The organism is Pseudomonas corrugata (assembly GCF_050920615.1).
Lineage (GTDB): Bacteria > Pseudomonadota > Gammaproteobacteria > Pseudomonadales > Pseudomonadaceae > Aquipseudomonas > Aquipseudomonas corrugata.
Genome location: NZ_CP130434.1, coordinates 2,923,486 through 2,981,156 on the forward strand (window position 1 = coordinate 2,923,486; position 57,671 = coordinate 2,981,156).

At 59.8% G+C, this 57,671-nt stretch carries 40 protein-coding genes and 1 pseudogene (2 of these 41 only partly in view); 15 read left to right on the plus strand and 26 right to left on the minus strand.

Going from position 1 to position 57,671, the window contains the following annotated elements; genetic code table 11:
- The 10 genes from QZH45_RS13275 to QZH45_RS13320 form a co-directional block, all read right to left on the minus strand.
- Nucleotides 1-359, minus strand: the start of a protein-coding gene (locus tag QZH45_RS13275; protein WP_024781161.1) for a hypothetical protein. Its footprint begins 562 nt before the window's first position; 359 of the gene's 921 nt are visible here — the first part of the coding sequence; it begins with the start codon at nucleotides 357-359; the stop codon falls past the left edge of the window.
- Nucleotides 360-421: 62 nt separating this feature from the next.
- The gene (locus tag QZH45_RS13280; protein WP_055135976.1) at nucleotides 422-2,803 is read right to left on the minus strand and encodes a hypothetical protein; all 2,382 of its coding nucleotides are present in this window, start codon (nucleotides 2,801-2,803) and stop codon (nucleotides 422-424) included.
- Between the two features lie 12 nt (nucleotides 2,804-2,815).
- Nucleotides 2,816-3,955 (minus strand): hypothetical protein, encoded by a 1,140-nt coding sequence (locus QZH45_RS13285; RefSeq protein WP_024781159.1) that lies wholly within the window; start codon nucleotides 3,953-3,955, stop codon nucleotides 2,816-2,818.
- Nucleotides 3,925-5,379, minus strand: coding sequence for an alkaline phosphatase family protein (locus tag QZH45_RS13290; protein ID WP_069018153.1), 1,455 nt, complete (start codon nucleotides 5,377-5,379; stop codon nucleotides 3,925-3,927). The genes QZH45_RS13285 and QZH45_RS13290 overlap by 31 nt, the downstream gene beginning before the upstream one ends.
- On the minus strand, nucleotides 5,369-6,598 hold the full coding sequence (eboE, locus tag QZH45_RS13295) for a metabolite traffic protein EboE (RefSeq protein WP_053193303.1): 1,230 nt from the start codon (nucleotides 6,596-6,598) through the stop codon (nucleotides 5,369-5,371). Before eboE ends, QZH45_RS13290 begins: the two co-directional genes overlap by 11 nt.
- Nucleotides 6,595-7,479 carry a TatD family hydrolase gene (locus tag QZH45_RS13300; protein ID WP_024781156.1) on the minus strand — a complete coding sequence of 295 codons (885 nt, stop codon included), beginning with the start codon at nucleotides 7,477-7,479 and terminating at the stop codon, nucleotides 6,595-6,597. The genes eboE and QZH45_RS13300 overlap by 4 nt, the downstream gene beginning before the upstream one ends.
- A gap of 38 nt (nucleotides 7,480-7,517) precedes the next feature.
- Nucleotides 7,518-8,291, minus strand: coding sequence for an EboA domain-containing protein (locus tag QZH45_RS13305; protein ID WP_053193301.1), 774 nt, complete (start codon nucleotides 8,289-8,291; stop codon nucleotides 7,518-7,520).
- Nucleotides 8,288-9,178 (minus strand): UbiA family prenyltransferase, encoded by an 891-nt coding sequence (locus QZH45_RS13310; protein ID WP_024781154.1) that lies wholly within the window; start codon nucleotides 9,176-9,178, stop codon nucleotides 8,288-8,290. Before QZH45_RS13310 ends, QZH45_RS13305 begins: the two co-directional genes overlap by 4 nt.
- Nucleotides 9,175-11,049, minus strand: coding sequence for a 3-dehydroquinate synthase (locus QZH45_RS13315; RefSeq protein ID WP_055135977.1), 1,875 nt, complete (start codon nucleotides 11,047-11,049; stop codon nucleotides 9,175-9,177). Before QZH45_RS13315 ends, QZH45_RS13310 begins: the two co-directional genes overlap by 4 nt.
- Nucleotides 11,050-11,400: 351 nt before the next feature.
- Entirely contained in the window at nucleotides 11,401-12,396 is a 996-nt protein-coding gene (locus QZH45_RS13320; RefSeq protein ID WP_055135978.1) for an aldo/keto reductase, read from the minus strand.
- Between the two features lie 112 nt (nucleotides 12,397-12,508).
- Here QZH45_RS13320 and QZH45_RS13325 point away from each other — a divergent pair, with 112 nt between their 5' ends.
- On the plus strand, nucleotides 12,509-13,432 hold the full coding sequence (locus tag QZH45_RS13325) for a LysR family transcriptional regulator (protein WP_055135979.1): 924 nt from the start codon (nucleotides 12,509-12,511) through the stop codon (nucleotides 13,430-13,432).
- A 77-nt stretch (nucleotides 13,433-13,509) separates the two neighbouring features.
- Here QZH45_RS13325 and QZH45_RS13330 read toward each other — a convergent pair whose 3' ends face one another.
- A complete protein-coding gene (locus QZH45_RS13330) occupies nucleotides 13,510-15,027 on the minus strand; it encodes a CoA-acylating methylmalonate-semialdehyde dehydrogenase (RefSeq protein ID WP_053193295.1) in 1,518 nt (505 codons plus the stop codon).
- Between the two features lie 112 nt (nucleotides 15,028-15,139).
- Between QZH45_RS13330 and QZH45_RS13335 the strand changes: the two genes are divergently transcribed.
- The gene (locus QZH45_RS13335; RefSeq protein ID WP_024781453.1) at nucleotides 15,140-16,078 is read left to right on the plus strand and encodes a LysR family transcriptional regulator; all 939 of its coding nucleotides are present in this window, start codon (nucleotides 15,140-15,142) and stop codon (nucleotides 16,076-16,078) included.
- 128 nt (nucleotides 16,079-16,206) lie between these two features.
- Here the strand turns inward: QZH45_RS13335 and QZH45_RS13340 are convergent, their stop codons facing one another.
- The gene (locus tag QZH45_RS13340; protein WP_055135980.1) at nucleotides 16,207-17,817 is read right to left on the minus strand and encodes an inorganic phosphate transporter; all 1,611 of its coding nucleotides are present in this window, start codon (nucleotides 17,815-17,817) and stop codon (nucleotides 16,207-16,209) included.
- A gap of 465 nt (nucleotides 17,818-18,282) precedes the next feature.
- Here QZH45_RS13340 and QZH45_RS13345 point away from each other — a divergent pair, with 465 nt between their 5' ends.
- From QZH45_RS13345 to QZH45_RS13360, 4 genes and pseudogenes are all read left to right on the plus strand, one after another.
- On the plus strand, nucleotides 18,283-28,407 hold the full coding sequence (locus QZH45_RS13345; protein WP_432783780.1) for a filamentous hemagglutinin N-terminal domain-containing protein: 10,125 nt from the start codon (nucleotides 18,283-18,285) through the stop codon (nucleotides 28,405-28,407).
- Nucleotides 28,404-28,757, plus strand: coding sequence for a DUF596 domain-containing protein (locus QZH45_RS13350; protein ID WP_199275620.1), 354 nt, complete (start codon nucleotides 28,404-28,406; stop codon nucleotides 28,755-28,757). The genes QZH45_RS13345 and QZH45_RS13350 overlap by 4 nt, the downstream gene beginning before the upstream one ends.
- A gap of 208 nt (nucleotides 28,758-28,965) precedes the next feature.
- A pseudogene (locus QZH45_RS13355) lies at nucleotides 28,966-29,666 on the plus strand (transposase).
- Nucleotides 29,667-29,677: 11 nt separating this feature from the next.
- Entirely contained in the window at nucleotides 29,678-30,415 is a 738-nt protein-coding gene (locus QZH45_RS13360; protein ID WP_081325336.1) for a cysteine peptidase family C39 domain-containing protein, read from the plus strand.
- 340 nt (nucleotides 30,416-30,755) lie between these two features.
- Here QZH45_RS13360 and QZH45_RS13365 read toward each other — a convergent pair whose 3' ends face one another.
- Nucleotides 30,756-32,006, minus strand: a complete 1,251-nt coding sequence (locus tag QZH45_RS13365) for an IS256 family transposase (RefSeq protein ID WP_069018160.1) — start codon at nucleotides 32,004-32,006, stop codon at nucleotides 30,756-30,758.
- A gap of 123 nt (nucleotides 32,007-32,129) precedes the next feature.
- Here QZH45_RS13365 and QZH45_RS13370 point away from each other — a divergent pair, with 123 nt between their 5' ends.
- Nucleotides 32,130-32,684, plus strand: coding sequence for a hypothetical protein (locus QZH45_RS13370; protein WP_053192244.1), 555 nt, complete (start codon nucleotides 32,130-32,132; stop codon nucleotides 32,682-32,684).
- A 147-nt stretch (nucleotides 32,685-32,831) separates the two neighbouring features.
- On the opposite strand, the gene QZH45_RS13375 is transcribed toward QZH45_RS13370, so the two are convergent.
- The gene (locus QZH45_RS13375; protein WP_024780354.1) at nucleotides 32,832-33,104 is read right to left on the minus strand and encodes a hypothetical protein; all 273 of its coding nucleotides are present in this window, start codon (nucleotides 33,102-33,104) and stop codon (nucleotides 32,832-32,834) included.
- Between the two features lie 516 nt (nucleotides 33,105-33,620).
- On the opposite strand from QZH45_RS13375, the gene QZH45_RS13380 reads away from it, so the two are divergent.
- From QZH45_RS13380 to QZH45_RS13390, 3 genes are all read left to right on the plus strand, one after another.
- A complete protein-coding gene (locus tag QZH45_RS13380) occupies nucleotides 33,621-35,510 on the plus strand; it encodes a sensor histidine kinase (protein ID WP_069018162.1) in 1,890 nt (629 codons plus the stop codon).
- Nucleotides 35,511-35,688: 178 nt separating this feature from the next.
- Nucleotides 35,689-36,927, plus strand: coding sequence for a hypothetical protein (locus QZH45_RS13385; protein WP_055136229.1), 1,239 nt, complete (start codon nucleotides 35,689-35,691; stop codon nucleotides 36,925-36,927).
- 11 nt (nucleotides 36,928-36,938) lie between these two features.
- Complete coding sequence (locus tag QZH45_RS13390) at nucleotides 36,939-37,376, plus strand: hypothetical protein (RefSeq protein ID WP_024780351.1); 438 nt, start codon at nucleotides 36,939-36,941, stop codon at nucleotides 37,374-37,376.
- 4 nt (nucleotides 37,377-37,380) lie between these two features.
- Here the strand turns inward: QZH45_RS13390 and QZH45_RS13395 are convergent, their stop codons facing one another.
- The 5 genes from QZH45_RS13395 to xylA form a co-directional block, all read right to left on the minus strand.
- Nucleotides 37,381-39,687, minus strand: coding sequence for a putative bifunctional diguanylate cyclase/phosphodiesterase (locus QZH45_RS13395; RefSeq protein WP_193385533.1), 2,307 nt, complete (start codon nucleotides 39,685-39,687; stop codon nucleotides 37,381-37,383).
- Nucleotides 39,688-39,994: 307 nt separating this feature from the next.
- Complete coding sequence (locus QZH45_RS13400) at nucleotides 39,995-41,131, minus strand: sugar ABC transporter permease (RefSeq protein WP_024780349.1); 1,137 nt, start codon at nucleotides 41,129-41,131, stop codon at nucleotides 39,995-39,997.
- The gene (gene xylG, locus QZH45_RS13405) at nucleotides 41,132-42,688 is read right to left on the minus strand and encodes a D-xylose ABC transporter ATP-binding protein (RefSeq protein WP_024780348.1); all 1,557 of its coding nucleotides are present in this window, start codon (nucleotides 42,686-42,688) and stop codon (nucleotides 41,132-41,134) included.
- Nucleotides 42,689-42,861: 173 nt separating this feature from the next.
- Entirely contained in the window at nucleotides 42,862-43,863 is a 1,002-nt protein-coding gene (xylF, locus tag QZH45_RS13410) for a D-xylose ABC transporter substrate-binding protein (protein WP_024780347.1), read from the minus strand.
- A gap of 147 nt (nucleotides 43,864-44,010) precedes the next feature.
- Nucleotides 44,011-45,327 (minus strand): xylose isomerase, encoded by a 1,317-nt coding sequence (gene xylA / locus QZH45_RS13415; RefSeq protein WP_024780346.1) that lies wholly within the window; start codon nucleotides 45,325-45,327, stop codon nucleotides 44,011-44,013.
- Between the two features lie 152 nt (nucleotides 45,328-45,479).
- Between xylA and QZH45_RS13420 the strand changes: the two genes are divergently transcribed.
- The 5 genes from QZH45_RS13420 (at nucleotide 45,480) to QZH45_RS13440 (ending at nucleotide 48,980) form a co-directional block, all read left to right on the plus strand.
- Complete coding sequence (locus tag QZH45_RS13420; RefSeq protein WP_024780345.1) at nucleotides 45,480-46,679, plus strand: XylR family transcriptional regulator; 1,200 nt, start codon at nucleotides 45,480-45,482, stop codon at nucleotides 46,677-46,679.
- Nucleotides 46,680-46,756: 77 nt separating this feature from the next.
- Nucleotides 46,757-47,089, plus strand: a complete 333-nt coding sequence (locus QZH45_RS13425) for a type II toxin-antitoxin system HigB family toxin (RefSeq protein ID WP_055136137.1) — start codon at nucleotides 46,757-46,759, stop codon at nucleotides 47,087-47,089.
- Entirely contained in the window at nucleotides 47,086-47,721 is a 636-nt protein-coding gene (locus tag QZH45_RS13430) for a helix-turn-helix domain-containing protein (RefSeq protein ID WP_055136136.1), read from the plus strand. The genes QZH45_RS13425 and QZH45_RS13430 overlap by 4 nt, the downstream gene beginning before the upstream one ends.
- Nucleotides 47,722-47,805: 84 nt before the next feature.
- On the plus strand, nucleotides 47,806-48,429 hold the full coding sequence (locus tag QZH45_RS13435; protein WP_024780342.1) for an SMI1/KNR4 family protein: 624 nt from the start codon (nucleotides 47,806-47,808) through the stop codon (nucleotides 48,427-48,429).
- Between the two features lie 50 nt (nucleotides 48,430-48,479).
- Nucleotides 48,480-48,980: a GNAT family N-acetyltransferase gene (locus tag QZH45_RS13440; RefSeq protein ID WP_024780341.1), complete on the plus strand. Its 501-nt coding sequence runs from the start codon at nucleotides 48,480-48,482 to the stop codon at nucleotides 48,978-48,980.
- A 691-nt stretch (nucleotides 48,981-49,671) separates the two neighbouring features.
- Here the strand turns inward: QZH45_RS13440 and QZH45_RS13445 are convergent.
- From QZH45_RS13445 to QZH45_RS13475, 7 genes are all read right to left on the minus strand, one after another.
- Entirely contained in the window at nucleotides 49,672-50,541 is an 870-nt protein-coding gene (locus tag QZH45_RS13445; RefSeq protein ID WP_069018166.1) for an AraC family transcriptional regulator, read from the minus strand.
- Between the two features lie 139 nt (nucleotides 50,542-50,680).
- Entirely contained in the window at nucleotides 50,681-51,631 is a 951-nt protein-coding gene (locus QZH45_RS13450; RefSeq protein WP_024780945.1) for a DUF3829 domain-containing protein, read from the minus strand.
- Nucleotides 51,628-53,283, minus strand: a complete 1,656-nt coding sequence (locus QZH45_RS13455) for a J domain-containing protein (protein ID WP_024780946.1) — start codon at nucleotides 53,281-53,283, stop codon at nucleotides 51,628-51,630. The genes QZH45_RS13450 and QZH45_RS13455 overlap by 4 nt, the downstream gene beginning before the upstream one ends.
- On the minus strand, nucleotides 53,280-54,986 hold the full coding sequence (locus tag QZH45_RS13460; RefSeq protein ID WP_053192223.1) for a molecular chaperone HscC: 1,707 nt from the start codon (nucleotides 54,984-54,986) through the stop codon (nucleotides 53,280-53,282). Before QZH45_RS13460 ends, QZH45_RS13455 begins: the two co-directional genes overlap by 4 nt.
- A gap of 223 nt (nucleotides 54,987-55,209) precedes the next feature.
- Complete coding sequence (locus QZH45_RS13465; protein ID WP_053192220.1) at nucleotides 55,210-55,944, minus strand: hypothetical protein; 735 nt, start codon at nucleotides 55,942-55,944, stop codon at nucleotides 55,210-55,212.
- 15 nt (nucleotides 55,945-55,959) lie between these two features.
- Entirely contained in the window at nucleotides 55,960-57,300 is a 1,341-nt protein-coding gene (locus QZH45_RS13470; RefSeq protein WP_055136191.1) for a GGDEF domain-containing protein, read from the minus strand.
- A 1-nt stretch (nucleotide 57,301) separates the two neighbouring features.
- Nucleotides 57,302-57,671: the final stretch of a substrate-binding periplasmic protein gene (locus tag QZH45_RS13475; protein WP_024780951.1), read on the minus strand. Its footprint extends 401 nt past the window's final position; 370 of the gene's 771 nt are visible here — the last part of the coding sequence; the start codon falls outside the window, past its right edge; the stop codon is at nucleotides 57,302-57,304.

A 57,671-nucleotide genomic window follows, 5' to 3' on the forward strand; every position in this document is an offset into this window, starting at 1 on the left:
GCGCCGAAGCCGTCACCATCCGGCGGGATGTAAGTAGTGTCGTAGTAGCTGGTGCCCCGGGAGACGGTGTAGTCCGCCGGAACGAGGGTGGTGGGTGGGTTGCTATAGGGCGGCGGGTTCTTCTCGTAGTTGTGCATCACTCGGTACATGGTCCAGTCGCTGATCCAGAACGCCGGGAAAAACGGATCGGAAGGGTCGCCCGGTGCGCGTTTGGCGATGCAGTTGCCGTTCTGTTCGTTACAGCCTTCGGTGTTATGCACCCCCATGGTGAAGTAAACCGCACCGCTGTCCTGGGCAAAAAGCCCCGGACTGAACAACAGGATCAGTAGCAACAGTCGGTTCAAAATGCTGGCTTTCATATCGACACTCCTGTGAATTGCCGGGTGGCGGGCTTGCCACCCGGTGATCCTGGGTGAAATTGTCAAAGGCCGTTGTAGTCACTCATGCTGAGAGTCTTGGGCGGAAAGTTGAGCTTCACCAGGCGTTTGGCCCACAGCTCCAGTACGGCGCGGCGGCTTTGTGACAGGTCGCGGGTGATGGGCATCGCCAGGGTGCTCTCATCCTGGTTCTCCTTGCTGATCAATATGATCAACTGATCGACGGCGCCCTCTACGCGCGTGCGGGAATCGAGCGGCATGTACTTGTTCATGATGGGGTACAGGTAATAGAAGGTTTGCAGGACCTTTGGAAAGATGAACGTGTTCCATATCTTTTCCGGGGCGTCCGTGGAGGTACACATGCCATTCCAGGCGCTGATGAAGTCCTCTTGCAACTTCATGTCCACGGGCAGGACCCGTATCGGCGCAAGGAAGTCGACGAAGGTCTGGGTGATCGGGAAGCTGAAGGGAATGACCGGATTTTTGCCGTTCTCCTGCACGAAGAAGCGCAGGGTGGGGAAGCCCGGCGCCACTGCCCGGTAGCCTATCTGGGCGATGCCTTGGGCGTTGGTGGTGATGACGGCGTAGGAATAACGGATGCTGCTGGCCTTCGTGTCCTGCAGTGTACCGGTGCCAGTGTGACCCTTCTCGAGATCCAGGCAGGGGCGCAGGTCGACGGCGACCGGTGCGCCGGAATGTTTGAGGAAGTCTTGATAAAAGACCGGGTTGCCCACGGGTTGGGTCACGTCCTGCAGGTCGGTCAGCTGGCGACCGCTGCCGGTGCTGCGATAGAGGTCGACCGTAGCCGCATCGGTGAACTGCGGCAGATTGGCCGTGTTCTTGCTGCGGTCCGGCGGGTTGTCGTAGAACAGGGTGAAGTCGGCTGCGTTGCTGAATGCCAGGTAATAGTTGCTGCTGGTGACCATGAAGGGATTGCCATACTCCGCTACATACAACGTGGTGTTGGCGGCTGGCTGACCATTTTTCTGCACCATGATGCTCATTATCTTGCGCTCACCGACGTCGATGAAGCTGCCGCTCTCGATCACTTCGGCGGTCCACTGTTGCTGATGGGCGGCCATTATCGAAGGGGTTGGGGCCGCGTTGCGCTGTTGCAGGAGTAGGGGGCCGGATTGCAGTACTCCCTTGGCATTGGAGCTGAGGACGAGGTCGAGGATGCCCGAACGTTTTTCGAAGGCCGATTGCTGGTATTGCTCGAAACCGAAGCCGGCCGCTGCGGTGAATCGCCCTTGCTGGCGGACGCCCAGCAGGTAGCTGCCGGAGTTGAATTTCTCTGGAACGAGGATGTCGGCGTCGGGGTTCACCGGATAGCATGGAAACGTGTTGCTCAGGTCCAGTGACAGGACGTTGCCGGTGAACTGCGCCGAGATCACCCCCAAACTCGCACTTTGATCATCCTGCCCCGGTTGAGTCATCGTCACTGGCTGGTTGGGCACCAGGCGCAGCCCGGCGGGGGCGGTGGGGTATTCGTTGGCGAACCACAGGCCCAGCACCGCCGAGGTGCGGCTGTAGGCGGGGTTGAAGAAAATCTGGTTGACGTTGTCCAAGCCCTTCTTGTACAGCTCGCGCACATGCGCCATGACTTCCGGGTTGTTGGAACGGGTGTTGAGGCGCTGCGGGTAATCGTTGAATATCCCGTTCTTGTCGTAGCAGGTCAGGTAGGCGGAAAACCGGAACATCAGGCCCTGCGCCCCTTGCTGCTTCATCTGCTGCTGGAGGTTGTTCAGCAGGGATGAGTTGCCGATCAGCCATTCCAGATTCTCCTTGGGGAAGCAGGTCTGCCAGGTGGTGCTGACATTCACCAGCCCACCCAGGGCGCCCCAACTGAAGTTCAGGAAGCGGTCCATCATCCGGTACTTGCGGTTCAGCGTCAGGCCGCAGGACCCGTCCCCCAGCACCAGTTTGTCGAAATACAACGCCGTGAACGTGTTCTGCCATGGACTGATGTCCACGAAGCGCGCCGGAGTCGGGGCAGAGCTGCCCAGGGGGCTGCCGAGCAGTTGGTATGGCTTGCCGACCAGCGAATCATGGTCGATGTAGGTATTGGCCTGCAATTCGCCGCCGATGACGGTCGAGGTGGTTTTCCCGTAGTTCACCAGGCCGCAACCGTTGTCGCCGAACAGATCCCATTCGGCGGGCATGTAGGGGTCATGCTTTGGATTGATATTGCCGGGCACCTGCTGCACATAGGTCGGCATGTTAGCCATGTGCTGCGTCGAGAGGGTCCATGGCATCAGTGTGTCGGGGGCGTTGTTGTTGTCGATGCCGAAGTGCTGCATGAACGGCCAGTTGATGTCCATGTTTACTGCGTCATACAGCGGGAACATATCGTTGTTGTTGGCCGTCGGCGGATTCCAGAACATCTCGCCGTTGAGGTAGATGCGGGGGAAATTCAATACGCTCATGTCGTGCTCTCCTTAGCGTTTCCACTGGGCGCGTTTCAGCGACCAGACAAAATCCAGCTTGTTGTAGCCGTTGAAGGCTTTGTCCGGCAGCGGTGCAGTGGGGTAGGTGAGGCCCCCTGAGCTCGGGATGGCGAAATTGAAGTAGCCGTCGTTCTTCGAGTAGGCGGCGGTGCTGTGGCAGGCCAGGCAGGACGATGAGTCCTGGAATGCCGATTCCAGCTGCGAGTTCGCCAGGACCTGGGTAATCGGTTGGAATTCCACGCCGATCAGCTCGTACTTCGACAGCGCCGGGTTACTGGCCTGGAACCGGGCATTGACCGGTATGGCATCCGGTGTCGGCCCGGTGAGGTTTGTCATCGGCTTGGGTGGCTTGCCCTTGGTCACGGTGTACTTGTGGTTATTGATGTTTTCGAAGGTGGTCCAGACCCAGTTGGCGTCCAGCTTGTTGACGACATGCAAACCACTCAACGCCGCATAACCGACCTGATAACTGGAGCCCACGGCGTAGTAGGCCTGGGCCACGTAGTAGCCATCTTTTTCCAGCTGCGTCTTGTAGTTCGCGTCCGTGCCGATCCACAGCCAGGAGGCTTTCAACTCCCAGGCCGTGGCCGGAAAGTTCAGGTTGCTCGTCAGGGCCGCTTGACCATCCACGTTGTAGACGTTGTTTTTGACGATGTAGTCGTAGGTGTCCTGGCCCATCAGCAGTTGAAAGCGCACGACGTGACCTTTTTGTGCCTCAGGCACGGCTTTGCCACCCATTTCCAGGCTCAGGCCGTCGACCTGCTGCACGGCGTTGAGGTTATGCAGCAGACGATTCGAGTTCAGCCCCAGGGCTCGGGCTTGCCTGATCACCTCATCCGGTAGTTTCATGCGGCTGTAATACGAGCCGGGGTTGGCGCCATTGGCCAGATAGACCTGATCGGAAGGTTTGAACAACTCCCACTGACGGTTGTAGCCGTTGGCGTCGGACTGGTTCAAACAGACGAACCAGTTCCAGGCCATGTTTTCGGGACTGGTGTTGAACGCGGATCGGGTCTGGTCGACGTTCGTTCCGAACTGCAGGAATTTGTCGCAGTTGAAGGGGCCGGTGTTCTCGGCCTGGGCCAAACCGGCCAGGGCACTCAGAACTGTGATGGAAATGGCTCGCCGCATGGAAGCTCCTTGGCATTGGCCGTGTCGGTGTGAGGGCGCCCCAGGAAGTGTTCCAGGAGCAGTTGTTTCACCGCCGTGGCCGCAAGCTGCTGGGGCAATGGCAGATCACAATTGGTGATGAGCAGCGGGCCGTTGAGCTCGCTGTCGGGCAGGCGTCCATGGCTGCCGCGAACCAGTCCGGTGTCCAGTGGAATCAGGTCCATGTAGTAGCGAAAACCGAGCTTCTTCTGCAGCAGGCGCCGCGCCACTTTCAGTTTTGGGAAACGAATGGCCGGGTCGATGAACAGCTCCAGCGGGTCGTAGCCCGGCTTGCGGTGGATGTCCACGGTGCGGGCAAAGTCAGGCGCCTTGCGGTCGTCGAACCAGTAGTAATAATCGAACCAATGCCCCGGCTCGGCCACGACCACCAGCTCACCGCTGCGCGGATGGTCCAGGTGCCAGGCCCGTTGTTCGGCTTTATCCAGCACCTGCTCGATGCCGGGTTGGCGCAGCAGCAGCGCCTTGACCCGAGGAATGTCCTGCGCCTGTTTCACATAGACATGGGCGATCTGATGATCGGCGACGGCGAACGCGGCACTGGCGCCGGGGTCGAGCAGTTCCCAGCTCAGGGATTGCCGGACCTGCAATAACCCTTCCGAGCGCAACAAGCGGTTGATGGACACCGATTGGCGGACAGCCTCAATGCCGTATTCGGAGAGCAACATCACCGCTGCGCCTTGCGCCTGGGCAAAGTCCAGCAGACGACCCACCTCACTGTCGATGGCACGCACTTCCCCCGCAATCGACGGATGATCAGGGCCCAGGCGTTGCAGGCTGTAGTCCAGGTGAGGCAGGTAGATCAACTGCAGATCGGGACGGTTGATGGCGAATTCGACGATGGCACAGTCGACGATCCAGCGGCTCGACGCGATGCCGGCGGCCGGTCCCCAGAAGGCTGGGAAGGGGAACTCGCCGATCTGCTGTTCGATACGTTCATGCAACGTGGGCGGTGCCGAATACAGGCCGAACATCTTGCGACCATCGGCGGGATAGTGCGGGCGCGGGGTGATGGCGGCGTCCACGTCCGCGTACATGTTGTACCACCAGAACAACTGGCTGCAGCGAAACCCCGGCAGCCGGCGCTTGAGCGCGTGCCAGACCTTTTCACCCTGGATCAGGGCGTTGGGCTGCAGCCAGAAACGTACTTCGGCCTGGTCGCGAAAATACCAGCCGTTGCCGACAATGCCGTGTTCAGAGGGTGCAAGCCCGGTGAGGATCGAGGCTTGCACCGACGAGGTGACGGCCGGGAACACCGGTTGCAGGGTCGCCATCTTGGCCGTCTTCAGCAGGGCATTGATGTGTGGCGTCGACGCGCCCAGCAGCGCTGGGGTCAGCCCTACCACGTTGATCAGCAGCAGCGGTTGGCGCGGGCGCTCAGCGGGCATTGGCATACGCCTCCGGCGCTTGGGGTTGCAGCAGTTGCCGTTGGCGCAGTTGCTCTTCGACCCAGCGCAGTTCCCTGGCGATGCCCTGGAGCTGGGCATGGGCGGTGGTGGGTCGCATCTGCTCGGGCAGGACGCCCCAGCTGTAGGTTTCCACTTCCAGTACCGGACGGAAATCCTCGTGGCCGGCGAGAAAATCGAAGGTCTGTGCCAGGGCGATCTGGCTGCCGCTGAGTTCAGGCAGCAGCAAGTGCTCGCTGAACAGCGGAACGTGGAAATGGATCCGCAACTCGGGGTGTTGCCCGGGGTTCCTCGCGCATTCGTCGAGGGCGGCGGGGAGGTCTGCCCAGGCCGATAGACGATCCTGCCCGTCGCGGGCTTTCACCTGATGCAGGTAGGTGGCTTCGGCAAAATCGCCCAGGGTCTTGAGGACCTGTTCGCGGCGCTCGACATCCTGGGGCAGTTGGCAGATCAAGGCGTTGGACAGCTGGATCTTGCCCACGGGCACCCGCGCCTGGCGCAGCTTATCCAGTGACTGATAACAGTCCTCGAAGACCACGGCCTGGTGGCACACGTCAAAACACAGCGCCAGATGATCATGGTGCGGATCGCTGGCCTGCAGGCGGTGGAAGAAGGCGATGGCCTGGTCGGTGTGTTCCAGCACACAGTCCGGTTCCATCTCCAGGCAGAACACGATCTTCTTGCCGGTCTCCTGATGCAGCCTGTGCAGCGAGGCCGTGAGTTGGCGCAACTGATGCTCGGCGCGCCGGTGCAAGATTGCGTTCCAGTGGGCGGTGTACCCCAGTGGCACGGTGGAAATTACCCCCTGGCAGCAGTCCGCCGGCAAGGCTTCGGCAAGGATCCTCGCCAGGTTCAGGCTGTACACCAGCCGCTTCGGGTCGGCCCAATTGGGCAGGTAGACCTCGGCCTTCACCGCGGCGTGATGAAACTGGCCGTAGGGAAAACCGTTGAGCGAGGTCAGGCGCAGCCCGCTGCATCGCAGCAGGTTCAGAAAGTCCATGCGCGCCGACGCTTGTTGCAGTTCGGCGGCGGCGAGAGCGCTGATCCACAGGCCGCTGTCCTGTTCGTCGAGCCTGCGCAACGTGCGCACACCCTTGAAATGCTGCTCGATGGAAGACCGCAGCCCGGCCAGGTCCCGGGTCGGGTGCACGTTGCTGCAATAGCCGACCTGCGCGGGCTGCCAACCGGTGTCGGCGTTCATTTGATCACCGGTTCCTGGCCGCGCAGGGCGGAGTTTTCCTGCCACTGCCGACGCTGGTCGATGGGCAACGGGGTGCTGACCAGGGCCTTGTCCAATTGGCCGCTCTGGGCAAAGAAGTCCACCGGGTTGTGGAACAGCACCTGCTCGACTTGCGTTTCACTGAAGCCGGCCGCCAACATGGCCTGGCCGGTTTTCGGCACCTTCAGCGGGTCGCTGATGCCCCAGTCGGCGGCGCTGTTGACCACCATTTTCTCGGTGCCGTACTGCTGCAGCAGGGCGACCATGCGTTGTTCCGACATCTTGGTATTGGGGTAGATGGAATGGCCGCGCCAGCAGTCGGTATCCAGCACCAGGGGCAGGGTCAACTCGTTGAGGTGGTCGATGATCACCAGGTGCTCGGCAATCCCGACTTCACGAATGACAGCCAGGGTTCGCTTGGTACCACCGATCTTGTCGCGATGCGGGGTGTGCACCAGTACCGGCAGATTGAGCTGGCGGGCCAGTTCCAGTTGTGCGGCGAGGAAGCGATCCTCTTCCGGCGTGATGTCGTCATAGCCGATTTCACCGACCGCGACCACGCCGTCTTTCATCAGGTAGCGCGGCAGGATCTCCAGCACTTCGTTGGCGATCGACAGGTCATTGGCTTCCTTGGGATTGAGGCCGATGGTGCAGAAGTGGTGGATGCCGAACATGCTGGCGCGAAAGCGTTCCCAGCCCAGCAGGGTGTCGAAGTAGTCGATGAAACTGCCGACACTGGTCCTGGCCTGGCCCTGCCAGAAGGCCGGCTCGATGACCCCGGTGATGCCGGCGGCCGCCATGTTCTGGTAGTCATCGGTGGTGCGGCTGACCATATGAATGTGCGGATCGAAGTACTTGGGCATGGTGAGTCCTCGTCAAGAATGCAGGGAACCGTTGAGCATCAGTTCAGTGAGATGTGGGCCAGGTCGTCGTGCCACTCCGGTGGCAGGCGTTGCTGCTGGCCCAGGCCGACCAGGCGCTGGCGTTGCGCCGGGCTGAGCAGGTCGAAGTCGATGATGCGGGGCATCCCGGCGGACACCGTCCGCTCGGCGGCAAGCTGTTCGGCCAGCAGGTCGAGGGCCAATTGGTTGAGACTGACGTTGCGCCGTTGTGTCAGGCCGAGCAGGCGCCGCACATCGAGTCCCATGCCCAGCGCCTTCAACACCAGTTGATGGAAGGCTCGGTCGTCGTAGTGACGTGACGGATAGAAGGTGTCCAGGGCGAGAGCGGCAAACACCTGGCTGTTACTGGTGCGCCCGGCTTGCAAGGCAAGTTCTACGCATGCCCCCTGGCTGTCGAGCCAATCGAGGGCTTTCAAGAGCGCGATCTTTTCCTGGTCGTCGCCCCACAGGAACAACTGGCGGAGCAAGGGCGACTGCTCGGCGGCGCACTGTTGCTCCAGCACCTGGGCCAGCAGCAAAGCCCGGGTGAGCTGCACGGTGCTCCAGTCGGCCTTGCCGGGCAGTGCATGTTCCTTGAGATGACGCTTGCACTGGCTGCTCAACAGCGCCGTGGTCGTCGCGTCCGGGCGTTGGGCAAGCTGCTCCTGCGCCTGATTCCACCATTGTCGTGCGGCATCGTCGAGTTGCTGAGTGAGCAACTGGCGATGTTCAGCGAGGCAATCTTGACGCATTTCAAGGGCCGTCGATGCCGGCGCGGTAACGTCCGTGTTCATGTCGGTTTGATCCAGCGTTGGAAGTGTGGGAGCAGGAAAAACACCAGGACACAGGCCAGGCTGCCCAATGGCTGGTCAGCCACGGCCAGCACCAGGGCATCGAACAATGGAAGGGCCGCCAGACCGGCGCCGATAAACGCACGGACCTGCCGTTGCCGTGGGTTCGCCAGATGACGCCAGTAATTGCGGCCCAGCCATCCCAGCCAGAGCAGCATGACTGGCCAGAACCAGAGGCTATTGGAGTAGAACGCCAGCACCAACGGGCTTAGCATCAGCAGCAAGGGCAAGCGGCTGAGCAATTGATTACGGTGTTCCTGGCGGGCCAGATAGGTCAGGCCGCTGATGTAGACGCCGAGCAGAATCGCGCACAGCCAGATCGGCCCCGGCGGAATCGCCAGGCTGGCCGCCGCCGTGAGGTAGAGCGCCGAGCGGCAGGCGCCCATCAGCCAGACGCTGTGGGCGTACTTCTTGTGCAGTACGTTGTAGCCCAGGATGCAGCCCACCAGCAGGATGGCGCTGCCCAGCATCCAGTGCGGTTGATCAATCAACCGACTCAGCCCCAGCAGTGCCGCGGCAGCCAGCATCAGCAGCAATGCAGTAGCCCACCGCACCTGCTGGCGGCTGACCAGTCCCAGGGTGATGGGGCGGGGGTTATGGTGTTGTTGGTCCCAGTCGGCGTCCAGCAGGTCATTCAACAACATGCCGGCCAGGTATAGCAGCGACAGGGCGGCCAGCAGCAGGAGCCACACCAGGGACGACGGCGGCGCCAGGGCTCCGGCGCTGCTGGCGAGCAGGGCGGCGGCCAGGGTGTTGGTCCACACCGTGGGCAGGTTGGAGACCCGGCCCAGGGTCATCCAGGTCTTGATATTCAGCGGTGCCTGGCTCATTGCGCGCAGCCTTCGCTAAGGGGAAGCGCCGGATCATCAAGGGCAGACAACCGCTGCAATGCCTGCTCCATTCGAGCGGCATCGATCTCGTGCAGGTCCAGGGATTCGCCGATCCGATTGAGCATGGGGATAGAGAGTTGCCCGCCCAAGTGCTGGCGGAACTCTTCCAGGCCGAGCAACACTCGCGAACGACCCTGTGCATCCTTGAGGTTCAATTCCGCGGGGTTGAGGCTGAAGCCGAGCTTGAGCAGCAGGCGCAGAATGCGCTCGCTGTCGGCATCGCTCAACAGTCCCAAGGTGTTGGCATACAGGCTGTCCAAGGCGATGCCTACCGCCACCGCTTCACCATGGCGCAGCCGGTGTTGGCTGAGATTTTCCAGCTTGTGCGCCGCCCAGTGGCCGTAGTCCAACGGGCGACCGTTGCCGCGCTCGAACGGGTCGCCGGCCCCGGTAATGTGCGCCAGGTGCAGCTCGGCGCAGCGGCGGATGGCATAGCGGCTGGCGGCATGATCGAAGCGGGCGAGGGCGTCGGCCTGTTGCTCCATCCATTGGAAAAAGGCCTGGTCCTTGATCAGCGCTACTTTCACCGCTTCGGCCAGTCCGGCGATCTGGTCGCGTCGGCTGAGGCTGATCAGCAACTGGAAATCGTTGATCACCGCCGTGGCAGGGTAGAACGCGCCAAGGAGGTTCTTCTGGCCGAAGGCGTTGATGCCGTTCTTCACGCCGATGCCCGCGTCGTTCTGGGCCAGCACCGTGCTCGGAATGCGGATCAGGCGCATGCCGCGGTGGAAGGTGGCGCAGGCATAACCCACCGCATCCAGCACCGCACCACCGCCCAGGGCCAGCACATAGCAATGGCGGTCCAGGCCATGCAGCAGCATGTCGCTGTAGAGCTGCTGCAACACCTGGGAGTCCTTGCTCAGTTCGCCAGCCGGTACCGCAATCGGTGGCGCCTGCAGATGCAGGTCGACAGGGTAGGCGGCGAAATAGGCATCGATCTGTTCCCGCAACGATGGGACGCTATGCAGCAGTTGTTCATCGGCGAACACCAGGACCGTCACCGGACCTCGTTGTCGGGTGGTGAGTTGGCGGTGAAGGCAGGGATTGAGCGGGTCGAACAGATGATCGGTGAATATCACCGGGTAGTCGTAACTGACCTCGAAACGTCCGCGCAGGGGGTGTTCGGTGTCGCGATCGCGCAGGGTCTTGAACAGGCTGTAGCCGGCAATGAACAACCCGGGCAAGACCATGCTGGCGAGTAGGGTCACCAGCAATGCATTCTGCTCGACGAGAAAGCTGCCAATGGCGCTATAGGCCAGCGCCAGGCCGGCATTGGCCAGGACAATCACCGGCACGAACGCACGCAGGGGATAGCGTTGCATCCCGGCGGCCACCACCGAGGTTTCTGCCAACACCGGTACGCCCCGCAGGCAGATCAACGACAGCGTGCCCAACCGATACGCCAGTTGTCCCGGCTGCCGCTGATGCAGACCCAAGCGGCCGGACAGCAAGCGGAAATATCCGGCTCCCAAGGCATAGCCCAACCCGGCCCCCAGGCACAGCCCGAGGAAAATGACCAGGTAGCCACCGATGGAGCCAAGCATCGCCACGGCCAGCAGCGCGACCATGCTCGACGGCACCGGCAACACCACATCCAGTGCCAGCAGGGTGATCAGCAGCAGCGCCAGGTTGAGTTTCTGGGACGGCGTCGTAGGCAGGTACAGATTGAGATGGGTCAGGAAGTCCTGGATCTGCTGTTCGAACAGCAGGAAGCTGGCGATCACCAGGCCTGAGAAGCAGATCAGTGACAGCCAGAAAGGCGTGGCTGGACCTTTTTGTGAGAGTGCACGAAACCACCGGCTACGCTTCATCAAAGCATCCCTCTTTTATATTTTTGACTCGTTCCGTGTCAGTAATCTAAAAGCAGCGTCTGGCGGTTTTCAGGTCGATAGAGGCTCTCGTTTGAGGGGCTGGCCCAAGTGCGTTGGGTTGCGCTTGTGAAGACAGTTTTGAATCTAGACGGGCATCGTCTTTTTGCAAGGCGATTTGATGGCAAATTGATTTTTCGCCGACAGGTGCCGCCGCCATCGCGGGCAAGCCTGGCTCCCACAGGGCCGGAGGTGTATGCAAAAGCTGCGTCCACCCTCGAATCCCATGTGGGAGCGAGCCTGCTCGCGATAGAGATGGCTCATCCGACGGCGATGTCAGCAGTGTCGCTCCACTCAACCGTTCAGCAACGTCATCGTCCGGGCATCGTATCGCTCGCCCGCCACCGCCTGGTTGGCGCCGAAAATCTCATCCAGCTGGGCGAGTTCATCGGCACTCAAGACCACCTCGGCAGCCGCCACATTGCTCTCCAGGTATTTGCGCTGTTTGGTCCCTGGGATCGGGATGATGTGGTCGCCTTGAGCCAACACCCACGCCAGGGCCAGTTGTGAAGCACTGATGTGTTTGTCCACGGCCAGTGCCTTGACCTTGTCCACCAGCATCAGGTTTCGGTTGAAATTGTCTGCCTGGAAGCGCGGGCTGAAGCGGCGATAATCATCGGGGGCGAAGTCCTCCGGTGTTTTCAGTTCGCCGGTCAGAAAACCCCGACCCAACGGGCTGTAGGCAACAAACGCGATGCCCAGGCGACGGCAAGTCTCGAGCACCTCATTATGTTCGGGCTCGCGTGACCACAACGAGTATTCGCTTTGCACCGCTGCCAGTGGATGCACTGCGTGCGCCCTTCGGATGGTGTCGGCGTTGGCCTCGGAAATACCGATCTGCCGGACCTTGCCGGCCTTGACCAGCTCGGCCATGGTCCCGATGGTGTCTTCAATCGGCACCTGAGGGTCGATGCGGTGTTGGTAATAGAGATCGATGTAATCGGTGTCCAGACGCTTGAGGCTGCCATCGACGGATTGCCTGACGTATTCGGGACGGCCATTGACACCTCGGGCATGGGGGTCGCTGCTGCGCACCAGGCCGAACTTGGTGGCCAGGTAGAGGCTGTCGCGCTTGCCTTTCAAGGCCCGACCGAGGAGTTCCTCATTGGTGTGGGGGCCATACATATCGGCAGTGTCGAACATCGTCACCCCCAGCTCCAGCGCTCGATGCAGCGTGGCAATCGACTCCCGTTCGTCGACGCCGGTGGTATAGAAATCCGACATGCCCATGCAGCCCAGACCGATGGCCGAAACGTGGGGACCTTGGTGGCCCAGTTGGCGGGTTTTCATGGTTTTGCTCCTGCAGATGAATGACACGCTCAGTTTCCGGTAAACGAATATATGGATAAATCTGCAAATGTTGGTTTAACTATTCGTGATTTCTGAATAATGAGGCGATCCAATGGACCGTTTACAGGCCATGCAGGTATTCAGGCGCATTGTCGAACTGGGCGGATTCGGCAAGGCCGCCGATGACCTTGAACTGCCCCGAGCCACCGTCAGCCTGCTGATTCAGCAGCTCGAAGCACACCTGGGCGTGCAACTGCTGCAGCGCACCACGCGACAGGTGCGCGCCACGCTCGATGGCGAAGCCTATTACCAGCGTTGCGGCCAACTGCTGGACGATCTCGATGACCTTGAGGGGTCACTGTCGGCCCAACGGAGCCAGCCGCGCGGCACCTTGCGGGTGGACATGCCCATCGCCTTCGGTTGCCACTGGATCCTGCCGCGTCTGGCGGATTTTTATCGGCGCTATCCGGCGCTGCAACTGGACATCGGCTTTCACGACCGGCAAGTGCATCTGCAGCGCGAAGGCGTGGATTGCGCAATCCGCGCCGGCAACATCACCGACCAAGCATTGGTGGCACGGCCCATCGTGCGGCTGCATCAGCTGACCTGCGCCAGCCCCGACTACCTGGCCCGCTGGGGCACGCCTCGACAATTGGAGGATCTGGCGACGCACCGCGCCATCAGCTTCGCGTCCGGCAATGGTCGATATTTCCCTTTCGAATTCGAGGTGGCAGGGCAGGTGCGCGAGTGGCAAATGCCGGGCGAGTTGACCGTCAACAATGCCGATGCCTACGTCAGCGCTTGCGAGGCGGGATTCGGCTTGATCCAGGTACCGCGTTACCACGTTCAGCGGCAGTTGGCCGAGGGACGCCTGGTTCAGGTCCTGAGCGAATACGTGGTGCCGCTTTGGCCGATTTCAGCGGTGTATCCACCCCATCGACAGCTGTCGCCACGGGTGCGGGTGTTCATCGACTGGGTAATTGAGGTGTTACACGGGGAGGCAGACAGGCGGGGAGAGTTGATGGTCAGAATCTAGTGCGGGCATGACGAGTCCGACGCTGACAGCTCCTGGCGCCACTACCGGAGTAGTTGCGCCAGGGCATGGCGGACTCGCTATTTCGCCGTCGGCATCACGAATTCGGCACCCTTGTCGATGCTTTCGGGCCAGCGCTGCATGATCGACTTCTGCTTGGTGTAGAAACGCACGCCTTCTTCGCCATACGCATGCATGTCGCCGAACAGGCTGCGCTTCCAGCCGCCGAAACCGTGCCACGCCATGGGCACCGGGATCGGGACGTTGATACCCACCATCCCGACCTGGATGCGCCGGCTGAACTCCCGTGCCACGTTGCCGTCGCGGGTGAAGCAGGCCACGCCGTTGCCGAATTCGTGGGCGTTGATCAGGTCGACGGCTTCCTTCAGATCGTTGACCCGCAGGCAACCCAATACGGGACCGAAGATTTCGTCCTTGTAGATACTCATGTGCGGCGTGACGTGGTCGAAGAGCGTGCCGCCCAGCCAGAAACCCTCCTCGCACCCTTCGCCGGCTTCGGCGCCGCGGAAATCGCGACCGTCGACCAACATCTCGGCGCCTTCGGCAATGCCCTGTTCGATGTAGCCGGTGATGCGTTGGTGCGCCGCTTTCGACACGATCGGGCCCAGTTCGGCCGTCAGGTCCATGCCGTTGAGGATTTTCAGCGCCCGGGTGCGCTCCACCAGTTTCGGCATGACTTTGTCGGCGACATCACCGACAAACACTGCCACCGAGATCGCCATGCAACGTTCGCCGGCAGAGCCGAAAGCCGCGCCGATCAGCGCGTCGACCACCTGGTCGATGTCGGCGTCTGGCATCACCACCATGTGGTTTTTCGCGCCGCCCAGGGCTTGCACGCGCTTGCCCTGGCGCGCGCCGGTTTCGTAGATGTAGTTGGCGATCGGTGTCGAGCCGACAAAGCTCACGGCCTTGACTTCAGGGTGATCGAGCAGTGCATCGACCGCTTCCTTGTCGCCTTGCACGACGTTGAACACGCCGTCCGGCAACCCGGCTTCCTTGAACAGATCGGCGATGAACAACGACGGTGACGGATCGGTCGGACTTGGCTTGAGCACGAAGGTATTGCCCGCCGCGATAGCCACCGGGAACATCCACATGGGCACCATCACCGGGAAGTTGAACGGCGTGATACCGGCCACGACGCCCAGCGGTTGGCGCAGGGTCCAGTTGTCCATTCCGGTGGACACTTGCTCGGTGAAATCGCCTTTCAACAGCTGCGGCATGCCACAGGCAAATTCGACGATATCGATACCCCGGGAGACTTCGCCCTGGGCATCGGTGAACACTTTGCCGTGCTCCGCCGTGATCAGCCGGGCGAGTTCGTCGCGGTGTTGGTTCAGCAGCTCGAGAAACTTGAACATGACGCGGGCCCGCCGTATTGGCGGCGTGTCGGCCCACTTGGGAAATGCCTCGGCGGCCGACTGCACGGCAGCATTGACCTGATCGACACCGGCCAGGCCCGCACGGCCGGTGACCCTGCCAGTGGCTGGGTTGAACACGTCCTGCGAACGCCCGGAGGTATTCGGGACGTGGCGACCATGGATGTAGTGATCGATTGGGGAAACAGGGCCAGTCATGCAATCTCTCCGATGAGGGGGTAGGGGACCGTCGAGAGTGTAGGAAGGGTGCGCTGGCGCGCCTAGCCGTCTAAGATTGAACTCATTGTTCACATTGGCAAACAATCACCTTATGAAAAAGTCACCTCTCGACATTCCCTGGAACCAACTCCATTGGCTCACCGTGTTGTCGGAGCAGGGGAGTTTTACCGCGGCGGCACGCCGTCTGGGGGTCAGCAAGGCAGCGATGAGTCAGCACATCGCCGAGCTGGAACGGCAAGCCGGGATTGCCCTGGTGCAGCGGACCACGCGCAGCGTGCGCCTCACCGATGCCGGCCGTGGCCTGGTAGAGGAAACCCGCACGGCCTTCGGTGCAATCGCCCATAGTTTTGCCAGTGTCCAGGACCTTGCACAAACGCCTCGGGGATTGCTTCGGATCACGGCCCCTGTCGCATTGGCCCGGCAGCAATTGATGCCGAGGCTGGCGACCTTCTTTCAGGCCTATCCGGAGGTTCGCGTCGAGCTGTCCATGTTGAACAACATCAGCGCTCTGGCCACGGAAGGATTCGACCTCGCCATCCGCCATACACAGACTCCACCTGATACCCATGTTGCCTTGCCGCTTTGCCGAACACGCACGCTGCTGGTTGCCAGTCGCGAGTATCTGGAGCGTCGAGGAACACCTACGGAGCCCCACATGCTGGTGGATCAGGATTGTCTTTACTATCTGCGCCAGGGTCAGCCGGTCTGGCATTTCGTGCCAAGGAACGCGGCGCCCGATCATCCTCGTACGACGGTGCCGGTCGTCGGCGTTTTTTCCGCCAACAACAGCGAAGCGTTGCGCGAGGCGGCACTCTGCGGATTAGGCATCACCTTGCTGCCGGACTTCAGCGCGCAAGCCGCTTTGCGTGACGGCACGCTCGTCGAGGTGATGCCCGACTGGGAGTCGACCGGGGCTTTTGCCTCCCACTTGTACGCTATTCGTCCTTACTCTGCCCATGTGCCACGGGCGGTGAGTGTGTTTACAGCCTGGCTGCGGGAGACGTTTGCAGAGGGTTTTGTGGCGGACTGATTATGTGTCGATGCAAAACACTTGTGGGAGCCGAGCTTGCTCGCGATAGCGGAGGATCAGTTGAAGGTTGTCAACTGACACACCGCTATCGCGAGCAAGCTCGGCTCCCACAGGTTGGGTCGGGTGCGTCAGAACAATTTGGTCAATAGCCAGTAGAGGCTACCCGACAGCAGAATCGCCGCCGGCAACGTCAATACCCAAGCCATCAGCAGGTTACGGATCGTGCGCATCTGCAATCCCGAACCATTGGCGACCATGGTCCCGGCCACCCCCGAAGACAACACATGGGTGGTGGACACCGGCAAGCCGAACATGTCGGCAGCGCCGATGGTCAGCATCGCGACGGTTTCCGCCGAGGCGCCCTGGGCGTAGGTCAGGTGGCTCTTGCCAATCTTTTCGCCCACCGTCACCACGATCCGTTTCCAGCCCACCATGGTGCCCAAGCCCAAGGCGATGGCCACGGCGATCTTCACCCACAGCGGAATGAACCGTGTGGAATTGTCGATCTGCTGCTTGAACAATTGCAGCTTGCCGCTGGTGTCCGCATCGAATTTGGTGACTTTGTTCTTGTCCATCAGGCGGATGGTTTCGCTGGTCAGGTACATGTCGTTACGCACGTTACCCACGGCTTCGGCGGGCACCCTGGCCAACGAGCCGTAACCCTTGACCTGCGCCCCGATGGCGCCGGTGAGGGCGGCGAGGGCCGGCACCAATTGCGGCGAGGCTTCCTTGCTGCGCACGAAATCGGAGAGGACCGCCCGGGGATCTGCCGGTGCCGGTTGCGGTGCGCTTTTTACCAGGGCCTGCTGGGTGACTTCGGCCACGGCAGCGAACTGCAAGGCTTGATCGGCTGGCATGGTGCGGTTCAACGCATACGCCATCGGCAGAGTGCCCACCAGAATCAACATGATCAGCCCCATGCCTTTCTGGCCGTCGTTGGAGCCATGGGCAAACGACACGCCGGTGCAGGTGGCGATCAGCATGCCGCGAATCCACCACGGTGGCGGCTCATGGCCTTGCGGTGCCTTGTACAGAGCGCGGTTCTTGACGAAAGCTCGCAACGCCAGCAACAGCAACGCGGCACAGCCGAAACCCACCAGGGGCGAGAGCAACAGGGCGTAACCGACCTTGGCCGCCTGGGTCCAGTCCACCCCGCTGGTGCCGTCACGGCCGTGCATCAGGGCATTGGCCACGCCGACGCCGATGATCGAGCCGATCAAGGTGTGCGAGGAGGACGCCGGCAGGCCCAGCCACCAGGTGCCGAGGTTCCACAGGATCGCGGCGATCAGCAGGGCGAAGATCATCGCGAAACCAGCCGATGAACCGACTTGCAGAATCAACTCTACCGGCAACAGGGCGATGATGCCGAAGGCCACCGCGCCGCTGGACAACAGCACTCCGAGAAAATTGAAGAACCCCGACCAGGCCACCGCGAAATTCGGCGCCATGGAGTTCGTGTAGATCACCGTCGCCACGGCGTTGGCGGTGTCGTGGAAACCGTTGACGAACTCGAAGCCCAGGGCAATCAGCAGCGCCACGCCCAGCAGCAGGAACGGCGTCCAGGTGGTCACCACGGTGCCGAATTCGCCCATGTCACGCACCAGGCTGTAGGTCGTGAACAGCAGCCCGCTGGCCAACACTGCGAAAAATACGATCAGGGTCAGCATGCTCGGCTTGCGGTTGAGCTGCGGTCTTGAGATGGGGCTTATGGAATCTGAGACGAAGGTCGGGGTGGTCATGATGACATCCGGTTCATGGAGGAAACGCCAGTTCCGGCGCTCTTTGCCGCTGCAACCAAGCGGCTTGTGGTGTGCGAGTACCAATGAAAATGCTATCCACAATTTGTTACGGGATAGAGACCAGCGTTAGCGAGTCGGCTGATTCAGGTATTCACAAAGCTCGCGTGCATCGCAACCTCCTGTGGGAGCGAGCCTGCTCGCGATAGCGGTGGGTCAGCTTGCATCGATGCTGGATGGACCTCCCTCATCGCGAGCAGGCTCGCTCCCACAGGTCTCGATGTGTTCGCCTGAGTTCCCCCGTGGGAGCGGGCTTGCTCGCGAAGGCGGTCTTCCTCTCAACCTTTGGTTTTCCGACGAAACCTCTCCCTTCTGGTAATTCAAAAGTTGACGTCAAAATGATGGCTCTTTACCATCGCGCCACTATTTTGATGGCACTTCTGCGCCCCCCCGCAACGAGACCTGATCATGGACGACCGCCAATACGCCCTGCTGGCCCGCCAACCTTCTGCTGTCCTGCAAAACCGCGAACGGTTCTGCGGCATGCCCAAGCGCGGCCTGGCATTCCTGCTGGCCAACGTCATGTTCTGGCAGCCGATGTGGGCCCAGGCGGGCGGCATTGTCGTCAGTGGGTCGGGCACCAGCCTCGGCCAGGCGGGCAACGGCGTGCCCATCGTCAACATCGCCAAGCCCAACGGCAGCGGCCTGTCCCATAACCAGTTCAAGGACTACAACGTCGGCAGCAACGGCGTGATCCTCAACAACGCCACGTCGCGGACCCAGTCCACTCAACTGGGCGGGATCGTCCTCGGCAACCCGAACCTCAACGGCGCGGCCGCCACCACCATCCTCAACGAAGTCAACGGCGGCAGCCCGAGCCAGTTGCGCGGCTACACCGAAGTGGCGGGGCAGTCGGCCCACGTCATCGTCGCCAACCCCTACGGGATTACCTGCAACGGCTGCGGTTTCATCAACACCCCCCAGGCAACTTTGACCACCGGCAAACCGGTGGTGGAAAACGGCCAGTTGACGCGCTACCAGGTCGACCAGGGCAGCATCACCGTCGAAGGCGCGGGCCTCAACGCGACCAACGTCGACCGCTTCGAAATCATCACTCGCAGCGCCAAGATCAACGCCGAGATCCAGGCCAGGAACCTGACCATCGTCACCGGCCGCAACGACGTCGACGCCACCAGCCTCGATGCCACCGCCCGCGCTGACGACGGCAGCACCAAACCGCAACTCGCCATCGACTCCTCGGCCCTGGGAGGCATGTATGCCGGGGCGATCAAGTTGGTGGGCACCGAGGCCGGTGTCGGCGTGAAGCTGGACGGCAAGATGATCGCCAGCGGTGGAGGCATCCAGCTCGACGCCAACGGTCATCTGAGCCTGGCCGACACCTCGGCCACCGGCGCGGTCAACGTCAAGGCCGCCAGCGCCGACGTGCAAGGCGCGGTCTACGCTGCCAGCGTCAACGTGCACACCAGCGGCGCGCTGGACGTGCAGCAGAGCATTGCCGCCCGCGACCAGATCAGCTTGAGCAGCGGCGGGCAGTTGACCAACAACGGCGTCATCGAAGCCGGGGTCAATGCCGACATCACCCGTAACGTCACAGGCGATGTCAGCCTCACCGCGCAGAATCTCAACAACAGCGGCAAGAGCGTGATCGCCAGCCGCAACCTGACGACCCACGTCACGCAGACCCTGAACAACCAGGGCGGGACCTTGAGCGCCGGACAGGCCTCGACTGTAGAAGCCGGAACCCTGGACAACCAGAACACGGGCCGGGTACTGAGCAGCAAAACGCTGACCGTCACCGCCGACACCCTGCTCAACACCCAGGGCGTCGTCAGCAGCGATGGTCACCTCACGGCCACTGTCGGGCAGTTGAACAACCACGCCGGCCAGATCCAGTCCGCCCAAGACATGCAACTGACTGTCGAGTCCCTGGACAACAGCCAGCAAGGCCTGCTGAGCAGTCAGGCCGGGCTGCGGGTGGATGGCGCGCAACTGAATAACGCGGCTGGCCTGCTCACTGCGGTGGGCCCGGTGCACCTGGAAACCAGCGAAGTCGATAACACTGGCGGGCGCATCTCCAGCAAGAGCGACCTCAGCGCAAACGTCGCCGAACTGACCAACCAGGGCGGCGAGCTGGTTGCCCAGGGCCCGTTGACCGTCAACGGCCAGGGCCTGGATAACCGCAACGGCGGCCTGGTCGGCGCGACAGGCGCGCTGACCCTCAACGTCGACGCCGTGGACAACCGTGGCGGGGAGATTTCCAGTTCGCTGGGGATCGACATCGACGGTCTGCGCCTGAACAACAGCGACAACGGCAAGGTCCTGGCCGGCACCGACCTGGGCCTGAAAGTCGCAGCAGTCATCAACCAGACCAAAGGCCTCTTGTTCAGCACCGGCACCAGCACCGTCACCGGACAAGGCCTGGACAACAGCGGCGGCAGCCTCGTCGCCCACCAAGGCCTGGACATTCACCTCGACAACGCCTTGAGCAACGTCGCCGGCCTGATCAGCAGCGAAGGCACCCTGACCGCGAAGGCCGGCAGCCTCGACAACACACAAGGCAGCTTCTCCAGTGTCGGCACCCTGGGGCTCCAGCTCGACAATGCCTTGCTCAACCAGGGCGGCGAGATCGTCACCGACGCCGGCCTCACCGTCAAAAGCGCCAGCCTCGACAACCGCAATAGTGGCACCATCAGCGGCAAGCAAGGCGTGCTGGTCGAGACCGGTGCATTCGACAACAGCCAGTCCGGCCGCCTGAGCAGCGCTGCCAGCCTCGACCTGACTACGCAAAAACTGACCAACCAGAACGGCGGCCGCATCGCCAGCAACGGCGCACTCACCGCCAGCGTCACCGGTCTTGACCAGCAGGGCGGCCAACTCTTCAGCAACACCGCCCTGACCCTGGACCTCAACCAGGGCCAGCTCAACAACCAGGGCGGCCTGATCAACGCACCGCTGCTGATGCTCAAGCACCTTGCGGGCGTCAACAACGACGGCGGCGAGATCTCCAGCGCCCAGGCATTCACCCTGGCCGCGCAAAGCCTGGACAACGACAACGGCAAACTGCTGAGCAACCAGGCCCTGACCCTGCGCATCGATAACGCCCTGACCAACCTCAAGGGCCTGATCGCCGCCGCGGCACTGGACGTCGAAGCCGCAAGCCTGAACAACAACGGCGGCACCCTGACCAGCCGCGCCAACCTCGACCTGACCCTCAGCGGCCAGCTGGACAACCAGAGCAACGGGCTGATCAACGCCACCGATGCCCTGACCATCCACACCAGCGGCCTGAACAACCAGCAAGGCTCGTTGCTCGGCAGTGCCATCGCCGTCGACTTCGGCGCCACCACCGGCGACCTCAACAACAGCGCCGGTCTGATCACCACCGCCGGCACCCTCAGCCTCAAGCACCTGCGGGACCTGAACAACCAGAACGGCGAAATCTCCACCAGCCAGAGCCTGGACCTGAGCGCCCGCGACCTGGACAACAGCGCCGGCCAACTGATCAGCAACGGCGTACTGACCCTGGGCGTCCGCGACGTCATCAACCAAGGTGGTCTGCTGTCCGGCTTCAAGGGCCTGGGCCTGACCGCCGCAAGTCTGGACAACCGCAACAGCGGCACCCTGTCGAGCCGCGACGAGGACGTCAGCGCCACCCTCAGCGGGGCGCTGCTCAACGGCAATGCCGGCGCACTGGTCGGCAAGAAACAACTGACCGTCAGCGCCGCCAGCCTGGACAACGGCGGTGGCATCCTCTCCAGCGGTGGCGACCAGACCCTGACCGTCACGGGCGGTGTGCTCAACAACGCCCAGGGCGGCCTGATCGACAGCGGTAACGCCCTGGTCATCAACGCCATGACCCTCGGCAACGCCGGCGGCACCGTCAACGCCCAGAATGCTCTGAGCGTCACCGGCACCACCCTGGACAACACCGGCGGCCAGCTGATCGGCAACGCCGCCGTGACCCTCGACCTGCTCGGCGCCCTGACCAACACCAACGGCAAACTCGCCAGCGTCGGCCCGCTGCGGGTCGACCGCGCCACGCAGATCACCAACCAGGGCGGCCAGATCGCCAGCCAGGGCCTGCTGACCCTGCTCACCGCCGGCCTGGACAACCGCAACCGCGGCACCGTCGCCGCCAATGACCAACTCATCCTGACCAGCACCGGCACCGTGCAGAACGACGCCGATGGCCTGATCTACAGCCAGAACGGCGGCGTGCAGATCGACGCCGCCAGCCTCACCAATGGCAAGGGCACCGTGCAGAGCCAGGGCGCCATGACCCTGACCGTCGCCAACGACCTCGACAACCAGAGCGGTCACCTCCAGGCCAAGACCGGCGACCTGATGGTCGTCGCCCGCAACCTGGACAACCGTGGCGGCGTGCTCGCCAGCCTGCAAGGGCTGCTCACCACCCAACTGAGCGGCGTGCTGAAGAACGGCTACGACCTGAACAATAACCGCCAGGGCGGCATCACCCAAGCCCAGCGCCTGAACCTGATCGCCCTGGGCGGCCTCGACAACTACGGCGGACGCCTCTCGGCGCAGACCGGCGACGTCAGCGTCACCACGCGCAACTTCGACAACCGCAATGGCGGCCTGTATGCCAAGGGCAAGGTCAGCGTTATCGCCAACGATTTCGACAACAGCGGCGACAACGACGGGCAGATTGCCGGTAGCCAGATCGATCTGGATTTGACCGGGGCATTGAACAACCGCCTGGGCATCATCGAGAGTGACAGCACCCTGGCGATCAAGGCGGCGAGCCTGGATAACCAGACGGGGCAGTTGCGGGCGTTGGGTGCCGGGGGCAAGACCGAGTTTCAGATTGGTGGGTTGTTTGATAACCGCAACGGTACGCTGGAAACCGCCAACGCTGATCTGAGCCTGGGTGTTGGCAGTCTGCTCAATACGGGCGGCAGCGTCCTGCATATCGGCAGCGGCAATTTCGGCATTGCTACCAACAACGTCATCAATGCGGGCGGCAGCTTTGTCACCCGTGGTGCGATGACGCTCAACGCAGACAGCTGGACCAACAGCAGCGTACTGCAAGCCGGTACGTTGAATATCAACGTCAATGACTTTACCCAGACCGCGAGTGGGCAATTGCTGGCTTCCAGCAGCCTGATCGGCACGGGCGGCAACTGGACCAATGACGGTGTGATCGCCAGCGATGGTGGCCTGGACTTGCAACTCACGGGTAGATACAGCGGCAATGGCCGGATCACCAGCCTGGGTGACATGACGGTGGATGCCGCTGCGATCGACTTGAGCAATGCGGCAAGTATTACCGGTGGTGGAGCCACGACGATTGGTGGGCGCGGTGGCCTGGGTAGCCTGAACAATAACGGGCGGCTTACATCGGCCGGCGCGTTGAACATCGATGCTGGCACCGTCAATAACTACGGAACCATCGCCGGCGCGGATGGATTGAAACTGACGGCTTCTACATTACTGAACGATCAAGGTGGTTTTTTGTTCAGCGGTGCGGATATGAAATTGCGGGTGGGAAGCTTGACCAACCGCAAGTCCGATGTTTATGCGCTGGGTGATATTGATATCGCGCTGAATGACCAAGGTGAGCGCTCGGCGTTGATGGAGAATGATTCGGGCACGATGGAGAGTGGTCGGGATTTTTCTATTAATGCGGATTCGATTATTAATAAGAGAGGGGATTTTAAAGCTGAGGTGGAGATCTCCTCGTCTGCCCTGGGAGTTCGTTGTTATAGCTGCGATTCCATTCCAAGTAGCTGGAGAGTACGGCAGCCATCTTTGTATTTGGTCTACCAACAGCAGTATCGGACATTCGTTTCTGGGGATGCTACAGCTAAAGCGGCCTCACTGAGTGCGGGAGAGAATCTAGCCATTAAAGGTAGTTTTTTCTTGAATTCGAATTCGTCTGTTACGGCCAGTGGTAACATCGCAGTGGTAGTGAGCGATTTTGAGAATTCAGGCGTCGCATTGGGAGATTATACTAGTTATCAATATTTTGCCGATAATAATATTGCTCTGAGCGAAATGAGAGAAATCGTAAGGTTTAATACTTACAATGACTCGGATTATGATAAAAACTTGCGCTTTTGGAATGGTGCGGGAGTTGAGTCTAAAGTATATTCTGATGTCCTGTTCGCTGGTTCGAAAAATCCAGACAAGGAAACTTATCAAGTTATAGGTCCGTTGGTATACTTGCTCGCATCAGCTTGGAATGCCTCCTCGGCAATTGTATTTGAATCATCAAAGTATTCGACAGGGGTTCGCGCTGAGCTGCCAGCCTTTATAAAAAACCTCAGCCCATTCAAACAGGACGTATTTTCTTCAACCTCATCAGACAATTTTGTTCCCGCCATCATCCAAGCCGGTGGCAACGTCTCCATCACCGCAACAAACAAAATCTCCAACGGTGTCGAGCGACCATTCTCTGCCGGCATCTCGGCTTCACCCCGTACCGCCACCACCACCGCGTCAGGATCAGGCAAAACCACCGTCATCACCCTCAACAGCCAACTCCCACCGGACCTGGCCCAGCAACAAATAAACCCCCTGACACTCCCGGGTTTCACTCTTCCGACCGGCCAAAATGGCCTGTTCCGGTTGAGCGAGCAGGGAGCTGGCGACACGTCATCCCAGGCTCCGAACGCGGCCCAGAACTGGACCATCGGCAGCGCCAGCATCACCCCGGTCCAGAGTCAGCATGCACTGCCCACCGGCCAGGCAAGCACCTTCGACACCAGTACTTCTGACGCCACAGGTGCGGGTACCTTGCCCGCCCGTACCACCGATTTCACGCTCAACCGCGTCCAAGGTCTGCCCACCCGCACCGTGGCGGCCAACCCACACAAATACCTCATCGAAACCAACCCGGCGCTCACCGAGCTCAAGTCATTCATGAGTTCGGATTACCTGCTGCAGAACCTCGGCTACGACCCGGACCAAAGCGCCAAGCGCCTGGGCGACGGCCTGTTCGAGCAGCGTTTGATCCAGCAAGCGGTCGCCACCCGTACCGGCCAGCGCTTCATCGACGGCCAGACCTCCGACGACGCGATGTTCAAGTACCTGATGAACAACGCGATCGCCAGCAAGGACGCCCTCAACCTGTCAATGGGCGTGACCCTCACCGCACAGCAAGTCGCTGCGCTGACCCATGACATCGTCTGGCTCGAAGAGCACGAAGTGAACGGGGAGAAAGTCCTGGTACCGGTGCTGTACCTCGCCCAGGCCAACAACCGCCTGGCACCTGATGGCGCGTTGATTGCCGGTCAGAACGTTACCTTGATTGCCGGCAAAGACCTGGAGAACGCCGGCACGCTACGGGCCACTCAAGACCTGTCCGCGACCGCTGGCCAGAACATCGCCAACCGCGGGCTGATCGAAGCAGGCAATCGTCTCGACATGCTGGCGGGCAATGACATCGTCAATAAATCCGGCGGGATCATCGCCGGCCGCGACATCAACATGAATGCGGTCACAGGGGATGTGACCAACGAGCGCACCATGACCACCGCAACGGTCAGCAACAGAGGTTACAACCAGCGACAGGACTACGCGGACAATGCCGCACGTATAGAGGCTGCCAACGACCTGACCATGGGGATCGGCCAGGACCTCAACAACATTGGCGGCGTCATGGTCAGCGGTCGTGACACCCGGATCGATGCTGGTCGGGACGCCAATATTGTCTCGGCGCAACAGCAGAGCTCCTATTCCGGTGGCAGGCGCAGAAGCTCCATCACCCAGCTTGGGTCTGATGTGGACGCCGGGCGCGATGTCATCGTGAACGCCGGGCAGGATTTCAACGCTGTCGCCAGCAAGATCAACGCTGATCGTAATGTTGCGCTGGATGCGGTGGGGAACATGACTGTCTCCTCCGGGGCCAACGAAAGCCACTCCTATTACAAGTCGAAGAAGGTTACGGCTCAGGAAGACCACGTCAAACAGGTCGGTAGCACGATCAGCGCCGGTGGTGATGTGGCGATGAGTGCTGGGAAGGACATGGCCCTTGTCTCGAGTCAGGTCAGTGCGGGTGATGAAGCTTATCTGGTGGCGGGTGAGCATCTTGGTGTGCTGGCTGCGCAGAACAGTGATTACTCGCTGTACGACAAAAAGAAGAAGGGCAGTTGGGGGAAAAAGCAGACCAAGCATGATGAGGTCACCAAGGTCACTAACGTGGGCAGTCAGATCACCACGGGTGGAGATCTGACGCTGGTGAGTGGAGATGACCAGCGTTACCAGGCCGCCAAGTTGGAGAGTGGTAATGACCTGATGTTGCAGAGCGGTGGGGCGATTGCTTTTGAGGGTGTGAAAGATCTGAGCCAGGAAAGTCACACGAAAAGCAACACCAGCCTCACCTGGAACTCGATGAAAGGTAAAGGCCACACTGACGAAACCTTGATCCAAAGCCAACTGGTGGCTCAAGGAAACTTAGTCATTAAAGCTGTCGATGGCTTGAACATCGACATCAAGAATATCAACCAGAAAACAGTTAGCCAGACCATTGATGCCATGGTCAAAGCGGATCCGAAGTTGGCTTGGCTCAAGGAAGCTGAGCAGCGTGGTGACGTGGATTGGAGGTTGGTGAAAGAAACTCATGAGTCCTTCAAGTACAGCAGTTCGAGCCTTGGGCAAGGCGCGATGCTGGCGATCATTATTATCGTTACCGTTCTGACGGCCGGTGCCGCGAGTGCGGCGGTGGGAAGCGCAGCCACAGCGACGGCCGGTTCAGGTACTGCCATGGCAGCGGCTGGTACTGCATCCGCCTCGGCGGTGGCCAGTGGAGCTGCAGTAGGTTCAACGGTAGCGGCAGGGTGGGGCAACATAGCCCTTACTTCCGTCATCACTTCGGCGGCTAGCGGTGCAGCAGTCAGCACGATCAACAACAAAGGTAATCTTGGAGCCGTTTTTAAAGACGTTACCTCTTCTGACTCGATGAAGGGATACCTGACATCAGCCGCCATGGCGGGGATGGCGACCGGATACAACCCAGCAACGCTTGGTTTTAACCTGCAAAGTCTTCAAGCCGTTCTGCTGAAATCAACCTCTGATGCGTTCGTAAACACAGCCATCAATGGAGGCAGCTTCAACGATAACCTGGGTAACTCCTTGGTGAATCAGGCCAGCAATGTCGGCATGGCCGTGGGCTTCAAGATGGTCGGCGATTATTCGCTAGGAAAATACCAAGAAGGGAGTATTCAAAAAGTCCTCGCCCACGCTCTTATGGGGGGGCTCTTGGCAGAGGCTACGGGAGGTGATTTCAAGACTGGCGCCGTCGCTGCGGGTGCGAACGAGGCCCTTATCAATGTGCTTAGCAACATGGTGGGAGGGAACAAGAACCTTGAGTCAATGGCGTCACAGCTAACTGGTCTTGTCGCTGCCGCGGCAGTAGGTGGCGATCCATCGAAGGGCGCTCAGATTGCCCAGTATGCGACGGCCTACAATCGCCAACTGCATTACGAAGAGCAGAAATGGCTTGATGAAAATGCCAAGGTTTTCGCTCAGAAGGAGGGAATAACCGAGCAGGTTGCAATGGAGCGCCTTAGTCAGCAGGCCTTGAAGAACACCGATTATCTTTGGCGTTCGGTCTTGAGCGATGGTGACGACGGCGCTGCGTTAAAGTTCCTATCCGGAGCGGGGAAGACCTTCGTAAATGATTTGGGGCAACCACAGGCCTTGTTCACCGCCACAGGGCAGCAGCTGTTCCGCCCGGAAATGTTTGCGGACACGGCCGATCCCACGTTCTACAAGCAATTCGTACAAAGTGGCATCAGCCGGGATCTGAGCTCAGGTCTTACCAAGGAGCTCAAAGACTCGGGCATCGCGGTCAAGGACGGAGCCATCAACCTCTACGATGCCGTTAGAGAAAATCCAAAGGCCGTCATGGGTGGTCTTTGGGAGGGAGTGAAAGGCTTGCCCCAAAGCGTGGTCGACAGCTTCCAAGAAGGCGGAAACGCTATCGCAGAAGGGGCTGCCGTTGCTCTGGATTCGGAATTGACTGCCAAGCTCAATGCCATTTACGGAGTGGACGTCTCCACTGCACAGCAGGCGCTGCTGTTCATCCGGACCGCCAGTGCAATTACGATGGCGGGTACGGGTGCTAAGGTTGGAGGGAAGCTGACTGGAGCTGCGGCTGAGGCGGTTGGGAAGAAGCTTGATGAGATTCTGATTGAAACGACTCGCAGACGTCTGCTGCAGCAATCGGATAACCGGATTAACGAGCTTGCAGCGCAGTACAACAGTTCAAGCCTTCAACCAAAGGATTTTAATCTGACTATAAGAGGTAAGACGTTTCAAGCTGATCCTCAACTTAGTATAGGTGCTCCTATTTACACTGGTACTACGGAATTAGATGTAATGAACTATTTTAAGCAGTTGGCGGGTGTTAAGGCTATGCCAGATGTAAAGTCAATTCCGGGGAAGGGTGATGTTTATGCGGTGACCATATCTTCTGGTGTTAACGTAGGTAGCAAGATTACCTTGAGGAACTTCTCTAGCTCGGCTCAGCAGTCAGGTGCAGCTTGGACTATAGATGTAATAAATCCATTGATTAACTCTGGTAAACGAGTCGAGATTAAATTCAAGTGAATATTGAATATTTGTGTTCTGTTGTTCTGCGTGATTCATTCGGTTTGTCAATGGGGGCAATTTGGCAGCATTTAACTGTAGAGCTTTCTAAGTTTGCTGTTGGCGATGAGGAAAGAGTAACAGTTTTTCTTGAGGTTCTGAGGCGCCTAATGTTAGGTGGGCATCTAAAATTGGCTTCGGGTGGGAGGTTTCTCTCTGGTGATGCTGAGGTGCAAATCGATGCTCTCAGACGCGCGTGGCCTATTTGCCCTGAAGAAGATGATCTTGATGGTTTCGGGTTTTGGTTTTTAACTACCGCTCCGGCAGGCGTAGTATGGCTTACCTCTGACGGTCAAGAGATATGGACATAAATAAACTAGTTTCCTAATCGCTTGATTCATTAGCTGGTGAAAAAGGGGACAGATTTGAATGGCGCTTACTTAACAGCTAACTAGCTGATACGACTGCGAAAAAATGAAAAAAGGCTGGCCTTGGTCTACGGTGATCAAAAAAAGGGGACAGATTTATTTTTTTAATCCTCTGCTACTCTGAGAGCTTCCACGGACGGAGGCTTCAGATATGCCCAGAATGGGACGTATTGTTTTACCGAATTACCCGCACCATGTCGTACAGCGCGGCCATAACCGTCAGGTGGTATTTGCGGTGGCTGAGGGTTATCAGCGCTATCTCGCGGATCTGCGGGAGCTGAAGGATGCACTCGGCGTGAAGGTCTACGCCTATTGCCTGATGACGAATCATGTCCATCTATTGCTAGCTCCGGGGAGTCGATCACTGGGCTAGGGCTGTTAATGAAAGCCCTAGCGGCGCGTGCGACACGCTATCGCAATCGATTGGAGGGGCGTTCAGGTACCCTATGGGAAAGCCGTTACAAGTCCAGTGTGGTGCAGTCGGATGCCTACTTGCTTGCCTGTTGTCGTTACATTGAATTGAATCCTGTACGTGCTCGTATGGTTGCTGATGTCGCAGACTATCCGTGGTCGAGCTATCGAAGCCGGACGGGTGATGAGCCTGATAGCTGCTGGTTGGATGCTGATCCATGCTTCGCTGCTTTGGGTAATACCGCGATGGAGCGGCGTCATCGGTACGAGGCGTTTGTACGGCAAGCGATTCCGGCTGATCAGATTCAATTGATCCGCGATGCTTTGCAGCGGGGTCAGCTGACGGGTACAAGTCGATTCGTCGATGAGGTAGAGCGGATCGTTGGAGTGCGGGTAGAACAGCGAGGGCAGGGCCGCCCAAGGACAGCGTCGGGAAAATAAATCTGTCCCGAATGGCACTTGTCGACAGCTTCCAAGAAGGCGGAAACGCTATCGCAGAAGGGGCTGCCGTTGCTCTGGATTCGGAATTGACTGCCAAGCTCAATGCCATTTACGGAGTGGACGTCTCCACTGCACAGCAGGCGCTGCTGTTCATCCGGACCGCCAGTGCAATTACGATGGCGGGTACGGGTGCTAAGGTTGGAGGGAAGCTGACTGGAGCTGCGGCTGAGGCGGTTGGGAAGAAACTTGATGAGATACTTAATGAGACCGCCGAAAAAGCGTTGTTAAAAAATGGTGGTTCGACAGACTTGCTTGCCGGGGCCGGCGGGAACTGGAATGTTTTGGATGAGTTTGCGAGCCCTAATGTTGTGACACAGTCGACCCCCACCGCTTGTGGTGCCGCTTGTGGAGAAATGCTACTTAAAGATCGTGGGGTTCTGGTCTCTCAAGTCGATTTGGGGACGGAACTAACCTCTATGAACTCATTAGCGAATAAGCTAAATAGTGTGGACTCTGGATGGGTTGGTAATGCTGTGGATTCGTCTAGTTGTAATGCTCTCAATAAAACAGGATCTTGGAGCACGATGATGTGGGACTCTGGTAATAGGGTGGGACATTGGGTTGTCGTTAATGGCGTAGATGATGCAGGGCGAGTGAATATTAAAGATCCATTTAACGGTACTCAATATAAGATGGAAGTTGAGCAGTTTAAGGAGGCTTGGAATGGCCACTCCGTTTATAAGCAGTAGCGTTCTCGTTTGGTCCATGGTTTACTCGGAAGTTACCTGTGAAATGACCTATGTTTTTCTAGTTGATGGTGTTGAGTTTAGTCTAGTAGGAAGGCTGCATGAGAGTGGAGGTATAAGGGGGATTGAATGTAGTGATGAGTTGGAGGGTTTTTTAATGTCGCTTATGCCGTTTGATCATGGAGTGTCTAAAAAGCTGTCTGCGATATCTTGGAACTACGTCGATGGTGGTAGTGTTGAGCTTCCCATTTCTCTAGTTGCCTTGTAGAACGGCGCACACACGGGACTGTCAGATTTTTTGTGTTCGGGCCGGTAGCGGCCTGCCGCCAGGCAGGCCTTGATTTCACCAGGTCGGCCTGATGAACCGATCTCCGTACAGAATCGCAAATTGATTCATCGCGCTTTTCCAATCATGCGCCGCCGAGCCCCAATTGGCTGTGATATTGCGCAGCCCCAGCCAGATCAGTTTGGTCGCGGCGTCGTCGCTCGGAAAGTGGCCACGGGTCTTGATGATCTTGCGTAACTGAGCGTTGATGCTCTCGATGGCATTGGTGGTGTAAATAACCTTGCGGATCGCGGGCGGGAAAACAAAAAATGGAATCACTCGATCCCACGACCGTCGCCAGGCCGCCACAACCGTTGGATATTGCTTGCCCCAGGGCCCGCGCTCAAATTCATCCAGAGCCTGTTCCGCCGCTTGTGCATTGATGGCCTGATAGATCGGTTTAAGGGCCTTGGCCAGTTCTCGACGCTTGTCCCAGGCCGCATAATCAAGGCTGTTGCGGATCAGATGCACGATGCAGGTCTGCAATGTTGTTTCCGGAAACACCGCACTGAGGGCCTCTGGCATGCCTTTTAGGCCATCGGTTACGGCAATCAGCACGTCCTCGACGCCGCGTGTCTTGAGGTCGTTGAATACCTTCATCCAGAACTTTGCCCCTTCGGTGTTCTCGATCCAGATACCCAGGATGTCGCGTGTCCCGTCGGGTAAAACGCCCAGCGCCAAGTAAATCGCCTTGTTGCGAACCAGACCTTCTTCGCGAATTTTGACCCGCAGAGCATCAAAGAAAATGACCGGATACATCGGCTCTAGGGGACGCTGTTGCCAAGCGCCAATCTCTTCCATCACCTCGTCGGTCACGGAGCTGATGAAGTCAGGCGAAACATCCGTCCCGTACTGCTCGGAAAGAAACGCCCGGATCTCTCTGACCGTCATCCCACGGGCATACATGGCGATGATCTTGTCGTCGAAACCGGTGTAACGGCGCTCATGCTTGGGAATAAGAATGGGCGAAAAACTGCCCTCTCGATCACGCGGGATATCCAGCCGGAGCGGGCCATCACCGGTCAGCACCGTCTTGCCGCTCTTGCCATTGCGCTGGTTGGTTTCATCCTCTGGACGCTGCGCGCCCGGAGGATAGCCCAGGTGATGGCCCAACTCAGCGCTCAGGGCACGCTCGATCAGCGCCTTCTTGAACGCCACAGAGGCCTCTTCGATGGCCTCCGCGGTCATCAGCGGGGCGGCGGAAAACTGCTCAAGAAGCTCTTTCGGGACTTTCGGTAATTCTCGAAGCGGTTTCTTTTTGGTTGGCATACATGCACCTCTTACTCATGTTATGCCCGAACACAAAATTTCTGACACCCTCCACACACACACACACAGGGCATCTTCGTCTTAGCCTCCACACGCTCTAAATTAATCACCTAAGGATAACCAATGCGTCATTTCTACTCGTCTCTCCTCCTGTCAACAACAATGCTCCTATCCGCTTGCAATACAACACCCTACGACAAAGCCACGATCTACTACGATCGCACTCAGTTCCCTTCGCAACTTGTCAAAGATTATCCAGAGCTGACCGACCCCATTCTCCAGCACGGTCGTTGTTCTCTAGTCGTTTCAACGCCGGGCTCGAATACGGGCACCTACTATTTCTGCACCTATGCGCTGACCTCCAAGGGGCTTTACATGCAGGGATGGGACCCCAAGGCGCTGAAATATGTCGAAATCGCCCATGTGGATCTAGCGGCGCTGAAGGACATTTCGTTGTATACCTTCCTGCGTACCAAGCAGCTCCAGCTGACCGAGGAGCGCCGTCAATTGGCACTCAGTGCATCCATTGACGAGGGGGGATATATCGATGGAGCGGCCACGGAAAATCTTTTCGAAAGCATCAAGCGCAAAGGCGTGCCGGTAGTGGAAAGCCAAGGCATGATCAGCCCACCCGCACCGCCTTCGCCGATGATTATTCCTGTCGTTGTTCCTAGGTAATCGAAACGGGAAAAACAGGGACAGGCAAACCTGTCCCTGAGGGCTGCCCGACTGTTCTTACGCAAAATCAAGAAGTTGGAATATTGACGAACCGCCATTACATACTGCCTGAGAGTGAAGCGGGCGACCTTCAGTCGCCCGCTTTGATTATTCGGCAGCCAGCTCCCGCAGCCGCCTCCCAATCACATCCATCACATCACACCCATCACGCAGCGCTATAGTCAGCATTTTACAAAAATCAGAAAGCACCACCGTATCCGAGCCGATCTCCGAACGAAACGCAATATTCTCCAACACCTGGGTCACGCTACGAATACGGTAGTCGGCAGTTTCGAAGAGGACATCGAGCGGTGCTTCGGTGTCGATGAGCAGGGTTGCGGGTGTGCAATCGATACCGGTGATGGGCATGTATCTAGTCATATAAGAGCCTCAGTGAATGGATGACTCTCTGTAATGCAGGTCGCCAAACCTGGCCGCCATTGGGGCGACGAGGAGAAATATAGGCCTCCCCGCCAAAGCAACACAAGCCACCACTTTCCCGCCTTCCTGTAGGAATTCGCCCCGATTGCGTTGATGTCGGTTGAGATTGCGTCGGACCCTGCAAAGCACACGACTGCTGTGCAGCCGAGGGGGAGCAGCCGTCTTGCATGGATGTTGAATGTGCTGCCGCCATCGCGAGCAGGCTCGCTCCCACAGGGATTGGCGTCGTAGCCGATGTTGTGATCAGTCCACGACCAGGGTGGGGGCGAGCCTGCTCGCGATAGCGGTATCCCAGCAGCTTCGGGCTCGCCCATCCGGTTTGTGATCTATAGTTTCCAGCGAACCCATCGGCAATCTGCCTCGCACGGAAGCCGCAAGCGACTCCTGGTATTTCTTTGAGTCCGAGCCCGGGTGCCCCGCTAACTTGAAGTGCTGATACAACGCAGGGAGCACAGCATGCAGTTTCAACGGCCCCATGGACTGAGGTTGGTCTCCGGCACCATTCCGTCGACAGACGCAGCCTCCGGGGGCGTGGGGTGGGGGCTTCGACGTGGGCTGGTTCATGTCAAGGAAGCCTATGTCCTGTTTCCGTTGCTCGCCGTTCTGCTATTGCTGGCGATCTGGATGACGACCTTCTACCTTATCAACAGCGAGCTGGCCCGTGCCCGGTACAACGCAACCATGGTCAGCCAGGAAATCAGCGCCACCTACGAAGCGCAGATGTTGCGTGCGGTTCACGAGATCGATCAAACCCTCAAGCTCGTCAAATACACCTATGAGGCCGAGGGTAAGCGTAATCCGCTGCCCCGGCTCAAGGAGCGGGCGTTGTTACCGCCGGCCCTGTTGTTTGATGTAAGTGTGGTCAATGCCGACGCAAAGCTTGTAGCCAGCACCCGGGCCAACGAAACGGTAGCGGTCAGCGACCCGGATGAGCTGCGGACCCTGCGCAGCAATGACACGCTGCTGATCAGCCGCCCCTGGAAAGACCCTTCGACGGATGAGTGGCGTCTGCGCTTCAGTCGCCGCCTCGACGCGCCGGATGGCTCGTTCTCGGGTGTTGCCAGGGTCGAGGTCGACGCGGCCTATTTCGCCAGCAGCTATGACACCTCGAAACTCGGTGAGCGGGGTGTGCTCGGGCTGCTGGGGACCGATGGGGTCTTCCGGGTGCGGCGCACCGGGGAGTCGATCCAGGCCGGCGATGCGGTGGATTATGCGGAACTGGTCCCGGACAGCGAAGACACTCAGGCGCAGCTGTTGACCAACAGTTGGGACGGGGTGCTGCGCTACACCAGTGCCCGTCAACTCTATGACCTTCCCCTGGCGGTGATTGTCGGATTATCCGAAGAGGAACAACTGGCCGCCGTAACCGAGCAAGCCCACACCTATCTGTGGCGGGCCGCGGGAGGCAGTCTGTTGCTGGTGTTGCTGGTCGTCTTGCTCAGCCGGACGAGCTGGCAGCTTGCACAAAGCCGTTTGCGCACTGCGGAAGCCCAGACCCAACTGGTCGCAGTCGCCCGTCAGGCCGGCATGGCCGAGATCGCCACCAACGTCCTGCACAACGTGGGGAACGTGCTCAACAGCGTGAATGTTTCCGCCGAGGTCCTGGCGCAAAAGCTGCGCACCAGCAAAGCCTTGGGGCTCAGCAAAGCGATGCAGTTGATGAACCAGCATGCCGCGGACCTGGGACACTTCCTGGTTGAAGACGAGAAGGGCAAGCTGCTTCCGGGGTATCTGAATCAGGTGACGGAAGCGTTGGCGGCCGAACAAAAAAGCATGTTCGATGAGCTTGAGCAACTGGCCAAGAGCATCGATCACATCAAGGAAGTCGTCGCGGCCCAGCAGTCCTACTCGGGCGCATCCAGTCTCTGTGAGAGCGTCGAGGTCGAGCACTTGCTGGAGGACGCGCTGCGCATGAACGCTGGCATTATCAAGGCCCGTCAGGTCACAGTGCTGAAAGATTTTTCGGCAATGCCAGCTGTGCAACTGGACAAGCATCGGGTGCTGATGATTCTCGTCAACCTGATCAAGAATGCCGGCGGTGCGATGGTCAATATGTCGGACCGACCGCCGCTGGTCACGCTTCATACCGAGCTAACGCCGGAACAGAAGTTGATCATCCAGGTGATCGACAATGGCGAAGGGATCGCCGAGGAGAACCTGACGCGAATTTTTGCCCATGGCTTTACCACTCGCAAAGAGGGCCATGGTTTCGGTTTGCACAGTTGCGTCCTGGCCGCGATGGAAATGGGCGGTGTGCTGAGGGCTCAAAGCGACGGGCCGGGGCAGGGCGCCACGTTCACTCTGGAACTGCCCATCAAGGCCCTGAACCAGGCAACGCTTGCATGATCAGGGCACGCAGAATTTTGTCGTCTACAATTCGGTCGTGGTATCGAGCCAACGTCATAAGGATTGGAACGAATGGTGGCAACTCCTTCAGGCAACCCGTCAGTCAATCTCGAACAGATTCCCTCAGCGATAGCCTGCCCGAACGGGGTCGCTCTCCTGTCGAGGCTGCACTGAGTCAATGGCTTCCCGACTCAATCCCTTGACCCTGACCGTGCTGACCCTCTACGTCTGCACGGCAAATGCCGCCGACCCCAATGGGCCGACGTTCTCCGTGAGCAGTTTCGGCACGGTCGGCATGGTTCATTCCAGCGAGAAGAAAGCCGACTTCACCTCCAGCATCTACAAGCCCAACGGCACCGGACACTCGCGCAGTTGGAGTGCCGATGTCGACAGCCTGATCGGTGCGCAAGTGACGGCACGCTTCACCCCGGAACTCTCGGCGGTGGTGCAGGTGATCTCGGAGCAGCGTTACGACAACAGCTATCGACCCTACGTCGAATGGGCGAATTTCAAGTATCAGGTCACACCCGATTTCAGTTTGCGCATCGGCCGCACGGTGCAGCCGGCCTTCCTGTTCTCCGACAGCCGCAAGGTAGGCTATACGCTTCCCTGGGTGCGCCCTCCGGGGGAGGTCTACAGCATGATCCCCGTCACCGCGACCGATGGCATGGACCTCAGCTACAGGCTGCACCTGGGCGATGTCATCAATACCGTGCAAGGCAACGTCGGCCAGAGCACGGTCCGGATGCCCAACAATACGGGCGAGACTCGGGCCAGAGGCTCGTGGGGTATTTCCAACCTGACCGAATACGGTGCCTTGACCACGCGCATCACCTATCAGCAGACGCGCTTGACCTACGAGCCGTTCAATCCGCTCTTCGATGGTTTCCGGCAGTTCGGCGAGGAAGGCAACGACATAGCCGACCGCTATGACACCAAGGGCAAGGTCTTCAACTTCGTCGGCGTCGGGGCTATCTATGATCCCGGCGACTGGTTTGTCATGGGCGAATGGGGACATTTCGACAGCCATGCGGTGTTTGGTCAGATGAGTGCCTGGTATGTCAGTGGTGGATACCGGATCGAGTCGTTCACGCCTTATGTCACCTATGCGCGTTCAAAGACGCTGAGCGAAACGTCCACCGAAGGGGTGGACACCTCGACGTTGCCGCCGGCCCTGGTCGATGCCGCAGCGGAACTCAACGGAACGCTCAATGCCATCCTGGGCGCCGGCAGCCGCCAGCAGACCCTGTCGCTGGGTGTGCGCTGGGATTTCACGAAGAACATGGATGCCAAGTTGCAATACGACCACACCCGGATGGATGACATCACGACGGGCCCGTTGACCAACTTCCAGCCGGGTTTCAAACCGGGCGGCTCGTTCAGCGTGCTCAGCCTCGCTGTCGATTTTGTCTTCTGATGAGGCCGATCATGGGGTTTCTCAAGCGCGCCGGATGCGCCCTGGCAGGAATCACCTTGTACGCAGGCAGTACGCTGGTCATGGCTGATGTAGTGGTCGTCGTCTCGACGGCCAGCCCGGTGAAAGCGCTGGCGAGTAGCCAGGTGGCGAATATTTTCCTGGGCAAGGCCAGTCGCTTCCCCGGGGGCGAGCAGGCCACCCCAATCGACCAGGCCGAAGGCTCTGCTGCCCGCGATGAGTTCTACACCCGGTACACCGGCAAATCCGCCGCGCAACTCAAGACGCACTGGTCAAAAATCATTTTTACCGGCCGGGGCCAGCCTCCGGAGACGGTTTCAAACGGTGCGGAAGTCAAGAAATATGTCGCCAGCAAGCCTGGTGCCATCGGTTATATCGACGCGCGCGAAGTGGATGGCAGCGTCAGGGTCGTGTCGTCCGATCCCCAATGAGTAACTACACGTTTGTGTCAGTACGCGCTGTCTGTGCTTGCAGCAATACCTTGAACTGATCGGCGGGTACCGGTTTGTTGAAGTAGAACCCCTGGAATTCGTCGCACGCGTTGTCCCGCAGGAAATCGGCTTGCTCCTTGGTTTCCACACCCTGGGCAACCACGGTCAGGCTGAGGCTCCTGCCCATGGTGATGATGGCCTCGGTCAAGGCTCTGTCTTCTGCCAGGCTGGTGACGTCGCGGATGAACGAGCGATCGATCTTGATCGAGTCGAGCGGGAACTGCTTGAGCGCCGAGAGCGAAGAGTAACCGATACCGAAGTCATCGATCGCGATCCGGATATTCATCTCCTTGAGTCCGGTCAACACCTGCAGGGTTTTCCTGACATCCTGCATGAGCAGGCTTTCGGTGATCTCCAGCTCCAGCAAACAGGCATCCATACCGGTGTCGCGCAGTATCGTCGCAAGGTCGGTCAGGAGATGCTCATCGACAAACTGACGGGCCGTCAGGTTCACGGCGATGCACAGATGCGGCAGGCCCTGTTGTTGCCAGGCCACGTTTTGCTCGCAGACGGTGCGAAGCACCCACTTGCCGATTGGGAGGATCAGGCCGGTCTCTTCGGCCACCGGAATGAACTGCATGGGAGCCACCAGCCCCAGGTCAGGATGCGCCCAGCGCAGGAGGGCTTCCATGCCGGTGATCCGGCCGCTGCGAATATCCCGCTTGGCCTGGTAGTGCAGCCGGAACTCGTTACGTTCAAGTGCATGACGCAGGCCGAACTCCAGCGTCTGCCGTTCCAGCGACTCTGCGTTCAGCTTCTCGGAGTAGAACTGGAAGGTGTTTTTCCCCTGTTGCTTGGCCTGGTACATCGCGATATCGGCGTTTTTCTTCAGGGTCTGTTCGTCCTGGCCATCCCGGGCAAAGAGACTGATCCCGATACTCGCGGTGACCCGAAACTCTTGCTCTCTGAGGTGGAAGGGCCGGGCGATCGCGGCGAGGATTTTCTGGGCGGTGCCCGCCACATACTGTTCATCAGACAGTTGTGGCAGCAACACCACAAATTCGTCACCGCCCAATCGGGCGACGATATCGCTTTCGCGCAGACAACCCTTGAGGCGGTTCGCGACTTCTTGCAGCAACTGGTCGCCGGCATCGTGGCCGAGGGTGTCGTTGATTTGCTTGAAGCGATCCAAGTCAAGGAACAGCACGGCCATCTGTCGCTGATAACGATGGGCCTCGTGGATGTGCTGAATCAACAGCTTGCTGAACAGGCTGCGATTGGGCAGCTCCGTGAGGGCATCGTGGTAGGCAAGGTATTCGACGCGCTCGGCGTAGGCCACCTTGGCCTCGGCGGCCTGTAGCCGGCTTTGCGCAAGCTGCCAGCTCATGCGGCTCAGCAAGCCGGCGAACAGCGCCAGCAGAAGGCTGGCCCCCGCCGCACGCCGCAAATAGGTCTGGGCTTGCCGATTCACGGCAACCAATTGTTCTTCTTCGGATAAACCGACAATCACCGCAAGGGGAAGGTCATAGAGCTGACGGGCACTGGTGTAGCGCCGCACCCCGTCCCAGCTGCTGGTCAACAATGATGTCTGGAGGTCTTCGGTATCCGGTACCAAAGCGTCATAGTCGACCGTATCGCCGGCCTGGATCGACTCCCCGGTACGCCGTACCCGGAACACACCGTCGGTGCCCAACAACCCGAGCACACCCCGCTCACCGAGTTTCGAGGCGTCATAGCTGCTGGCGAAATAGGCCGCGTCGACCTCGACCCTGGCGATGCCCGAGAACGTGCCATCCGGCGCGTTGAGGCGACGACTGAAGCGCAAGCGCCACTCTTTGGTCAGGGGATCCTTCCAGGGGCGGCTGATCAGCAGCGTATCGTTGTTGCGCAATGTCCGCAGTTCATCCCGGGCACTGGCGGCTCCCGTTTCCTCCGCCCGGGTACTGGCCAACAGCTTTGCGTCGGCGCTGACCACACTGACATCAAACAACAGGGCCGGCGGCAACAACGCCCGCTCCTTGAGCTGCGGCAACGGGTTGCGCTCGCCCTCGGCCTCGTAGGTGTATTTGACGAGCTTGAGGGTTTGATCGATCTCACGAACCGCACGCAGTATCTGCGCTTCGTAGATCGCGCCGATTTCCTGGCTGACCGTGGCTGCGTTGCGCTGGGCACGGCTCTGTTCGACCTTGATGAGGTAGAGGGTGGCGGACCAGAGGGCGAGCAAGAGCAGGGCGGACAAGAGCGGAAGCAGGATATAGGCTTCCCTGAGATGACCGAGCCCATCTCGGAAATGGCTCGGGCTTTTGGACATGGTGTCTTCGGATGCCGTGATACCGGGAACCAGTCTCAGTCCACTTGTCCGTTGGATCGACATGATGTGCTCCCTGAATGACAGCAGCGCGTCCGAGCGAAAAAACATCAATTAATTAGAGGGAAACTATAGACCAGATATTCCCCTTGTTCCGCACGAGCCAGCGGGGCGGTGCGAAGCAGTCCCCGTCAACCCGTCTGACATACCGCATGCTCAGGTTCTGGGGGCGCTTCGCGCCCCAGCGGGGATAAATCCCCTCGCCACGGGTGGATAATTCCTACGAGATTTTCAGAAGGCCCAGGCCCCATCAACGCCGCCCCACGCGCGTACTCACATCCACCCAAACCGCCAGCACCAGAATGCTGCCCTTGACGATCATCTGCCAGTAACTGTCGACGTCGAGCATCGACATGCCGTTGTCCAGGCTGGTGATGACCAGCGCGCCAAGAAGAGCGCCGTAGACGGTGCCGGAGCCGCCGCGCATGGAGGTGCCGCCGATGAAGCAGGCGGCGATGGCGTCGAGTTCGCCCATGTTGCCGGCCGAGGGTGAGCCTGCTGCCAGGCGTGCGGTGTTGACCAGGCCGGCGAGAGCGCACATCACACCCATGATGCCGAAGATCCACAGCTTCACCGCCTGCACATTGATGCCGGACAGGCGCGTGGCCTCCATGTTGCTGCCCACTGAGTAGATACGTCGTCCGAACACGGTCTGGCTGGTGACGTAGCTGAATACCCCCAGCAGGATCAACAGGAGCAGCACTGGAACCGGAATGCCGTCGTAGCTGTTGAGGGTATGGACGAACCCGGCCAGCACCGCGCCAATCGCCACCACACGCAACACGTCACGCGCCAGAGAGTGTGCCGCCAGGCCATGGAGAGCGCGGTTGCGGCGCTGTTTCCAGGTCAGGAAAGCCGTGAGGGCGAACAGCAGTACGCCCAATGCGATACCCACGGTTTGCGGCAAGTAACCCTGACCGACGTAGACCAGCTGCGGCGAGACCGGGGCGATGGTGGTGCCGCCGGTAATACCCAGCAGGATCCCGCGAAACGCCAGCATGCCGCCCAGCCCCACGATGAACGACGGAATGCGCAGGTAGGCGGTCATGAAGCCGTTGGCCAGGCCGATCATCAAGCCACACAGGGCCACCAGGCTGAGGTTGGCCAGCAGCGGTATGTGATAGACCACGTCGAGAATCGCCGCCAGGCCACCCAGCAGCCCGAGCAGTGAACCCACCGACAGATCAATTTCACCGCTGATGATTACCAGCACCATGCCGCAGGCAAGGATTCCGGTGATGGACATCTGCCGCAGCAGGTTGGACAGGTTGCGCGGGGTCAGGAAACCGCCTTCGGTCTGCCAGCTGAAGAACAGCCAGATGACCGCCACGGCGATCACCAGTGCGAGCATTTTGTAACGGGTGAAGAGTTGTTTGACCTGATTCATCTACGCGGACTTCCGATCGTTATTGTTATGGCCATCGGGATGGCTGAGCGCAGCAGCGAGCACTTGTTCCTGGGTAAGCTCCTGGTTGACGAAGTCACCGCGCAACTGGCCTTCGCCGATCACCAGCACGCGGTCGGAAACCCCCAGCACTTCGGCCAGTTCCGAGGAAACCATGATGATCGACACACCCTGGGCCGCCAGCGCGCCCATCAGTTTGTAGATCTCGTACTTGGCGCCGACGTCCACGCCTCGGGTCGGCTCATCGAGGATCAGTACGCGGGGTTTGGTCAGAAGCATTTTCGCCAGCACGGCTTTTTGCTGGTTGCCGCCTGAGAGGCTGGTGATAGGCAGGAACGGGCTCGCGGTCTTCAGGTGCATGCGCGAGATTTCCTTTTCGATGCTGCCCAGTTCGGCTTCGGCATCGATGCGGGTCAGCTTCGAGAAATTCTCCAGCACGGCGAGGGTGATGTTTTGACCGACGCCCAGGTCCGGAATGATCCCTTGGCGCTTGCGGTCTTCGGGGACCATGCACAGGCCGGCGCGGATCGACTTGAGGGGCGTGCGGGTGTCGATCGGTTGGCCATCCAGCCAGACTTCTCCCTCATGACGGCCGGGGTAGGCACCGAACAGCGCCGACACCAGTTCCGTGCGACCGGCGCCGACGAGCCCGGCGATGCCGAGGATCTCCCCGCGCTTGAGCACGAAAGAGATATCGTCGACCCGTTTGCGCCGGGGATTATCGACGTCGTAGCAGGTGATGTGGCGCGCTTCGAAAATCACCTCGCCGATGTCATGGGGTTCGCTGGGGTAGAGGTTGCTCATTTCCCGTCCGACCATCTGGGTGATGATCTGTGGGATGTCCATGTCGGCCATGGCGGTGGTCGCGATGTGCTTACCGTCGCGAATCACCGAAATGGTGTCGCATACAGCCGCCACTTCGTCGAGCTTGTGGGAGATGTAGACGCAGGCTACGCCCTTGGCCTTGAGGTCACGGATGATATCCAGCAGCACCTCGATTTCCGAACGGGTCAGGGCCGATGACGGCTCGTCGAGGATCAGCAGGCGCGCCTGTTTGTTCAGCGCCTTGGCGATTTCCACCAGTTGCTGGTAGCCACCGCCGTACTGCGACACCGGGAGCGAGACGTTCATGTCCGGTACCTTGAGCTCACGCATCAGGGCTTCGGCGCGGTGGATCATCGCCGGGTAGTTCATGCGCCCGCCGGGCAGGGTCAGCTCGTGGCCCATGAAGATGTTCTCGGCCACCGACAGGTCGGGTACCAGGGTCAGCTCCTGGTGAATGATGACGATCCCGGCGGCTTCGGTTTCGCTGATGGACTGTGCCTTGAGCGGTTGGCCATCCCAGAGGATCTCACCGTCCCAGGTGCCGTAGGGGTAGACCGCCGAGAGGACTTTCATCAAGGTGGATTTGCCGGCGCCGTTCTCGCCGCACAGGCCGACGCATTCCCCTGGCCGAACCTTGATGTCGATGCCATTCAGGGCTTTGACACCGTCGAAGGTTTTGACGATGCCGTTCATTTGCAGCAGGTAATCGGACATGGCAAGGACTCGTGGGAAGGTCTTACACATAAACCTGCCGGTCAGTTCCCTGTGGGAGCGAGCCTGCTCGCGATAGCGGTGGTTCAGCTTGCATCAATATTGAATGTGCTACCGCTATCGCGAGCAGGCTCGCTCCCACAGGGACTGTGCTTCACTGACCGGTGGTGTCTAACTTACTGTCCGGCGATCTGTGCCTTGGTGTAGAAACCGTCTTTCTCCAGCAGGTCGATGTTGTCCTTGGTCAACGGCGTCGGGGTGAGCAGGATGGTGTCGACTTTCTTGCTGCCGTTGTCGTACTGCGAACTGAAAGACGGCTTCTCGTTACGCGCCAGTTGTACCGAGAGCTTGGCGGCTTCGGAAGCGATCAGCTTCAGGGGCTTGTAGACGGTCATGGTCTGGGTGCCATCGAGCACCCGCTTGACCGCTGCCAGGTCGGCGTCCTGGCCCGAAATCGGCACCTTGCCGGCCATTTTCTGCGCGGCCAGGGCCTGGATGGCGCCGCCTGCGGTGGCGTCGTTGGAGGCGACGATGCCGTCGATCTTGTTGTTGTTCCGCGTCAGGGCGTTCTCAACAATGCTCAAGGCTTCGGTGGGGTTCCATTCCTTTACCCACTGTTGGCCAACGATCTTGATATCGCCCTTGTCGATGGCCGGTTGCAATACCTTCATCTGGCCTTCGCGCAGGACCTTGGCGTTATTGTCGGTAGGAGCGCCGCCCAGCAGGAAGTAGTTGCCCTTGGGGGCGGCTTTCAGCACGCCGCTGGCCTGCATCTCGCCGACCTTTTCGTTATCGAAGGAAATGTAGGCGTCGATATCGGCGTTCAGGATCAGCCGGTCATAGGACACTACCTTGATTCCGGCCTTCTTCGCTTCGGCGACGGCGTTGGTCAGCACGGTGGCGTTGAACGGCACGATGACGATTACATCGACGCCACGGGAGATAAGGTTTTCAATTTGCGAAATCTGCTTTTGCTCGTTGGCATCGGCTGATTGCACGAAGACCTTGGCGTCCATTTTTTCCGCCGCCGCGACGAAGTAGTCACGGTCCCGGGACCAGCGTTCCAGGCGCAGGTCGTCGATGGAAAAGCCGATCTTCGGGTGTGCCGCATCGGCCATGACCGGAAGCGACAGCAGGGCCAGGGCGCTGGCGATTAACGTACGTTTTAACGTTTTCATGGTGGTGCGTCCTTTTATTTTTGTTTGAAAGACACTGCCTGACGATGAGCGTGATGCCGGTAGAACTGTAGAGAGTCGCGCTGCGCTGCGGGCAGAGAATTGTCGCGAGAATGTAACAGCCTCGCTGTGCCAGCGAACGCTACTGAGTCAGGGGTAGATGAACCGATTGACGACGCCTTCGAGCATCTCCTGCCGGCCGCTGACCGCCTGCGGATTCAGTTCGTTGACGAAGGCATGCTCGGCCAGCGAAGCGAGGCTGAACTTGCCCGCCAGCACCGCCTGACCGAACGGCTGCTGCCAGCCGGCGTAGCGTTGATCCTTGAAATGCTGGAGCCGGTCGTTCTGCACCATGGCCGCTGCACGCTCCAGGGCCAGGGCGAGGACGTCCATCGCTGCGACATGACCGTGGAACAGGTCGAGTTCGTCCACGCTCTGGCGACGGACCTTGGCGTCAAAGTTGAACCCACCATTCTTGAAACCGCCGGCCTTGAGGATCTCGTAGGTGGCGAGGGTCATCTCCTCGACGCTGTTGGGGAACTGGTCGGTGTCCCAGCCGTTCTGCGGATCGCCACGGTTGGCGTCGATGCTGCCGAAGATCCCCAGCGAGGTGGCGGTGGCGATCTCGTGATGGAAACTGTGCCCGGCCAGGGTTGCGTGGTTGGCCTCGATGTTGACCTTGATCTCGTTTTCCAGGCCGAACTGCTGCAAGAAGCCGAAGACCGTGGCGCTGTCGTAATCGTATTGGTGCTTGGTCGGCTCCTGGGGCTTGGGCTCGATCAGCAGGTCGCCCTTGAAGCCGATCTTGTGCTTGTGTTCGACCACCATGCTCATGAAACGGCCCAACTGCTCGCGCTCGCGCTTAAGGTCGGTATTGAGCAGGGTCTCGTAGCCTTCACGACCACCCCACAAGACGTAGTTGGCGCCTTTGAGGCGCAGGGTCGCATTCATGGCGCTGAACACCTGGGCGGCGGCACAGGCGAAGACTTCCGGGTCCGGGTTGGTGGCGGCACCGGCGGCGAAGCGCGGATTGCTGAAGCAGTTGGCGGTGCCCCACAGCAGCTTGATCCCGGTCTGTTCCTGGTGGCGTTCCAGGTGGTCGATCATCAATGCGAAGTGGTTACGGTATTCCTTCAGCGAGCCGCCTTCCGGGGCGACATCGGTGTCATGGAAGCAGTAATAGTCAACGCCCAGTTTGGAGAAAAACTCGAAGGCTGCCTCGGCCTTGCCGATGGCCAGTTCCATCGGACCCCCGGCGTGTTGCCAGGGGCGCTTGAACGTGCCGGCACCGAACACATCGGACCCCGGCCAGACGAAGGTGTGCCAATAGCACACCGCCATGCGCAGGTGTTCGCGCATGGGTTTGCCCAGGACGAGTCTGTCAGCGTCGTAGTGACGGAAAGCGAGAGGCGAATCGCTGGCGGGGCCTTCGTAGCGAATCTTGTCGACACCGGGAAAGTACGGCATGGGCGATATCCTTTTTATTCTTGGCGGTGTCTCGATACTAACGCCGGCCCTGTGGGTGATGATTATGAAAATCACCAGCAGGTAGTTCGATTTTGTATTGAGCTTCGAGGGGCGCGCGCCTAGTCTGTGTTCACCGGCCCAGGGTGAAAACAATGAAAACCGTCCCCCCCGTCCACCGCATTGCGCTGTTGTTCAATGGCAGCAAGATCTACGACCGCGGCATCATCAGCGGCATCGGCAATTACCTGAGCAGCACCCGCGCGTCCTGGGACCTCTTTCTCGAGGAGGATTTCCTGTGTCGGCTGAAAGGGATCGAACGCTGGCAGGGTGATGGGATCATCGCCGACTTCGATGATCCGCTGATTGGCGAGGCGCTGGCCGGGATCCGTTTGCCGGTGGTGGCGGTGGGCGGTTCCTACCAGGATGAGCGTGCCTATCCCAAGGGCATTCCCTATGTCGCCACCGACAATTTCGCGCTGATGAAGTTGGCCTACGAGCACTTGATCGAAGCCGGCCTCACGCGCTTTGCCTGCTTCAGCCTGCCCGAAGCACAAGCCAATCGTTGGGCTCAGGAGCGGGAGAAAGCCTTCCGTTCACTGGTGCAGCGAGATGGCGTGCCGGCGGAGATCTATCGCGGCATGGGCACCAGCGCGCCACTTTGGGACAGTGCCGTCGAACAGCAGATCGCCTGGCTGCAAAGCCTGCCCAAACCCATCGGCATCATCGCCGTCAGCGATGCCCGTGCCCGACAACTGCTGCAAGCCTGCCTGACCGCGGGCATCGCGGTGCCGGAGCAGGTGGCGCTGATCGGCATCGACAACGACCCACTGACCCGCAGCCTGACCCGAGTACCCCTGAGCTCAGTGATCCAAGGCACTGAAACCATGGGCCGCACGGCCGCACGCCTGCTTCACCAGATGCTGCACGGAATGCCGTCCACGGGCACGCAGATATTGATACCTCCCGAGGCAATCAACGTGCAGGCCTCCAGCCTGCATCAACCATTGGGTAACCCCTACGTCATGCAGGCGCTGCTGTTCATCCGCCAGTACGCTTGCCAGGGCATCAAGACCGCGCAGGTGGCGGGGTATGTCGGGGTGTCGCGGTCGTCGCTGGAAGCGCATTTCCGCAAGGAGCGGGGGTGCAGCGTGCATGATGAGATCTTGCGGTTCAGGTTGGCTGCGGCTGCCAGCGGGTTGGAGAGGACGGATTTGGCAATCGCAGACATTGCCCGCAATTGCGGCTTCAAGTCGGCGCAATATCTGCACACAGTATTTCGTCGGGAGTTTGGGTGCACACCCAGGCAGTATCAGCAGCAGGAACGCGACCGTTCTCCAGGGAGCGCTCTTTGAACGTCACCATTGCCGAAAAATTCCGGTTGTGAAAAAACACAACTGGAGTAGCATCCGACTCAGGGACAGGGAAGCCTATGGACATACTCAAGCCATCACGTTTTGACGCCGCTGCCATTCTGTACCCGAACGACAAGGCCGGGCTCGATCGATGCCGGCGCATGTTGAAGATGGCCCGTCCGACAGCATTCGCGGACCTGCAAAAACTGTTCGGTACCCACGGTATCGATCTGTTCAAGCCGAGGGCCACGGTGAATTGGGTCGTGATTGACGTAGGTGGCAACAATCTCAGGGTGATAGGGGGTGTCCACTACATCCGACAGAAATTCTACGTCAAACACATCTGCACACATGCCGATTACGACGTTGCCAACGTCTGGTATGCAAGAAACAAAGGAGTAAAACGATGAGCGCAGTCAGGAATGACTTTCAGACCGTGATCGCAACGCTTGGCGAGCTACACGCGGTGCTGGAGCGTCTGCGCGGTGAGTTCGTGCATGGCATCAAGACGCCCGCCGACTATGAGCGTGCGACCGGCCTGCTTGACGAACTCACCGACGGTCGTGAGCTGAGCAAGGTCGAGGAGAAAATCCTCGTCGAACTCGAAGACGAAATACTGGCCTACCAGCGCGACTCCGACCAGTTTCGCGAAGCCACTGCTGCTTTTGAAGCGACATGCACGCCGGTGCAATTGATCAGGGACCTGATGGAGACGCTCGGGCTCACGGGCTCGGACCTCCCCGAGATTGGCGACAAGACGGCGGTGTCCAAGGTATTGAGCGGGGATCGGCCCATCAGTCACAAGATGGCGTATGCGCTGGCGCAGCGGTTTGCGATGGAACCGGGTGCTTTCCTGGTGGCAGCCCCGGCGAAGGCGACTCCTATTGAAACCGCTCGCCCTACGGTCCGGAAACCCGCGAAATACAGCACTCGCAATGAGCCATTGGTCGCACACCTGGCAACAGAGGCCGGTACCGGTGAATACAGGGTGGCTGCTTCCAAAAAGCGGAAACCGACCGATAAGGCCCCGGCCAAGGGCTAGTGGCGCCGCTGATTCGTTCACTCAAATTAACGTACAGGCCACTGGCCGAGTACCGCCTCCACATCATGCGCTTGTGAGACTCCAATGATCGAATATCACGGATTGATCCTTGAACGCACCCATACAGGTGCCACGGACCTTGCTATCTCGCAACTGGAAGCCAGCCTTGGCGCCCGCCTGCCGGAAGACTATCGACAGTTTCTCAAGACCTGCAACGGCGCCTGCGTGGAATACGATGTCGTCGCGACCCTGGCCAACGGCGACGAGGAACTGATGAGTTTTTCGCTGTATGGGCTGGATCCGGACAAAGCGTATGAGTCCAATCCCTTTGAGCTGGAGCAGCTACGGGCGGAGCCCGGCTTCCCCGCGAGCGGACTGCTGCCGATCGGACGTGACGGCGGTGCAAGCCTCTTGCTCCTGGACCTGCGGGAGGGTCGCCAGGACGTGGCCGCGATGGTCGCAGGCCTGCCCGCCTGGACCGGCCGCCGCCAGCAAGGCGACGAGTACGTCGTGTTGGCGAGTTCCTTCACCGGCTATCTGGATTCGCTGCATTTGTCCCACGAGCGGATCGAGGAACATATCAATCACTTCATCGTCAGCCCGGACAGTATCGAGGCGACATTGGAGTGGCTGGATAAAGGCAGTCCGGGGTGGCGAGAGCGCTACCGGGCGCAATGGAATGCCAGGGTGCTGGATCGGCCGATTTGAAGGGGGGTGTAATGACGTGCGTTTCTACGGTTCCAACAGGAAGGACACTTATGGACTCCGTGAGGATTCGGGTACTGCAACGTTCTGATACCGAGGCATTGCTGGCGTTTGAATTGGCGAATCGCGCATGGTTCGAACAACATATCGATGCGAGGGATGCCGCTTTCTACTCGGTACAGGGCGTCTGCGACCATATTGCCGCTTATCTGTCTGACTTCGCCGCGGGAACCTGGCATCCGTTTGTCATCGAAGAGGCTGACGGAAAGATAATCGGTCGAGCCAACCTGAAGGCCATCGATGAGTCCGCGCGGTCAGCAGAGGTGGGCTATCGAATTGCACAGGGCGCTTGTGGACGGGGTATGGCGACGCTGGCGGTGAGACATTTGATCCAGGTCGCGCGGTCGCATTGGAGGCTTCAGCAGTTGGTTGCCAATGTCTACGTGGGCAATATCGGCTCGACGAAGGTGCTTGAACGGTGTGGTTTCCTGGCCGAACGTGCCTCTGCGCGTGACGAGGCGACGCAGGATCGTTGGTTTCGGCTTTTGACCTAGGGCGGTGATTGGTCCAGGGCGGGTTTGACCAATCCAATCTGGGAGCGAGCCTGCTCGCGATAGCGGAATGTCTGTAACACAGATGTTGACTATGCCTCCGCCATCGCGGGCAAGCCCGGCTCCCACAGGGTCTTGTGGCCTATGCAAAAGGCTGCGTACACCCCGAATCCACTGTGGGAGCGAGCCTGCTCGCGATAGCAGAATGTCTGTAACACAGATGTTGACTATGCCTCCGCCATCGCGGGCAAACCCGGCTCCCACAGGAGCTTGTGGCATACGCCAAAGGCTGCGTACACCCCGAATCCACTGTGGGAGCGAGCCCGCTCGCGATAGCGGAATGTCTGTCACACAGATGTTGACTGTACCTCCGCCATCGCGGGCAGGCCCGGCTCCCACAGGGTCTTGTGGCCTATGCCAAAAGCTGCGTACACCCCGGACCCACTGTGGGAGCGAGCCTGCTCGCGATAGCGAAATGTCAGTCACACAGATGTTGACTGTGCCTCCGCCATCGCGGGCAAGCCCGGCTCCCACAGGGTCTTGTGGCATGTCCAAAGGCTGCGTACACCCCGAATCCACTGTGGGAGCGAGCCTGCTCGCGATAGCGGAATGTCTGTAACACAGATGTTGACTATGCCTCCGCCATCGCGGGCAAGCCCGGCTCCCACAGGGTCTTGGTTACATCCCAAAAAACCTACCGCAGCGGTACATAGATATCTGTCTCCCATTGGTCCTTAGGTGTCTCTGGGTACACGCTCAGGTAGTGGAAGAACAGCGGCTGGTCACGAAGCTCTTCTGCGCTGTTCGGAAGCCAGTCGCGGTAGATCGGGTAGATGCTTTCGCTGATGAGGTCTGTCGAGCCCACGTGTCGCACCACGGCGCAGCGGCCGCCGGCGATGAGGGATTCCCGTACGCCGAAGGTGTTAGGTGTGACAGCCTGGTGTATCTCACCGCAAATGGCGAAGCGAAACGCCTCTGGCGGTGTGGTATCGGGGTTATTGAAGGGGATGCCGAAGGTGCGACTCGTTGCCACCGGCGATTGTCCGCTTTGCATGCGCCACTGGATGAAATGACGCACGCTTTCATCCAGATGCTGTGCCGGGCCGCGATGCTCGAGTGTGGCGACCCTGACTTCGGGAAAATCCACGATCTGAAGTTGCATGATGACGCTCCTGGAAAAGTGGGGAATTTCAAACGCCGCATTCCAGACCTGCCAGCTCGGTTGCTGCCGAAACGTACTCGGCGCCACGCCGAAGGCCCGCCTGAAGGCCCTGCTGAACGCTTCGGGGCTTTCGAAACCGGCATCGAGGGCTGCCTCCAGTACCGCATAATCTGCACGCGACGCCAGGCGATTGGCCGCCTGCCGCAGACGCATCAGTTGCACGTACCGTGCGACAGGCAAACCCATGTATGCGGTGAACTGCCGGTGGAAGTGAAACGCCGAGAAGTTCGCCACTTGGCTCAGCGTATTCACCGACAGGTCGCCTTCGAGGTTGGCGTCGATGTAGGCGAGTACGCTGTTGAAGCGCTTTATGTAGGCAGCATTGGTCGATTTGGCGGGCACCGGGTACAGGCTCCTGGAAGGACGTTGGACGACAGGATCGGTTATGCCGATAGGTGCTCGCCTAGCCGTATTTGCTCAAGGCTGTATAGCCGCCCTGAAAACACAGGACTGCTACGCACCGGATAGCCAGACCCGTCAATCAATACTGCTTCGCTACCGCCAAGTTGTACCGCGACTGCAACTCGTCGTAACCGGCCCGGGCCGCCGCCAGGTCCTGATTCAGCTCCGCCGCGTCGGCTCCAGAAGCCCAGTGTTGTTGCAGGCGATTGAGAGAGGCGAGCCATTCCTCGCCCGTCAGACTGATCTTGCTCCACACCGGCGGGCCGCCATCAGCAGAGCGTAAACGGGGAAGCGCCCGTACGAAGTTATCTGCATCCGCCCAACGGGTTGCCAGGGATTGATGCAGGTTCAGCAACTGTTGAGGCGTCAGTGAGGCGCCGTTGCTCATTGCGTCGAGGGCATTGATGGTTTGGCGTGCGCTGATCATGAAGCGCAGCGTGTACCAATGCTGGTCATGTCCCAGGCGCTCTTCGATGGATGCCAATTGCTCTTCGCGAATCAGTATCTGCGGTTGCTCCAGGGCTTGGCGCAAAGGTATCGCCTGGTCGCGTGCGTCCTGCAAATGCAGCGCCAGGGCCCGTCCGATGGGCTCGAAGGGAGGCCTGTCTTGTGCCCGAGTCGCAAGCCATCGTTCGGCAGCCTCGGCGTTCGGGCGCAGGTAGTCATATGCCCCGAGGTAGTTCTTGGCAAGGTATTGCAAGCTGCCCGGTTCGCCACCGCCGAACCACCGATAGCATGGCGATGGTTGCGCTCCCTTGGGGGTAATAACGTCGCCCGAGCCCATGCCGAAACCGGCAAAGCTCCTCCAGCGCCCATTCGTTTCCTGGGACTGGGCAACGAGGTTGCGGTAGTCGGTATAGCGCTGTTCCAGCAGGTCTGCGCCTTCTACCAGGCAGGTGTTTATCTGCTCTACCTCCTGCCAGCGCAAGCGGGTCCCATAGTCGATACGCACCGGGTCTATCTGTTGGACCAGCCAGCTCAAGCCCAACAACACGAGCACGGCGGTTGCGAACGCGCGGCCGCTGATCATGGCTGGCCTGCCTTGGTCGCGTTGGGCACATGCCACTGGTCGGCGGACAGTTGGGATGGGCAGGGGGAGGCCGTTTGCTGGCGGGCGGCGCAGGTTCGCTGCGGCCAGGCCTGCAGGCCTTCATTCGCGGCGAGGGATGCATTGCCGGCCAGGACGTTGCCCAGCAGAACAAGGGGGACCAGGATGCCGAGGAGGAAACCGACAAGTATGTCCCCGGGCACGCGCTCATAAACGCGGGAGAGAAGGGACGCGCAGCGTTCGGAGAACGCTTTCCCGCTCAGGACCGCCAATACGGCGAGGCTGTTGAAATACGTTACTGCCCCGAGAATACCTCCGGCCAGGTAAATGACTCCGCCCAGCAGCGCGACCCATAGGCTCTCGCGGATCGGTAGCGGGGCAGGGCGTCGCAGGCTCAGCCAGTGCCCCAGGCGTGCATGAAGCTTTTGGTCCAGACGCCAGGCGATACGGCTCAGCGGTTTGCAGACGGCATGGAGTCCCCAGGCGATGATGCCGAGCGACAGCGCGCGAAGGAGCATGTCGACCACGCTGGTATAGAACGAGCCACCCAGGCGATATTCCAGGAACCAGCTCATACAAGCGGACGCGCTGAGGATCGCCATGGGCACGACCAGGACCGGTGGTCGCCGACGCCGCGGTCGCCAGTTGTCCGGTGCAAGTTGCGGCATCTGGTACAGCAATTGTGGGTAGCGAAGCTCAACAGTGCGATATAACGCTTCGCAAGCCTCCCAATCGGTATCGCTGAACGTCAGGCTCAAGCGTATCCGGGCGTCCTCGTCGAAGGCTCCAAACAGCATGCGCGCTGCTTGAGACTCACTGCTGTCGAATAGTTGAGTGAGACGGTTCTGTTGCTGGACAAACGTGTGGCAATGGCTGCGAGCCAGAAGTTGACTCCACCACGGCTCGGGGCAGAGGCTGTGGTGGCCGGTCTGCTTCCAGCCCTGCTGCGCACAGATGGCGTCGAACAATTGTTCCGACCAGCCTGGTGCTTGCAGGAGTGCGATGGCCAGGCTCTGATTCAACCATTGGCGCGCATCCAACCCTTGCAGCCACGGGCTGGCAGCCAGTTCCCGGGCCAGTTCGAGGAAGCGTCCGGTGTCAGCGCAAGCTGCATTCAGGCGAGCCTCGGCCAGCTCCATGAGTTTGCCGCGCAGTTGCTCGAGGGTTGCACGAGGCAGGTCCTCGTGTTGCCAAGGCGTCAGCCAGTGCAGCTGTTCAATGGCGGCCTCGGCGAGAGCGTAATTGTCCTCGTCGATCAGGCAATGGTGCAGCAGGCCGTGTTCGAATTCTCGCGCGCATCCGTAAAGGCGAGCCTGGGCCAGGCGATCGGCGAGGTTGCTCGCCGTGATCGCTTCCAGGCATTGAACAGCCAAGCGCTGGGCTGGGGAGGGGGCTTGTGATTCAAGCGGCTGCGCAAGGAACAGGTCAATGGGCGCAGGCAGCGGCTCGACTACCACGTCCTCTTGCTGCCGCCATTCGCTCCACTCCAGCGCCTGTTCGTAAGCCTCACGCAGCCGCTGGAAGCCCTCGGGGTCTTCGTCAGGCCGATGGCGTTTGAGCAGGCTTGCATACTGGCGCTTGACGCTGCGCTTGTCGGCATCCGCTGGCAGACCCAATACTTCCCAACAGCTCATCGCCAGACATCCTGCTCCAACGCTTCGAGCTGCTCGGTGATCTGCATCCGTAGCGCGCGGATGTCGTGCAGTTCCTGGGTGTCGAGCATCTGCGCAAAACGCGTGGCCAGGTCATCGACCCGATGGCGCAATTCACCACGGCTTTCCTGGTAAAGACGTTCCAGCCGGGCGATCAACAAGGTGTTGGGCTGCTCGTCACGGGGATGGATCTTCAGTGATTCGAGGGTCTTGAGGCGCTGGGCGATCTCTTCCTCGTCGAGTACGCCGGCGTTGTTGGCGATCACCAGATTGCGCCGTTCTCCGGTCTGGACGGTCAGCGCATCGGCTTCCAGCAGGCCGTTGGTGTCATAAGTGAAGCGCACGTCGATACTCACTTCCCCCGCTGGCATGGGCGGCACAGGTATTTCCAGTTCACCGAGGAGAATGTTTTCGCTGACCTGGCGGCTTTCGCCCTGATAGACCTTCAACAGGACCACTTTCTGCTGGTCACGCAAGGTCACCACGCGCTTGACCTTGCTCACCGGTACCACGCAATTGCGCTCGATGATTGGCAGGTAGTGGCCGGTTTCGAGTTTGTTGCCGTACTCGACCGAAATCTCGATACCCATCGAATACGGGCAGACATCCGTGAGCACCACTTCTTCGAGCGCCGCATCACGGCTTTTCAGTCCAGCCTGCACGGCGGCGCCCAACGCCACTGCTTCGTCGGGGTTGAGCTGGATCGATGGGAAACGCCCGAACAGGCCGGCCGTCAGTTTGCGAATCAGAGGCATGCGGGTGGTGCCTCCCACCAACAAGACTTCGTCCAGCTCACTGGCGCGGATACGTGCATCGCGCAGGGCCGTTTCGATGGGGGCGCGAAGTCGGGTGAGCAGCGGGGCGTAAAGTTCAGCCATTGCCGCCTGGGTGTATTCGTGGCGCCATTCGTCCTCGCCCTGGCGTGCCGAGAACGTGGCGCTCGGCTCATTCCCGAGGGCTTTGCGCACGCGTTCGGCTTCACGGCGCAAGCGGCCGAACAGCTGTGTGTCGTCCAGGGGCAACGGGCCTGCGGCGGAGCCAGCCTGGGCGGCCACGAAAGCCTGGAGCAGCAGTGTGTCGAAGTCTTCCCCGCCAAGGTAGTTGTCGCCGGCACTGGCCCGTACCTCCATCACACCTTCGAACAGCTCCAGTATGGACACGTCGAAGGTCCCGCCGCCGAGGTCGAACACCAGAAACGTGCTGGCGTTGTCGCGCTGGTGCAACCCATAGGCGAGAGCGGCGGCCGTGGGTTCGTTGATGAGTCGTTCGACCTTGAGCCCGGCCAGCTCACCGGCGATACGCGTGGCTTTGCGCTGGGCATCGTTGAAATAGGCCGGGACGCTGATGACGGCTTCCTCGACCGGCTCGCCGAAATGTCGTTCGGCATCCTCGCGCAGACTGCGCAGGACCATGGCCGACAGTTCCTCGGCGCGGAACTGACGGTTGCCGAGCGTGGTAAGTCGGGCGCTGCCCATGTAGCGTTTGAATAGCGAAGTCGTGAGCTGTGGATGGGTTTGCAGACGTTCCAGCGCCGCGCGCCCGACCATCATCCGACCTTCGTCGTCCAGGCCCGCCACGCTGGGGGTCAGCCACTCGCCAAGTGCATTGGGTACCAGCTGCGCGGCGCCATCGCGCCATGCCGCGATCAGGCTATGGGTGGTGCCCAGGTCAATGCCGACAATCATGTCCGTCAACTCTCCTTAGTCGTTGATTCTCGATGGCGTTGCGTGCGAGCCGGCTAGCCTATCAGACCTGTATCGGCGAAAGGGTGGAAACCTTTGCCATGCCAGGCTTGCCTGATGTCAGCCAAGCCAAGTGCCTGTGGGAGCCTGCTCGCGATAACGGCGGAACACTCAGTATCGAGGTCAGCAGCCCCATCGCTTTCGCGCGCAGGCTTCCCACAATGCTTTAACGCTCTTCCCGCATGATCCGCGCCACTTCGCCCGAAGCCTCGAGCTGCTCGAAAGCGCGCTGCGCCCGGGCGACGATCTCATCCGGCGTGCTCAGACTGAAGGCCATGAAGACCCTGGCAGGGCGTTCATCGAAGGAGTAGACCTCCTCCAGGTCGGCGAACGCCACATGCTCTTCGTCGCAGATGATCCGTGCCGCGTTCTCCGGCATTGGCAAGAGCTGGACCTGACGGTGGAGCAGTTTCTGGAAGTTATCGCGACGATCCGCCGATACCACCAACCGGGTAAATCCCTGTTGTTGCATGAGCAACTGCTTGGAATCGTTGCGTACCACGCCCACGGTGTAGAGCTTGGCATCCTCGAGATTGCTCAGGGTAATGTCGTGGCGCTCGCGCAGCTTGTAGAGTTTGATGGTCACCCGCTCCAGTTCGCCCACCCACTTGAACAACGGCTCTCGCAACACCGTGCGGTCCATGGGATAGATCAGTACATTGGGCTCATGCAGGGCCTTATCGTAAGCCCGGGCCCAGGGGTACAGCAGGATATGGTGGTCGGTCAGCCCGGCTTTATCCAGGGTTTGCTCGACGACGCGGGTGCCCGGCCCGACGAGTTTGCCGTCGCGCAGATACGCGTACAGCGAGTCTTCGGTGACGACTTCGATCCCCTCGGCGTGACTGTGCAGGCTGGTCAAGGCCAAGAGCAAACATAAGCAGAGCGTCAGTCGATAGTGCATAAAGGCCTCACTGGTTTAGAAGGCAACGCAATTACGTCCTTGATGTTTCGCCCGATACAAAGCCTGGTCGGCACGTTGCAGCAACAGGTCGAAGTGATCCATGGTCTGAGGGTCAAGCTCGGCGACGCCGATGCTCAGGGTGACAAAGGGGGATACTGCTGAGGCGCTATGGGGCAGTTCGCGCTTGGCCAGGCTGGCACGGACCCGTTGGGCCGCGTCGTAGGCCTGTTCTGCGTTGAAGTTGGGCAGCATCACGACGAACTCCTCGCCACCCATCCGTGCGGTCAGCTCGCCCGAGCGTCCGAAGACGCCGCGAAGGGTTTCGGCAATTTGCTGCAGGCACTGGTCACCCTGTATATGGCCGTAGGTGTCGTTGTAGAGCTTGAAAAAATCGACGTCGCACATGAGCACCGACAGTGGGGTCTTATGGCGAAGCGCACGACGAAATTCGACTTCCTTCAGTTCATCGAAATAACGACGGTTGGGCAGCCCGGTCAACGGATCCTGGCGTGACAGGGCTTCGAGCGCCTGGTTGGCCGCCTTGAGTTCTGCAGTACGCGCCTCGACCAGCTCGGCCAGTTGATCCCGGCTGGCCTCCATGGCCCGTTCATCCAGGCGCTGGCGTTCCAAGTGAGTATGAAGGTTGTCCTGGAGTTCGTTGAGCTGGGATTCGAGCAGGCTCAGTTCGTCCTGGCGGCGCACCGAACGCTGCAGCTTGAAGTGCTGCCTGAGGGTCTGTGGCGTCAGTTGGCCCAGGTGCCGGGCAATGTGGATGACATGCACGGTCACCAGGCGATTGAATACGGTCATGACCAACCCGGCCAGCAGCAGCGATTGGATCACCTGGGTGATGACGATACTGCGCACTTCACTCCAGAGCCGTTCCCAGAGCAGGTTGTTATCGCCTTCGATGCTCAGCTCACCGACCTTTTCGCTGGCGCCTTCGTAGGGTTGCGCGATGAGTTCATGTTGCAGCACGGGCGCCGGGCCGGACATGACGACGGCGTATCGATTGAGTTCGATGATCTCGGGCGATTGACCGGGCCGCAGGATCTTGAGCACCACGCGACCCACCGGCGCGGCCTTGGCGACGCTGGAGAGTTGCTTGCCCAGGGATTCACGGTCCAGTTCCCAGATGGCGTGGGACAAGGTGTTCTGGAACACCTGATCGATCAGGACCAGCTCCGAGTTCATTTCCGTCAGGTTGTTTTCCCAGGCGAGCCAGGTGCGCAACGTGACCATTGCCAGGGTAAAAAGGAGGCAGAACAACAGTGTCGCGAGTACCAGGCGACGCCCTAGCGAGCTGAACGCCTTGACCTGTGGCTGGGCTGAAGGAGTCTCGGAGTTACGCGCCATCTCATAGCCATTTGTGCAGGATGGCGTCGTAGACGCCATTGCGGTGGATGGCTTCCAGGCCGGCGCGGAATTTCTCTACGATCTCGGTCGGCGTCTTTCGGCTGAACGCCATGCTCAGGCCTGCATCGCTGCTTAAATCGGGAATCGGCAGCGAACGTACCAGCACCTCGGCCGGATTTTCACCGTTCTGGCGAACCAGGTATTGCGCGTTGAGTTCGTTGGAAATCCACATCTCCACATGGTCGACTTTGAGCTTGCGGTAGTTGTGCTCGTACTTGGTGCTCGACTGCAGTTCCTCGCCGATACGAAAACCCTTCGAAACCAGGTATTGCTCGCCCACGTCCTGGTTGACGGTGGCGATCTGGTGACCG

Bases quoted from the DNA above. Each gene is read 5' to 3' on its own strand.
- QZH45_RS13320 (WP_055135978.1), bottom strand. From the start codon at position 12,396: ATGAAAACCCGCCAACTGGGCCACCAAGGTCCCCACGTTTCGGCCATC.
- QZH45_RS13360 (WP_081325336.1), top strand. From the start codon at position 29,678: ATGGCACTTGTCGACAGCTTCCAAGAAGGCGGAAACGCTATCGCAGAA.
- QZH45_RS13420 (WP_024780345.1), top strand. From the start codon at position 45,480: ATGAAAACCGTCCCCCCCGTCCACCGCATTGCGCTGTTGTTCAATGGC.
- QZH45_RS13335 (WP_024781453.1), top strand. From the start codon at position 15,140: ATGAAAAAGTCACCTCTCGACATTCCCTGGAACCAACTCCATTGGCTC.
- QZH45_RS13330 (WP_053193295.1), bottom strand. From the start codon at position 15,027: ATGACTGGCCCTGTTTCCCCAATCGATCACTACATCCATGGTCGCCAC.
- QZH45_RS13455 (WP_024780946.1), bottom strand. From the start codon at position 53,283: ATGAGCTGTTGGGAAGTATTGGGTCTGCCAGCGGATGCCGACAAGCGC.
- QZH45_RS13390 (WP_024780351.1), top strand. From the start codon at position 36,939: ATGGGGTTTCTCAAGCGCGCCGGATGCGCCCTGGCAGGAATCACCTTG.
- QZH45_RS13425 (WP_055136137.1), top strand. From the start codon at position 46,757: ATGGACATACTCAAGCCATCACGTTTTGACGCCGCTGCCATTCTGTAC.
- QZH45_RS13450 (WP_024780945.1), bottom strand. From the start codon at position 51,631: ATGATCAGCGGCCGCGCGTTCGCAACCGCCGTGCTCGTGTTGTTGGGC.
- QZH45_RS13370 (WP_053192244.1), top strand. From the start codon at position 32,130: ATGCGTCATTTCTACTCGTCTCTCCTCCTGTCAACAACAATGCTCCTA.
- QZH45_RS13280 (WP_055135976.1), bottom strand. From the start codon at position 2,803: ATGAGCGTATTGAATTTCCCCCGCATCTACCTCAACGGCGAGATGTTC.
- QZH45_RS13430 (WP_055136136.1), top strand. From the start codon at position 47,086: ATGAGCGCAGTCAGGAATGACTTTCAGACCGTGATCGCAACGCTTGGC.
- xylG (WP_024780348.1), bottom strand. From the start codon at position 42,688: ATGTCCGATTACCTGCTGCAAATGAACGGCATCGTCAAAACCTTCGAC.
- QZH45_RS13285 (WP_024781159.1), bottom strand. From the start codon at position 3,955: ATGCGGCGAGCCATTTCCATCACAGTTCTGAGTGCCCTGGCCGGTTTG.
- QZH45_RS13340 (WP_055135980.1), bottom strand. From the start codon at position 17,817: ATGACCACCCCGACCTTCGTCTCAGATTCCATAAGCCCCATCTCAAGA.
- eboE (WP_053193303.1), bottom strand. From the start codon at position 6,598: ATGAACGCCGACACCGGTTGGCAGCCCGCGCAGGTCGGCTATTGCAGC.
- QZH45_RS13345 (WP_432783780.1), top strand. From the start codon at position 18,283: ATGGACGACCGCCAATACGCCCTGCTGGCCCGCCAACCTTCTGCTGTC.
- QZH45_RS13395 (WP_193385533.1), bottom strand. From the start codon at position 39,687: ATGTCCAAAAGCCCGAGCCATTTCCGAGATGGGCTCGGTCATCTCAGG.
- QZH45_RS13315 (WP_055135977.1), bottom strand. From the start codon at position 11,049: ATGAAGCGTAGCCGGTGGTTTCGTGCACTCTCACAAAAAGGTCCAGCC.
- QZH45_RS13300 (WP_024781156.1), bottom strand. From the start codon at position 7,479: ATGCCCAAGTACTTCGATCCGCACATTCATATGGTCAGCCGCACCACC.
- QZH45_RS13305 (WP_053193301.1), bottom strand. From the start codon at position 8,291: ATGAACACGGACGTTACCGCGCCGGCATCGACGGCCCTTGAAATGCGT.
- QZH45_RS13375 (WP_024780354.1), bottom strand. From the start codon at position 33,104: ATGACTAGATACATGCCCATCACCGGTATCGATTGCACACCCGCAACC.
- QZH45_RS13325 (WP_055135979.1), top strand. From the start codon at position 12,509: ATGGACCGTTTACAGGCCATGCAGGTATTCAGGCGCATTGTCGAACTG.
- QZH45_RS13380 (WP_069018162.1), top strand. From the start codon at position 33,621: ATGCAGTTTCAACGGCCCCATGGACTGAGGTTGGTCTCCGGCACCATT.
- QZH45_RS13440 (WP_024780341.1), top strand. From the start codon at position 48,480: ATGGACTCCGTGAGGATTCGGGTACTGCAACGTTCTGATACCGAGGCA.
- xylF (WP_024780347.1), bottom strand. From the start codon at position 43,863: ATGAAAACGTTAAAACGTACGTTAATCGCCAGCGCCCTGGCCCTGCTG.
- QZH45_RS13465 (WP_053192220.1), bottom strand. From the start codon at position 55,944: ATGCACTATCGACTGACGCTCTGCTTATGTTTGCTCTTGGCCTTGACC.
- QZH45_RS13290 (WP_069018153.1), bottom strand. From the start codon at position 5,379: ATGCCCGCTGAGCGCCCGCGCCAACCGCTGCTGCTGATCAACGTGGTA.
- QZH45_RS13470 (WP_055136191.1), bottom strand. From the start codon at position 57,300: ATGGCGCGTAACTCCGAGACTCCTTCAGCCCAGCCACAGGTCAAGGCG.
- QZH45_RS13460 (WP_053192223.1), bottom strand. From the start codon at position 54,986: ATGATTGTCGGCATTGACCTGGGCACCACCCATAGCCTGATCGCGGCA.
- xylA (WP_024780346.1), bottom strand. From the start codon at position 45,327: ATGCCGTACTTTCCCGGTGTCGACAAGATTCGCTACGAAGGCCCCGCC.
- QZH45_RS13365 (WP_069018160.1), bottom strand. From the start codon at position 32,006: ATGCCAACCAAAAAGAAACCGCTTCGAGAATTACCGAAAGTCCCGAAA.
- QZH45_RS13385 (WP_055136229.1), top strand. From the start codon at position 35,689: ATGGCTTCCCGACTCAATCCCTTGACCCTGACCGTGCTGACCCTCTAC.
- QZH45_RS13435 (WP_024780342.1), top strand. From the start codon at position 47,806: ATGATCGAATATCACGGATTGATCCTTGAACGCACCCATACAGGTGCC.
- QZH45_RS13310 (WP_024781154.1), bottom strand. From the start codon at position 9,178: ATGAGCCAGGCACCGCTGAATATCAAGACCTGGATGACCCTGGGCCGG.
- QZH45_RS13400 (WP_024780349.1), bottom strand. From the start codon at position 41,131: ATGAATCAGGTCAAACAACTCTTCACCCGTTACAAAATGCTCGCACTG.